The following is a 57,671-nucleotide window of genomic DNA, read 5'->3' on the forward strand; positions in this document are numbered from 1 at the left end:
TCACACTCGATCCATCGGGCACGACCTAGCTAGCCGCGGAGTCCGAGGTCAGTAGGGTTCGCGCGTCAGGCCGCAAGCGACGTCTGAATGATGTACCACTGACGGCCCGGTAGCGCACTGATTACGGCATGTCTGGGTTGTTTGGTAGGCAGTGTTTTTGTTGGTGTTCCAGGCTGCGATGATGTCGGCGTCGAGTCCGCTGGTTGCCGCAGCACGAGGAACAAGATTATCCGAGCGGGGCGGACTATCGTTCCTTACTGGAATCCGCCGAAGTCGTTGCCACGATTGTCGCGTTGCTCAAGGTCGCCCCCATCCAGCATCGCAAGGCCAAAGACATTCTCCGGGCCGCGAGGCTGGTGCTGCTGCCCGAGGACAACGTCCACGATGCCTCCGATTTGAAGAAGACCAAGGAAGGCAAGAAGCTCTCGCCCATCTGATGGTCAGGGGCGATCTGGCCCGAGGGATACCGTCTATGTGTGGTCGATGGCTACCATCGGGTATGCGCAAGCTACTACAGGGACGAAAACGCCGACGTTCCACTCAAACTGGCTGCGCGCTCCGGTAATTACCGAAAGCCAGCCGCATGCCGGTGGAAGGAGGAAGGTGTCGTTCTTTCAGCTTTCGCTGATCGCCGCGGTCGCGCTACTAGGCCCGCTGCTGGCGCTTCCCCGGAAATGGCAGCTTCCCGTGGTGCTAGGGCAGTTACTGGCTGGTATCGCCATCGGGCGCACGGGTTTGGGTCTGGTGGACTCCTCGGACGCCACGTTCACCTTTGTGGCCGACGTCGGGTTTGCCCTCGTCATGTTCGTCGCCGGAACGCATGTCCCAGTGCGGGACAAAGCCATCCGCCCGGCACTGGGCGCGGGTGCGCTGCGTGCCGGCATCGCCACAGTGTTGGCGGCGGTCGTGGGAATCGGCATTGCCTTTGCCTTCGGCACCGGACATGCTCCCCTTTACATCGTTCTGCTCGCGTCCTCGTCGGCAGCCTTGGTCCTGCCGATCGTCGATTCGCTGCGGCTGAGGGGACCAAAGGTCTTGACGACGACGGCGCAAGTGGCGGTGGCGGACATCGCCTGCATTGTGGCGCTTCCGCTTGCTGTCGACCCATCCAATGCGCCGAGGGCAGCTGCAGGGGCAGCCGTCATCGCGGCGTGCGCTGCGGTTTTGTTCTTCGTGCTTCGCTGGCTGGAGCGCAACGGCACGCGCGGACGGGTGCATGGCGTGTCCGAGGACCGGAAGTTCGCCCTGGAACTGAGGATCCAACTTGCCGTGCTGTTCGCGCTCTCCGGTCTTGCTGTGGCAGGTCACGTGTCCATCATGCTGGCCGGGTTCTCCTTCGGCCTGGTGGTCGCAGCGGTGGGCGAACCCCGGCGATTGGCTCATCAGCTCTTCGCCGTCAGCGATGGCTTTCTGGGGCCAGTGTTCTTCGTCTGGCTGGGCGCATCGCTGGATCTGCGCGCCCTAGCCGGAAGCCCGAAAATGCTTCTCCTCGGGATCTGCCTTGGTCTGGGTGCCTTGCTGGTCCATGGAAGCCTGCGGCTACTGGGCCAGCCTCTGCCGCTCGCGGTGCTTGCAGCGTCCCAGTTGGGAGTGCCGGTTGCCGCCGCTACGATCGGCTCCCAATTGCATTTGTTGGCGGCGGGAGAAGCCGCGGCCATGATCCTCGGAGCCCTCATCACCATCGGGGCGAGCACCGCCGCAGGCTCACGGGCCGCCCGCACGTTGACGCAGCCCGGCCCGGCGCCGGCGAGCAACGCATCCGGGGGCGGCCCGACCTTGGCTGCGTAGTTCGCCTGGGCTGGGCAACTTCCGCCAGTCCCTGAGTTCCGCGCTGTTGCCGAAGCGTGAGGCCAGCGTCCGCTGACCGTTGCAGAACTACCAAGCCCTGTCATCACCTGCGTTGAGTCCATTTAGGGACCCAGCACAACTGCGTCCAAAAGTGGAGCAAAGGTTACCGGCCCCGCCCCCGTGGTGGGATCTGCCGCCCGTGAAGCTCCGACTCCGAACATTTTGGTTGGTAAGTCGTGTGAAGGTAGTCGGGTTCGAAGTGTCTGGTTTGGATTGAGTGCCAGACATTATCAAGTGGGGCGCCCTATTTCGTCGTCAAATCATGCCACAGCTGTTTCGTACTGTTCCTTCGGGGCGTGACAGAAGTGCGTATCGATCGATCAGGCCTGCGGCGTGTAGCTGGCGCACTAATTTACCGCTGCCCATGGTCATGAGGTCGCGGGGGTAGTGCTTCTTGAGCGCGGTTACGGTCGATACTGCATCTCCGACGAGGAGTTCGCTGTTGGGGTACGTCCGCTTGACGTCAGGTTTGTGTGAGACGACGAACTTTTCTGAGCCCACGTGTACCTCGACGAATGGGTTGGGCCCCGTGGAGGTCCAGTATCCGCGTCTCGGGGGTCTTCATCGGTGCGGCCGGGTCCCTGCATGACGCCGTCAAGGGGCTCGGCTTCGACCCGTTGCCGGCACCGTTCTTCCTGGCCCTCCTCGGCATGGTGATCAGTCCTTGTTGGCGGACCTCTTCGGAGAGCTCCTGCCCCAAATACCTTTTGATGGCTAAGGATCCGGACTATTGGTCCAAGGACCTTGAGCGGGAGTCCGAGATGATCAAGCTCGTCCAAGCTTGAGAATGAGACACGAATGGACACACTGACGGGACGGAACGGAAAGTGCTCCTGTTCATCTGAGCCGAGGCGATGTATCACCCGCGTTGACACCAAGGTGTGAGCCACCGCGGTCCTCACCCGTGCCCGGTTTGGTCGTTCCGGGATGCAGCAGGAGCAGGGCTTTTCCCGTCGTTTGCTGGGACAATGGGTAAAGGACAAATGTCACGGTGCCGGACGCGGCACCGGCACGTCCTGTTCACCCTAGGAGGGGATCCTGATGGACCCCACCACTGCTGTCATTATCTTCATTGTTCTGGTGCTGCTGCTCATCGCCGCGAAATTGTCGATCCGTGTTGTGCGTCAATATGAGAAGGGCGTGCTTTTCCGGCTCGGTAGAGTTCTTGGAGTCAGGGAACCGGGCCTGCAGTTGATAATCCCGGTCATTGACCGGCTGCCGTTGGTAAGTCTGCGGATAGTGACCATGCCCATCCAGTCCCAAGGCATCATCACCCAGGACAATGTCAGCGTCGACGTTTCCGCTGTGGCTTATTACCGGGTGGTGGACGCCGTGAAGTCGGTTGTCGCCATCGAAAACGTGGCCTCTGCCATTGACCAGATCGCTCAGACAACGTTGCGGAAGGTCGTAGGCCGGCACACCCTGGACCAGACTCTGTCAGAGACCGAGCGGATAAATGTTGACATCCGCGAAATCCTCGACGTGCTGACCATCGATTGGGGGGTTGAAGTGACCTTGGTGGAACTCAAAGATATCCAGTTGCCGGAAAGCATGAAGCGGGCCATGGCCCGCCAGGCTGAAGCCGAACGGGAAAAGAGGGCCAAGATCATCGCAGCTGAGGGCGAGGCTATTGCCGCGACAGCCCTGGGCGATGCTTCGGATACGATGATGGCCCATCCGCTGGCCCTCCAGCTAAGGAACCTGCAGTCCCTGGTTGAAATCGGAGTCGATAAGAACACCACTGTTGTATTCCCGGCCCCGCTGATGAGCACGATAGGTGAACTGTCGGCGTTCCTCGCTCGCGAGAATCAGGCCGCAACGGCCTCGAATGGCAAGGCCCCCATCAAAGCAGCGTAAAGCCGCCCCGCTCCAAATCTCTCGTGTCCGTCAACCCGAAGGATTTGGATGAGGAGAGTTGGACGACGGAACTTAATTCTTCCCGGCCCGGTCCAGGCACGCATGCGTGGCCTGGACTTTGGCGCCCGGTTGTTCCTGGAGGTCCCTCTGAAACGGGCCACGGTGTGTGCCTGGCGCCGCGGGTCGCCTGTTTGAGTGCCCATAGCGACATGACGCGGGCTCGCAGGCGCACCCTGCGCGAATCACTCCGACACGGGAGTTGAGTCGCTGGGGCCGACCGAGCGCTTGCGAGTCGGTCTCGTTCATGTCGTCGGCGCGACAATACGAATGAATAAGGGAGCGGGGTCCCGCGCGGATTACTTCTGACGTCAGGTTGGGGTGTATCCAAACAGCCATTCACCACATTCGAGTGGTCGCGGCAACAGCCCAGAAGACGGCTGCCGAAGAGGCGCCTGGGCGCTGTCCGTTTGAAATCTCCGGATCCGTCTGTGTTGGAGCGGTTTTTCTTTCTCGATGACTTTCCCCGGCGCGTCCATGGCGTAGGACGCTCACGCGTCCTCACGCACCCGGTTGCTGGCGTGGACCGTGATCGGAGTGCGCCTGGCAGGCGGCACCGCGGATGGAAGTTGCTCTGACGTCTTGTTCGGCAGCAGGGGTGCAAAGAAGGCGCCCAGTTCCGCCGTCGCCGTGAGCGGCAAGATGTTTGCCACGTATTGGTCAGGGCGGACAATCACTACGACGCCTCCGCGGTTGAGGCCACGCAGCTCGAAGATGTCCGCTGTCGGGTCTGTGGCGTAAACCTTTTCGTAGTCCGTGAGCCGGAACGGACCGACTTGAGGTTTGAATACTGCGGGAACGGCGTTGATGTCGACGCCTGTGTGATCCTGCTGGTAGATCACCTTGACGTCGAACCACGCGTCGGCGTCGCCCCCCGGAGGAGTGGCGGCAAGGGGGGAATCCGGCGAGTTGGTGATCCAGTTGGCGAACCGCTCGGTGGGCGAGTCTGCGCTGTGCGGCGCCGAGTCTGCAAAGACGTAGATTCGCCAGCGGCCGTCGGCCTTGGCGTGGTGGCCGAGGTGTACTCGATTGGCATCAGCGACTCGCATGACGGGTGCTGACTTGAAGCGCTTGCCGATGGGGAAGCCTGTTGCAAGGTGTGGGTGTTCAGGGGCGGCTACCAACACTGAGGGAGCGTATTCGGTCATGAATCCGGCCGGGAACTCGGCGGTGCGGACGTAGAAGTCCTCGAGCTCCGAGGGGTCTTCGAACTCCTCGGGTTTTCTGGCCATGAGGGTTGACCATTCCTTGTCGAAGTCGATGAGGTTCTTTGCCACCACCTGCCGCTCTTCGGAGTAGGTGGACAGCAGGGACTCGGGGCTGCGGCCCTCGAGAACGTGGCCGAGCTTCCAGGCGAGGTTGAAGCCGTCCTGCATAGAGACGTTCATGCCTTGGCCGGCCTTGGCGCTGTGCGTGTGGCAGGCGTCGCCAGTGATGAACACCCGCGGCGTGCGCGTACCGTGGTCCTCCGGCAGGACGTCGTCGAACCTGTCTGTGAGCCGGTGGCCCACCTCGTACACGCTATGCCAGGCGACATTGCGGACATCGAGGGTGTAGGGGTTCAGGATCGCGTTCGCCTTGTCAATGATTTCCTCCACGGACGTGCTGCGCACTGCGCCCTTATTTTGCGGCTCTACCTCGCCGAGATCAACGTACATCCTGAAGAGGTGGCCGCCTTCGCGCGGGATCAGCAAGATGCTGCCGCCCGTTCCGGACTGTATCGCGCATTTGAGTCGGATATCTGGGAAGTCGGTCACGGCCAGGACATCCATGACGCCCCAGGCATGGTTGGCCTGGTCTCCAGCGAGGGCGCAGCCAATAGACTCACGCACCTTGCTGCGTGCACCGTCCGCACCCACGACATATTTAGCCCGGACTACGCGCTCTTGCCCCGCATGCGGTCCGGAGGTGCGGACGAGGGTCACGGTGACGGGGTACTCACCCTCGTCCGAGACGCTCAGGGAACGGAACTCAAAGCCATAGTCAGGGGACATCCGTGTGGGCGAATTGGCCATGAACTCGGCGAAGTAGTCCAGCACGCGGGCCTGGTTAACGACGAGGTGGGGAAATTCGCTGATGTCGGCGGGGTCATCCGGGGTACGGGCAATGCGAATGATGCGCGAGGGGTCCGCGGGGTCGGGCTTCCAGAATGCCGTCTCGGTGATCCGATATGCCTCGGCGATGATCCGCTCGGCGAATCCGAAGGCCTGGAACGTCTCTACTGTGCGGGTCTGAATGCCGTCTGCCTGGCCAATGGCGAGCCTCCCGGGACGGCGCTCCACGATCCGCGTGGCGACACCTGGGAATTGGGACAGTTGCGCGGCCGCGAGCATGCCGGCCGGACCGGTGCCGACGATCAGCACGTCGACCTCGCTGGGAAGCTCAACTGGCCGGTTGATTCCCACTCCTGCTGCCGGCTCGATCAGGGGGTCCCCGGATACATAACCGTGATGGTGAAACTGCACAGGAAATTCCTCACTTCGTTGTAAGTCGGTCAGCGTCGAAGCTCTTCAGAACCAGACGCGCTTGATGTACTCGTTCAGCTGGGTCTTAGATTGTCCGTGGGGGCTGTTGCTCCATCGACGCAACGAGGCGATGGCTGAATTCTTTGGCCACTTGGAGATGCTCGGGTTTCATCGTGCAGGATCTCAGGACAGTGGTGTAGTCGCTATCAACTGCGATCCAAGGATGGTTCCTCGCGAGCCACTTGCTGTCGACCCGATACAGCGCCAAGTGCCAGCCGTCTTCGGCCAGGGCCGCGAACGCATCTTCTGTTGCCGCAGATATCTGGCTGCTCGTGGGACGCCGTGGGAAGGTACAAACGATGTCAAGTTCGGGTTCGACGACGAGCTCGGCACCGTCGGCGGCGCTGATGATTTCAGCTATTTGCAGCGCGGCCCTGCGGCCGTCGGCGATAATCGATCCCATTCCCTCGCGTGACAATCCCAGAGCTTCAACCGTGGTCCAAAATGCTGCCGCAGACGCTCCCGCTCTGGAGCACTCCAGACTGATCTCCCCAAGATGTAGGTCAGAAGAAGTGAAGTAAGTGTAGGGGGAATCGTGCGAGTAGAGCCTGCCGACAGATGGGTCAGCGAAGAGCACAGATCCGCATCCGTACGGTTGAAGTCCGTGCTTATGTGGATCTACGACGATTGAATCTGCCCGGCGTATGGCCAGGAAGGGGGCAGGATCAACCAGCGGGTCGGGACCAGTTGCCAGGAGGGTGTGGAATCCTCCGTAGGCTGCGTCGATATGCAGCCGGGCTCCGAATTCGGCTGCCAGGTCCGCGGCCTCATGGACCTGGTCCAGTGCACCAAGACCGGTCGTGCCTAAAGTGACGACAACGGTCCCGACCCCGCCTTGCGCGAGCCTGGTCCTGAGATCTGCCATTGAAAGACGGCCGAAGTTGTCTTCCGGAATGGTTTCGTGTGGGGTTCCGAGCAACCGGCACATGCGCTCGTGGGTGTAATGGGCGTTCGTTCCGGACAGTATGACCTTACCTGGATGCAATTCCCGGGCAACCCAGAGTGCCTCAAGGTTAGCGATCGTGCCGGACGATGTCAGATGGCCCAGATGTTCCTCATAACCGAACATTGCCGCAAGTTTCGCCACGACTTCCTTTTCCAGGGCCGCGGTAGCCGGGCCTCCGTCCATGGCATGGTTGTTCGGATTGATCAGGCCTGTGATGGCCTGCGCAACCCAAGCAACAGGGTGCGGGGGCTTGAGGAGTTGGCCGATGTACTTCGCATCGCCGTATGGATACATGTTGACCAGTCGTTCAACCAGGGAAGAAAGGGCAGCTGAGCCTGATGAGTCAATTGTTGGTCCTCCTGCCCACAAGGTGGCGTACGCCTCCAAGTCTTTGGCGCGCTGCCTTAGTTCCGCGATTACGGCGTCGTCCAGCCGGACGTCTTGAGCCCTCATAAGTTTCTCCTGGCGGTTTAGTTGGTTCGGGGAGTCGGGTGGTGCAGCAACAGCTTGCGCAGCAGTTCGGCCAGGATCGAGGCTTCCGTTTCGGTGAGTCCCGCGGCCCAGGCCTGCTCGCGCTGGTTGGTGACCTGGCAGAGATCGGCCACCATTTGCTCGCCTTCATCTGAAAGCTGCACTAGCGTCTTGCGCTTGTCTTTCGGATCCGGCGCTCGGGTCACGAGCCCGGACTTCTCCAATGTGTTGAGCAAGCTCGACATTGAAGCCGTTGAAACGCTGGACAGCCGGGCCAACTCGTTTGGGTTGACTTGGCCTACGGACCTAATGGTGAACAGCAGGCGGTAGCCGGCGAAACTGATGCCCATGGGACGGTGCACCGAGACTTCCATGTCTGTGGTCATACGGTTTGCGGCGCGGATGAGGTTGAAGCACAGCGCCATGGCGGGAGAATCGACGTCCGGGTACAGCTCAACGGCAGCGGCATGGGCGAGCGATTCATATTCGGAGGACCCGATGCGCTGCATCTTTGGGGCGTTAGCGCTCATAACGGAAGCTCTCCTCGACGGTGGCGCATTCCACCACGGCTGCAGCAATCACATTTTCTCCAAGAAAACCAGGGGACGGTAAGCAATTAGCTAGAAGTCTAGCTTAATAGTGCGAGCCGGGCTAGCTCTGACTGTGGGAAGTTCCATGCATAGACGTCTTCTGGAACCGCGCTCCCCGGGTACTAAGAGACGGGAATGAACGTCCTGCGCCGACTTCCATCCAACCAAGTTCATCGTCAACATAATTTGCTAGATATCTAGTGTTCATACAGACTGCGGAAACTCTCGGAACTCACGGAAGCGGGGTCAGAGGCAGCACACCAGTTGCTCAACGTCTCCATAGGCTGAGGGAGCATGCGACGATGCTCTCTTCGGTGAACTGGGGGAGACTTGGAGGACCACTAGTGGTGGACCGTATACACATGGAAAATATTCACCACACGGAAGATGCCCACCGTTGGTGGATGCCAGGCAGGAACTGAACAATGAGAGTGGGACTGCGACTACAGGGAACCAGCTGCCGGAGCGTTGTGCTGGACGGGCGGACTGTAGTTTCCGCCGCTCGGGAGGTACGCGCGGGCAGCTTGCAGGAAGCATTGGAATTGTCCCTGTCAGGGCTCCGTCGGGAGTTCAAGTCAGGCATCTCGGAGATCACTGCCAACGTCGGGCGGGTCTTGGCGGAGCGGAAACTGGACGACGTCGTCGCCATCCGCATCTCGCCCCGTCCCCCTGCGGACGCCTTCCACATGACAGTGCTGCCACCCATTGTTGAGCCTGCAGTGACCCGGACGGTTCATGTCCGTGGTGGTCACGACCTGCGGGGAAGGCCTCTGGCCCGGTTGGGCATGGAGGGGTTCCTGGCCGATCTCCCCGGCATCCTCTCCGGTGGCGTACGGAACGTGGCGATAACTTCCGTCGGTTCGACGTCGTCAAGGGACCATGAAACGCGCATAGCCGATGCCATCCTCAGCAACGACAGAGATATGCGGATCAGTATTTCCAGCGACTTCTATTCCAGCGTTTTCCGAGACCGGGACTACACCGCCATCCTCAATAGCGCCCTGATGCAGACGGGGGAAGAGCTGGCTGTCATGCTTGAGGAGGCAGGGCGGCGTCAGTTCCCGACCACCCTCCTGTCGTTTGCAAAGAACGACGGCGGCCGCGCACCTCTGTCACGGCTGGCCCTGACGCCTGTGCACGGGTTGCGCGCCGAGTCCGCGATGGGAATCCTTGGAGCGGCCACGTTGGCCGGGATCCCCGAAGGGGAAGTCATTCTCTGCATGGAAGCTGGGGCCACCGTGGGTCACATCCACGGAGGCCTGCCCTTCGCCAGAAGCCTCATTCGCCAAGGATTTGACGCAAGCCTCGCCAGCAACGCCGCCATTCTTGAGCCGTACACCGCCCACCATCCGGTTCGCGCAGACATTCCCTCCGTGATTGCCGACCTCCGCGAGCGCCAGGACACCGCTCTGCCATTCGGGCTGGTGCCCACTCTGCCGGCGGCCCAGGACGCCGCGCTGGTAGGATCTGCCGCGGCGCCGCTGACAGCTTGGATCGACAGGCTCGAGACCGTCAGCGGCCGGGTTGACCTGAAACGCGTACAGAACCTCGCCGAAGACGACGCCCACTCAGCGGCGGTCCAGTTAGGCGCCAGCCCCGGCCAAACCCACATCATCGAATCGAACGTCTATGCCATGCCCTACGGCAACCCCGGAATCGTTCGAATCCGGGTCCAAGCGGCGGGAGAAACGTCCGCCAACGAAGAACACGTGCTGCCTACAGCCGCGCGGGGAGTCACCCAATGAGTACCGTACTCACTACCGAGGACGTCCGGAACCTGCGCACCGGGGCCCACTTCCTGACCTGCACCATCGATCCGACGGCGATCTACATCTACGCAGAAATGATCCAACGGGCGATGGAGGACCGGTCATTGGAACTCATCACGGTCGACGAACTTGCCCCCGACGATCTGGTGGTGGCGGTCGGAATGGTAACGCAGGGCCTTTTCATCGCCGACATGCCTCCCGTGGGCGATGAGTTCCTCGGCTGCATCCGTGCCATCGAGGCCAGTCTCGGCCGGTCGGTGCGGGCGATCTATTCGCTCGCTGCCGCAAACATCAACGGAATCGTCCCACTCATGGTTGGGCTGCAGTCTTCGCTGCCCGTCATCGATTCCGACCCCATGGGCCGGGTTTTCCCCTTGATCAGCCAAACGACGCTGAACATTGGAAACGTGGCGATCGGCCCTGTCGCGCTCATGGGGGTTACCGGGGAACGGGCGCTGGTTGAGGTCGAAAGCGCCCAGCGGGCCGAAACGCTGGTGCGTGCACTGGTGACCGAACTCGGCGGCTGGGCAGCCACCGCCATGTATCCGTGTTCCGCGCACCAGTTGATGGAGCATGGCGTCCATGGCTCCATCAGCCGAATGATCCGGATCGGGCAAATCCTCGACGCGAGCACTCCCGTTGAGAGAAAGCTGTTGTTGCTCGCCGACCTCCTAGGGAGCACCCGCATCGCCCGTGCCCGCGTGAGCCATATCGAAAGCCTCTCCCGGCCCACAGATCTCGGCCTGCCGGCGCAGCCGTCCAGCCTAACGCTGGAAGACGAAGGGACCGGACGCATCGTCCGTCTTGAAATCCAGAATGAGATCCTGCTGGTCCTCGTAGACGGTGCGGTAACAGCAGCCGTCCCCGACATGGTGACGCTGCTCAATTCCGAGCAGGGCACGGTGGTCAACATCGACGACGTCCAGGTGGGCGACGTCATGGACATCCTGAAGATCACGGCAGCGCCGCAGTGGTACACGGAGGCGGGGCTTGATCTCACCGAGCCAAAGGCCTTCGGCATTCCGATGGTGCACCCAAGGCGGCGACATGCGTAGATCGAAAAATGAAACGCGGCTCGATGTCGCCGGCCTGTTGGCGCATGGCTCCCTACGTGGCACCGCGCCGCTATATCTCACGCCATCGAGCGGGTTGATAGAAAGTGTTGTTCTCGTCTCCCAGCTTGAGGCAATCCGGCAGGTGCGGCCCAATACCCTGGTCGTCCTCTCCTCGGAGATGGGATCAGGGGGTTGGCTGGTCTCCGCAGCGCTCCGACAGGCCTGGGAGCGGAAGGCCAGTGCCGTCGTCGTGGCCGGCAGCGCCTATGCAAGCGCGGCTGTCGGACTGGCGGAGCGGTTGGGCATCACCCTGTTGGCCATCGACGGGGACCCTGCAGCGCTGGCCCTGGCATTGGCGGCCGAGATAGGAGCGGCCCTGTCAGTGGTCGATGCGGAACTGGCCAGGGTGGCCCGGGCAGTCGCAAAGGACACCACGCTCGGTGATGTCCTCAAGACCATTTCCAGGGAGCTGGACGGGGTTGGAGTTTCACTGGAGTACGACGGCGTGGTTCTGGCCTCCGCCGGAATGCCTCCACGGGAGACTGACGAAGTCATCACCGTGGAAGTCGATGAGGCCAAAAGCGCCGTCCGTTTCACCATCATGGCCCGCGTGCCGGCTTCCGGCGTCCATAACTTGCGGCTGGTGCGCTCTATCCTTGAGGTGGCCACCCCCGCGGTGAAGTCTGCCTGGCTGATGGAGGACCTTTTCAGCACTGCCCGGGCGGTTCCCACAGCGGCGATCGCCGGGTTGGATCAGGACCCCCAAGCGTCAGGCGCGGAGTTCGAGGAAAAACACCGACAGCTGCTGAACCAGTTGGGCTGGCGCGAAGGGGAGCCGTATGTTGCAGTGTGGTTCCGCAGCGGGCAGCTCCAAGACCATCGGCCCGAGCTGACGGCCGTGTTGCGCCTGCTCTGGCGCAAGATCGCAGTACGCAGCCCCTTGGCCGAGGTTCAAGGCGGTTGGCTGACTCTCGTACCGGCCGGGGATCAAGACCCCTCGACCCAGCTCGAAACCCGAATCAGGACACGTCTGGGGCCAGCTCTTGCCGAGCTTGGCATGGTGGCGGGACTGTCCCGATGGCAGGAGGAAGCCCCGGCACTGGCGTCGATCGTGCGTGAGGCGCGGCTGGCTGCTGAATCCGCCCGGTCAACGGGGCCTGGCACGGTTCTGGGCTTCGCCAGCCTCGGGGTGGTTGCGGCCACGACGTTCGTCGACATGGACGCCGTCGCGCTCGTGGCCGAAATAACACTGCCGCGACTGATGACCTCCCCTGACCGCGACGTGATCATTACCGCGCTGGCGTCCTTCCTCGATCACCGCGGCTCCGTCAGCCTCGCTGCGAAGTCCCTCAACCTGCACCGGAACACCCTCCAGGCCCGGCTTAACCGGGCAAGGGAACTCGGTGTCCCGCTCGATATCCCCTCTGAGCTGCTGTCCGTCCACCTCATCGCCAAAGTGCTGCGGCGATCCATGCCAGACAAAACGACTTCGGAAGACTCCCTCGAAAACCAGGAAGGCCTCGGCTGAGTTTCCAGTTTTGATTCCGGAGCTAATCAACTCAGGGATGAAGTCGACACCTCGCCGCCGAGGATTCCCTCGCCTGCCTCGATCACGGGATGTCAAGGCAAGCGAGGGTACCCGGCTACCCCCGGTCAAAGATGCCCTATTGGTGGAGGGGCTCGACGACGCGACGGCAGTCGGCGTGACGGGCCGGCAATGTATTTACGCGGACACCGTCGTCATTGACACTATGTGCTTTGGTTCGAGAGCCGGGAAGAACCGCTGGCGTTCTTGGGCTGTGGGCCCGTCGTAGCCCAGGCGCTTGCTGTGCGTCCAACCGAATCGACGGACCGAGTCGACGAGCTGCTCGGCGTGTTTGAGCGGGGCCACAGTCGCGTCGATCACGGGTACGCCAATTTCCTCTTGAACCGTTCGGAAGAATCCGAATTCGGCCGTGCAGCCGAGGATGACGACGTCTGCGCCGTCCTGCTCCACAGCCTTCCGGGCTTCGGTCATGATCCGCTTCTCCGTGAGTACCGGGTCCGCTTGGAAGTCATCGACGCCCATCTCGAGCACGCCCCATGAGGCAAGACGCTCCGATGCGCCGCAACGATGGACGTTCTCGGCCATTTCGGGAATCCACTTTTTCCGGCCTACGAGGATGGAAAATCGCTCTCCCAGACTGCCGGCGATGCTCAGGGCCGAGTGCGCCGGGCCCACCACCACCATGCGATCGGTGATTTCACGGGCCGCCCGCAGCGCCGGGTCGTAAAAACAACCGATGACGGCGGCGTCATAGCCTTCTTCTTCCGCCCACCGCACCGTGCGCAACAGCTCTGGAAGCATGAGTGCTTCGAAAGCGTTGTATTCCACATGGGAGGGGCCCTCTCCCTCAAGGGAGACGACGTCAACCTCGGTGCCGGGACGGACTATCTGGCGGAAGGATTCTGCCATCGCCCGGTTGTACACGTCGGTGTAGAGCGGGTTGATCCATAGGATTCGGACGTTCTGCGAGAGAGCGTCGAGATTGTCGGTGGGGGTGATCATTCCAATTCACTTCCTTCGGTTTCGGGCAAGAACAGGCCAAGGATGACTGTGGCAAACAAGAACATGTTGATAAACAGAATTGTCGAGGTAGCTCCGGTGGCGGATGCCAGGAGGAAACCGACAAGACTTGGTGCGACCGTATTTGCGACGCGCTGACCGAAAATCCCGAACCCGTAACCGGAGCCACGAAGCGCGCTGGGATAAAGCTCGCCCATCCACGTGTCCCAGACACCCCAGGCACCCAGGGCGAAGAACGCCAGAGAGAACATGCCGATATACATCTCGGTCTCGGTCGAGGCTGTTCCGAAGAAGAATCCGCCGGCAGCCGCCGCCAGGACGTAGATCGTGAATATCCATTTGCGGCCAAAGCGTCCGGTCAGGTAGGAGGCCGTCATGTATCCGGGGATCATGAGGACCGCGCTAAGTGCAATGAAGGAAAAACTTGATGAGGCACTCAGTCCTCGCCCTTCAAGCAATGTCGGCATCCACGACTGAAGTCCCCAGTAGCCCCAGGAGAAGGTGAAGTTGATGAGGACCTGAATGATCGTTATCCGGCCCATTCGCTTTTTGAAGAGGCCCCAAATGGACTGCTTCTCGTCCTCCGCCACGGTGAAAATGGTGCCGCGGGGGATGCTGGCTGCTCCCAGACGGTCAAGGACATTATGCGCTTCTTCGTTCAGCCCACGCCTCGCGAGCCAGTACGGGGATTCTGGAACGACCTTGTACAGAACGATCCCCCACAGGCTGGCAAGTGCGCTAACGGCAATGACCCAACGCCAGCCGTGCCCTCCGATGAGAGCAGCGGTGCCGAGGGCGGCCAGGATACCAATCGGCCACCCTGCGGCAAGATAGACAGTCGCCCTTCCGCGGACCTTAACAGGGAGCAGTTCTTCAAAGTAGGGGAAAGTCACAGTGAAGACGCCGGAGAACAACAGCCCGGAGAGGAAGCGGGCCACCGAGAGGATCTCAAAGTTTGGTGCGAAGCAACTCAGGAGCGTGAAGACACCATAACCGGCGAAGCTCCAGGCGCAGGTGGCTTTCCTCCCGATCCGGTCAGAGATGGGCCCCCAAATCAGCGACCCTGGGATCATACCCAGGAAGAGTGCCGAGATGGCGATTCCTACCTCCGTCATGCCGACCTGCAGGCTGGTAGCCAGATCACCAGCAACATAGGTGAGCATGAGCATTTCCCAGGCTTCGATTGCGAAGGCGAAGAAGAGGACCGCGCAGATTTTTAAGTGGATGGACCCGAAAGGCATGTCGCGGAACGCGTGCCCTACGGCCATGGAGCGAGGTGGGCTCGCCGTCCCGGGCGCTTGCCCTGAAATGAGTGGGTCGATACTGGACATGTCTTGACCTCCGATATTTTGGACGGGATAAGAAGTACACGCAGTGGTTCTGTGCACGGAGAACAGTCCGGATATCAAGGAATTCACCTCGGAGCAGCTCATCCAAGCCTCCACTCGGAGCAGGCCGTCCTAGCCTCCCGCCGAGTGATTGCAATCACAGTACAAACGAGGGGCGCTCAGGCAGTGTTCACTTTGCACTTTTTTGATTCGCCCGTTTGGGCGTAAAGCACTGCCCTTCTCAACGGGCACCGCTCAGTCGAGGTGGAAGAGGCTTGTTGCGGATCTGGGCAGGGCGTACCTGCCAAGCGCCTTTATGCACTCTGCCCGTTCAGCCATAGCCAAATCATGCAGTATGCCCACCCGACTGGTTGGCTGCATATGTAGCGTGATCTCTCACACACCGTTCCATTCCAGAACCATGAGGAGAAACACATGCCGAACTACAGGGTGTCGATGGATATCGGCGGAACCTTTACGGACATTGTGGCGTACGACCAGGACGCCGGAACCTACGCGGCTACGAAAGCGTCCACCACGCCGGGGAACTTGAGTGCCGGAGTAATCTCAGGCCTCGAATCCATAGTTGATGATCTATCGGACATCGATTTCCTGGTGCACGGCACTACCCAGGGCCTGAATGCCTTCCTGGAACGTCGGGGGGTTCCCGTGCTACTGCTGGCCACGGCCGGCATCGAAGATACCTATCACATTGCCCGTGGCCCCCGTCTTGAGCTCTATAATGCCCAGTACCGCAAGCCTGCCCCGCTGGTCGAGCGCAAGGACGTCATCGGCGTCGGTGGCAGGCTGGACAGTCAAGGCCAGGAACTCGTGCCCTTGGACGAACTGGCAGTCCGCCAGGCCGCACGCCGGGCAGTGGAGGAGGGCTACGGCGCCGTCGCCGTTGCATTCCTGTTCAGCTACAAGAACCCCTCACACGAACTCAGGGCCCGCGAAATCCTGATCGAGGAACTCGGCGAAGACTTCACAGTCTCCCTTTCGCACGAAGCAGCCAAGGAATGGCGCGAATACGAACGCACGTCTTCCGCCGTCGTCGAGGCCTACACGGGACCGGTGGTACGCAACTACCTCCTGGACTTGGAAGAAAAACTCGCTGACCGGGGAGTGGAAGCCCCGCTGCACATCATGCAGTCCTCGGGCGGTGTGCTCACGGCCGAGTCCGCCCGTAAGCGTCCTCTGCAGACACTGCTTTCGGGCCCGGTCGGTGGTGCCATGGGCGATGTCGAACTGGCGGGTGTCTCGGGAAACCGCAATCTCATCGGCGTGGACATGGGCGGCACATCCTTTGACGTTTCCTTGGTGGTTGACGGCAAACCGGATGTCTCCACGGAGGCCCACCTTGAAGGTCTGCCCATGCTCATGAGCGTTGTCAACATCCACACCGTCGGCGCTGGTGGCGGTTCCGTCGCTTGGCTCGAAGCCGGCGGCCTGCGTGTCGGACCGCGTTCTGCAGGAGCAAACCCCGGACCGGCCTGCTACGGCCGCGGCGGGACGGAACCCACCGTTACCGATGCCAACCTGGTGCTCGGCCGTGTCGACCCCGACTGGTTCGCCGGCGGACAAGTCGCCTTGGACCGTGAAGCCGCGATAACAGCCCTGAAAACAGTAGGTGACCAGCTCGGCCTGGACCCCATCGCCATGGCCGAAGGCATCTGCGACGTCGCCAACTCCCAGATGGCGCAGGCCATCCGGACCATTACCATCTCCCGGGGTATCGAACCCCGCGACTTCTCCCTCGTGGCCTTCGGTGGAGCCGGACCCATGCACGCCGTCTTCCTCGCTAAGGAACTTGGCATCCCGGAAACGATCGTTCCCCGCTTCCCGGGCGCTTTCTCGGCCTGGGGCATGCTGCAAACCAACATCCGTAAGGACTTTTCCGAGCCCTACTTCTACCTCGACGAAGACATCGATGTGGCAGACATGGCCGGCATCCTGCGCTCGATGGAGGTCGAGGGCCTGTCGTCACTGGTCTCGGAAGGGGTCCCGGAGGAAAGCCGCGCCACGACGGCGTCCGTGGACGTCCGTTATCAATCGCAGGAGTTCTCCCTCAACGTTCCGCTGACATCCGCTGACGAACCCGAGTCTCCCGACTTCGTGGCCAACCTCGCTGTCCGCTTTTCCGCGATGTACCACGAGCGCTACGGCCACTCCAACCTCGGCGCCCCGATCGAAATCGTCACGCTGCGGACGCAGGCGGTCGGCGACCTGGGACGACTGGAAGCTCCCAGTCACGTCACTGCACAGGGGCCGGAGTTCAAGCACGAAATCCGCCGCGTGGTCTTTGACCACGTCGAGCACGACACCATCGTGGTCCGCCGGGACGACCTCGGCGCCGGCCACACATTCGAAGGGCCCGCCATCATCGTGGAGCAGACCGCCACCACCGTGGTTCCCCCCGGGTTCAACGTCAAGGTCGACGAGTTCGGCTCACTAATCATCCGCTCTGAAGATGTCGAAGGAAACTGAGGTACCAAAAAATGACACTTGAAGCAGTCAAAACCCTGGATCCCGTCACCGTGGAAATCATCCGCAACGCTCTCACCAGCGCAGCCGATGACATGAACGCCACCCTGATCCGTTCCGCCTACTCACCCATCCTCTATGAGGGCGGGGACTGCGTCGTGGCCCTCCTGGACACCGAACACCGCGTGCTCGGACAGTCCGCCGGCCTGCCGCTGTTCCTCGGCAACCTCGAAACCTGTTCGATGGCTGTGGAGGAGATGTATGGCCGCGGGGTCTGGCAGGAGGGAGACATCTGGATCCTCAACGACTCATACCTGGGCGGCACCCACCTGAACGATGTGACCCTTTTTGCTCCTATTTTCGACGAAGGCGCAGTGGTCGGATTCGCGGCCACGCGTGCTCACTGGATGGACATGGGATCCAAGGATGTCGGCGGCTCGATGGACTCGACGGATATCTTCCAGGAAGGCTTCAGGATGGGGCCTGTGAAGCTGGTCGAAGCCGGAATCGAGACTTCGGTTGTGGACCTGATCCGGACCAACGTGCGTTTCCCCTACCAGACCATTGGTGACATGCACGCGATGATCGCAGCCCTTCGAATGGGGACCACCCGGATGAAGGAGCTCGTGGGCAGGTACGGAATGGAGCAGCTGGATGCCGCCCGGGACGAGATCTTCCGCCAAACGGAGGAAATTGAGCGTGCGACCGTCCGCAATATCCCGGACGGAGTCTACGAAGCCGAGGGTTTCCTGGACAACGACGGCATCAATTTGGACACTCCCATTCCCATCAAGCTGCGGATTACTGTAGCCGGCGACACCGTTGACTTCGACGTTACCGAATCGGCGGACCAGACCACGGGTCCGGTTAACTGTGGTGCCGCCCAGGCCGTCTCGGCACTGCGGGTGGGCTACAAACTCCTCGTCAGCCCGGAGTCCAACTCCAACGGCGGTTCCTTCCGGCCCATGACCACCCAGGTTAGGTCCGGCTCAGTGCTCGGCGCCGTGACGCCAGCTCCCTGCCAGTGGTACTTCTCCCACCTTGGGCTGCTGATCGACCTCGTCTCAAAGGCAATGGCCCCTGCCATGCCGGACCGCGTCGCCAGCGCCAGCCACGGTGACTCAATGATCATCACCGCTGCCGGTTTCGACGCCCGCTTCGGCCGGAACTTCGTCACAATGGAGGCAACTCTGGGCGGCTGGGGTGCCTGGCAGGGCACGGATGGGGAATCAGCCATGATCAACAACGTCAACGGCTCCCTCAAGGACCTTCCCATCGAGATGCTGGAAACGCGCTACCCGTTCCGGATCAACGAGTACTCCATCCGCCCCAACTCCGGGGGCCCCGGACAGTACCGCGGCGGCAACGGCGTGGTACGCGAATACGAATTCCTGGCCGACTGCGTGGTCGGACTCTGGTTCGAACGGTCAAAGACCCCCGCCTGGGGGCTCTTCGGCGGATCAGACGCCCAGGGCCCGGAAGTTGTGATCAACCCCGGCCGCGCTGATGAGATCAGCACGCTGAAGGCGAACGCCCACAAGATCAAGGCCGGCGACGTCGTCCGCCTCGCCGTGGGAGGGGGCGGCGGCTTCGGAGACGTCTCCAAGCGCTCCCGCGAAGACATCACCCATGACATCGTCAACGGCTTCATCACCGAGGACTTCGCCAAGACGCACTACGGCTACTAAGCAACGCCAGTGGATGGGTTCCCATCAAGAGAAAGAAGGGACTTTATGAGTTCTCAGTTTGAATCCTTTGACGACGTGTACGCCCACGCCCGGGAAGCAGTCGGCGTAACGCTCTTTACCGCCTCCGTCATTGCCGATAATGGCGCCAGTATGGCCCGCGTCTACACCACACATCCGGATGTCTATCCGGTGGGCGGGAGGAAGACCCTTGCGGGGGACACGAACCGGCTGTGGCTGGAGCAGGTGATCAATGGACAGCAGCCGTTCTTGGGGAGGGATAAGGAAGCGGTGCGCGCATTCTTCTTTGATTCGGCAACCATCGAGTCATTGGGTTGCGGCGCCATCGTCAACGTTCCGGTCATGAGCAACGGCCGGACTATCGGATCGATGAATTTCCTCGGCCCTGACGGCAGCTACGACCAGAGTTCGGTGGACGCAGCCTTGGACGTCGCAAGGCGGTCTGTCCATCTGCTCGAAGAAGCCCTTACCACCGCCAACTAGTTCCTTCGCGGGCGGGCACCATTGGGGGCCCGCCCGCGAAGGCAATACGAAGGGAACAACACGTGACCACTTCCGGAATTCTGACAGTACGGAACGCCCTGATCTTCGACGGCGAATCACCTGACCTGACAGAGGGCTCTATCAGCATCCGGGACGGCCGGATTACAGCCATAGGGCGGGAGGTGGATGAGACCGGTGTCGTCCTTGACGCTGGCGGCCGAACCGTGATTCCAGGACTTATCGATGCGCATTTTCATGCCTACGCCCTCAGCCTGACGTCCGCCAGGAACGAGACGGGGCCACTGAGCTATTCCGCACTTGCCGGCGCAAGGCGCCTCGCGGCTGCACTGCTCCGCGGCTTCACTGCGGTTCGTGACGTTGCCGGTGGGGATATTGGCCTTGCCAGCGCCATTGAGGAGGGTCTGTACCCCGGTCCACGCTACTTCTTCACGGGCCCGGCGCTAAGCCAAACAGGCGGCCACGGCGATATCCGGGCCGCGAACAACGGAGGATGTTTCCATGGCGGGCACATGTGCGAAGTGGTAGACGGCGTCGATGACCTGCTGCAGGCCGTGCGTCATCGATTCCGCACAGGTGCGTCCGCCATAAAGCTCATGACCTCAGGAGGGGTCGTTTCCCCGGTCGATCCGATTCGGGTTCCGCAGTACAGTGCGGAGGAAGTCCGCGTCGTAACAGAGGAGGCTTCCCGCCGGGGCAGCTACGCCACGGCTCACGCCTACTCGCCCGAGGCCATTCGCCATTCAGTACTTAACGGGGTTCGCTGCATCGAACACGGCAACCTGCTGGATGCGGAAACCGCCCGGTTGATGGCCGACAACGACGTCTATCTGGTCCCCACCTTGGTGACCTACGAGGCCATGGACCGGCGTGGAGAAGAAGTCGGCCTCACCAAAGTGGGAGCGGCCAAGAATCGGGAAGTGCTGGAGGCCGGGAGGAACGCCGTGGCACTGGCCCGAGATGCCGGGGTCCGGATTGGGTTTGGAACAGACCTCATGGGTGAGCTGGAGGATGAGCAATTGGCTGGACTCCGCCTGCAGTGTGAAGTTCTTGGCGTCCACGGCGCACTCCGGTCGGCAACATCAACCAACGCGGCCTTGCTTCGGCGTGGTGACCTTGGACGCATTGCCCAGGGGTCCTGCGCGGACTTGGTGGTGCTGGACGGTAATCCCTTCCACGAACCCTCGGTCCTCTGGGACGAAAGCAGGACGCGTACCGTCATTAAGGACGGGCAGATCATCTCCGCCGGTGCCCTTTGGGGCGCGGCGGACATGCCGTGAGCAACCGATCCATATTCATGGCCTCCGGAGCGTTGCGGCTCAAGACATCATCGGCTGAGCATGTCGAGATCGACGAGTTTGTCAATAAGGTTCCTTCCGTCACGCTAGCGAGTCAACCCGCCTTACCTTGACGTGTGCTGGCGGGAGTCTCATGCTTGGTACCTGATTGCATAGAGCCGAAATGGGGCCGACTGTGAACATCACCTGCACCACGCCCATGCTAATCCGGTTTCGTTATCCGCTGGCCGCCTTTGCAGCCATGCTGTTGATGCTCCTCGGCCTCCCTGCGGAGGCCGCAACAGCCCCCGGCCCAGGCAATGACGTCTCGTGGCCGCAGTGCGGCAAGGCGCTGCCCAAGGGCCAGACCTTTGGAATTGTTGGCGTCAACAATGGCACCGCCAACACGACCAATCCCTGCCTCGCGACCGAGCTGTCCTGGGCCGGTTCATCGACTGGCGTTACCGCCCAACCCAAGGTCGCGCTCTACGTAAATACTGCTAATCCGGGATCGGCCGGCTCCTGGTGGCCCACGAGCAACAGTTACGGCGGAACTACTGTGAGCAACCCCTACGGGCAGTGCACGAGTGGATCTTTTGGGGCGGCCTGCTCGTATATGTATGGGTATGCCAAAGCATATGACGATGCAAACATCCGGGGCGTGAGCACTCCGGGCTCATACATGTGGTGGCTCGACGTCGAAACGGGCAACAGCTGGTCCGCCGACAAGGCTTCCAACCGTGCGGATCTGGAAGGAATGGTGGCCTATTTCGCAGACATCGGTGCAACGACCGGAATCTACTCCACCACCAGCCAGTGGTCGCAAATAGTGGGCACAGTTCCGCCGTCAAGCTCGCTTTACACGGCCAGAAGCTGGCTAGCCGGCGCGAGTTCGCTGACGTCAGCCAAACGTATGTGCGCCGCTGCGCCACTGACCGGAGGAGGCAAAGTCACCCTTACCCAGTATGTCTCTCGTGGCTTCGACTATGACTACTCCTGCGTCTGAATCCGGAAAACCTCGCCGGTTCCGCCTCCGGCGGCCGGTGTGAACTGCCTCGAACAGGGAATGCCGGCAAGGCCGCGGCAGGGGGATCTCCCGCTTAAGGCGACGTGACCTTATACCCAGCAACTAACCGATGGTGCGATGGCGGCCGTTTTCAAAGGAGAACCCGGAGACTCCATGGCGGAGGAACAGCATGAGGATCTGCTGACTCAGGCGCAGCTGCTGGATGAGATCGGCCAGTCCGTGATCGGGATGGACAGCCACTGGCGGATCACTTACTGGAACCGCGCCTCTGAGTGCACGTCCAGCAAGTGACGCTCCACACGATATAGCTCTTGAGTTGTAGAACGCCTGAGTTGTACCATGGATTCGATGTGGAATGTTGACGTGGGACTCGTTGAGACGTGGCTGTTAGATCTTGACCAAGACTCGTATGAGCAGATAGTTGCCGCATTGGAGCTTCTCGCTGAGCGCGGACCTCAACTTGGTCGACCGTTGGTCGACACAGTGGTTCGTTCACGGCACAAGAACATGAAGGAGCTGCGGCCGGGATCCAGCGGGCGTTCGGAACTGCGAATCCTGTTTGCCTTTGATCCAGAGCGGCGGGCGATCCTGCTTGTCGCTGGGGACAAAGCGGGCAGCTGGAGCAAGTGGTACAAGACGAACATTCCGGTTGCTGATGACCTGTTCGATTATCATATGAGGATTCTGAAAGGAGGCGCATAATGGCGAAGTCCATGGAGGAACTACTGGCAAAGCGTCCTGTTGACCGGGTAGCTGTGAATGCCCACAAGAAGCGCATGCTCGATGAGGTACGGGCCTACCGGCTTCGGGAGCTCCGCGAGGCCTCTGACCTGACACAGGTCGAGCTGGCCGACCGCCTGCACGTCAGCCAGAACAGGGTGTCCCGCATCGAGCACGGTGACATTGATCGCGCCCAGGTCGACACTTTGCGAAAGTACGTCGAGGCCTTGGGCGGCCGGCTGCGTGTCGAGGTTGAGCTAGGCGATGAACGAATCCAGATAGCATAACGAAAGCGACTCGAAGACGGCTCCGCCTTGACGGGTCCTGCCCGTGCCGGCCCGCGAGGTGGGAAATGCGGGAGCAGGAGGTGCCTAATTTCTGTACCTTGGGCTCCGGGTTCTCTCATGCTGCTGTCGGACGGGCCCCGGCTCCATATGTTTCCTGTGGAGGCCAGTGTTTCGGGGTCCGAAATCCCGTTCGAGTTCCACCTAAGCAATTGCCTCGGCAGGTCAGAACAGTTTCTTGCAGCTGGCGGAGTCGGTTGGTCGCATGACAAATAGGGAGGACTTGTCGCACTGTCGACCTCCAGCGCCTAAAAAGCATGAGCAAATAGACTCTGTCGAGAGGTTCGGCATCTCTGTCAAGTTTCCTGGCGTCTGCGGAATTTGCGGAGTGACGTTCGTTCAAGGTAGCAGGATCTTCAAGTTGGCAGAATCGCGCCGTTCTCATGTGAACCCATGGGTCTGCGGCGGCTGTCGCTACCCTGAGAACCGCTCTGAGCCAACGCTCGAAGAGGTGTTCGTTAAACTGAACCACCGAAACCACACCGGGCGCACACCCGGTCTCAACCGACACGACGTTGGACATTTACTCACCCTGCATAGCACCCTCACTGACGGGGCTGCGTCCGCCTTTGAAGGCATGCCAGCATTGTCTAAACTCCGACGAGCCCATGCAGAACGAGTTTCGGCGAACCTCAATCGGGCTGAACTCCTGGACCTCCTCGAAGGGTTCGTTCGACACGGCCTGATTAAGCGGTCGGACGCAGCCGCTACTATGTCATCCCCTCGAAAATCGGGTCGGCGGGTTCCTAGATGCCACGATCCCGGAGCCGCCACCGGTGACCACAATGGTGGGGGAGGGGAGCCGAGCGAGCAGCCCAGCTCATGCGGCCTCTTTCTCGGTATTGGACCGATGCCAGCCCAGCACGCAATCTTCGGCCACAGCGATCAAACAGCACCACGAACCCACATAAATGCCATCGACCTGGACTTGGTCATGGACCTCGCCCGTGACCGGAATCTTCGGGGCGATGTTCCAGCACCATGTTGTGTGGCGCCGGAAGGAACGGGCAGCGCCGAACGAGGCTGCCAAAAACTGATTCGACGTGTCCAGCAGCCAGCCCAGAAACGCATCCAATTCAGCCCGGCGGCTCACATCAGGACTCACCAGGGCGGCCCACCCCGCACTCCAGGCATCGGTAACGGTGCTTACCGGCACCCGTTTTTCCCGTTCCGAACCATCCCGCAGCCACAAATCAAACATTCCAGAGACATGCAAGCACCCCAGCTACCCTAAGCATCAAAAGCTTAGCTACTCCGGATTTTCCGCGCGATCACTGGAAAGCAAGCTCGTCCCATACACACGTTTTGTCCTATAACCCCCTGCCCGTCAGCTGGACACAGCGGCGTCGCCGGGGTCATTGGCATCAGCGTGGTGCCAATGGTCTGAAGCGTGTGGCCCTGGCGCCGGCGGGATCCTCGCAGAAACAGCTGTTCGAGTCCGGTTCCTTGATTTGTACAGGGCTGTGCAGCATGTCGCCGACGAACACCGCCCGGTCAGAACCGGAGTTGAGGGTGAGGACTGAAGACCCGGGAGTGTGTCCCGGCGCAAAATCCAAGCGCAGGTTCTCGTCGATCGTGTAGCAGTCCTCCCACAGCAACGTCAGGCCTGCTTCGTGTACGGGCGCGACGCTGTCCTCGAAAACATTCTGATTTCCCCGACCGAGCAGCGGTTTGTAGCCGTTGGCGGGGTTCCAGAAGTCGAAATCGGTTTTGGGCATCAGATAGGTGGCGTTGGGGAAACGTCCGGCCGTCCAAGTACGTGTTCCACCCGACGTGGTCTATGTGGAGGTGTGTGTTCACCACAATGTCCACGTCTTCGGCCCGAACGCCCGCACGAGCGAGGTTACTCAGGAAATCTGTGTTGAGGTGGCTCCAGACCGGCGCGTAATGCCGCTCCTTGTGGTTGCCGGCTCCCGTGTCGATGAGAATGTTCTTTCCCCCGCTGCGCAGCAGCCAGGTCTGGATCGCTGAATTGACGATCTGCGTCTCGGAGTCCAGGAAGTGCGGCGCCAACCATGAGGAGTTGTCTTCCCATGCCTGCTGTGAGCTCTCCGGGAAGAATGCCTGTGGTGTCATGTCGACGGGTCCGTAGTATTCCCAGATCCGGGTTATGGTCACATCGCCCAGCGTAATCTGGTCCATGATTAGTCCTTAGTTCTTGAAACGGTACCGCTTGTCGCCCGGGAGGCACCCGGCGCAACCGAGCCAACGGTGTCCTTAAATCTTGACCCGTTGACGTGTGCGCGCGGTAGACGTCAGGTGACTGCATCCAGCACCAAGATCAACCGTCGACGAGGACTTGCGGCAGACCAGGAACCGCGTGCAGCTTTAGCCCTTGCTGAAGATCAGGCTGACATTCTGACCGCCAAATCCGAACGAGTTGGAGAGCGCTGCCGGAGACGTTCCGCGGCGTTGTTCGGTGACAACGTCCAGCCCGATCCCGGAGTCCACGTTTCCCTGGTGAAGATTGCGGGTGGGAGGGATGACCTCCTGTGCGACGCTCCGGACTGCGATGATGGCTTCGACTGCGCCGGCGGCCCCGAAGAGATGTCCCAGGGAGGCCTTGGGTGCAGTCACCGGAATGGTGTCGCCGAAGATGGCCTTGATGGCTTTTGCTTCCGCCAGGTCCCCCACGGTGGTGGCCGTCGCGTGGGCGTTGACGTGGCCGACCTCCGCTGGACTCATGCCGGCGTCGTTGAGTGCTTTGGTGATGGCGGTGATCTGGCCTTCGCCGTCGTCCGCCGGTGCCGTCATGTGGAAAGCATCGGAGGCAATGCCGACGCCACGAAGGACCGCATGGACAGTGGCACCGCGGGCCGTGGCGTGCTCGGCACTTTCCAGCACCAAAATGCCAGCGCCTTCGCCCAGGACGAAGCCGTCCCGGTCTGAGGCAAAGGGACGCGACGCAGAGGCGGGATCCGCTGCAAGTGTTGAGAGCGCTCTCGTTTGCAGGAAGGCAGCGACTGTGAACGGCGTTATCGCGGCTTCAGCACCGCCGGCAATGACCACATCAGCTTCGCCGGAACGGATCAATCTAGCGGCCATGACAATTGCTTCGGCGCCCGAGGAGCACGCCGAGACCGGAGTGTATGAACCTGCCTTGGCGCCGTAGCGGATGCTGAGAGCCGCTGCGGGTCCGTTGGCCATGAGCATTGGTACTGCCCTGGGGGAGACGCGTCGCTGGCCGCGGCTTTCCAAGGTGTCGTCCTCCCGGAGGAGCGTGCCGATTCCGCCCACGCCTGTTCCTACTGCCACAGCCAGTCGGGTGCCGTCAACCTGGGGCGAACCGGCATCTGCCCAAGCTTCTGCCGCGGCAATCAGGGCGGCTTGCTGGACCCGGTCCAGTCTTTTGGCTTCGACGGCGTCAAGTCTGGTGGCGGGGTCGATAGCCATGGGTGCGGCGATGGTTACGGGAAGCCCGCTGCCCTGCAACTTATCCGGCCCGACATCCCGCACGCCTGAACAGCCCTCAAGGAGGGCGGCCCAGGTCGTGTCCACGGTGCCTCCTAAAGGCGTTGTGGCGCCTATTCCTGTCACAGCGATATCTCGTGCCTTCATGGCAACTCCTTTTCTTGTATGACATACAAGATATCCACATGGTTGTATGAAGTACAATTTCTTGCATGGTCACAGAACGCAAGGGGAAACGTCTTCCGGGGGGTCCATCCCAAGCTCGTGGTCACTCGACCAGGGGCCGGATCCTGGATAGCGCGGTAAAGCTTTACCTGGCCAACACCTCGGGTGAGGTGAGCGTGGCAGCGATCGCTGCCGATGCCGACGTATTTCCCAACCAGGTGACCTACTACTTCGGTTCCAAAGACTCGCTCTTCATCCACGCAGCTTTCCTGGCATTGCTCCACGATGCGGAACGCGTTGAGGCGATCGGCCACAGTGCAGGGAGCCCCGAGTTATTTCGAAGGAACATGGCCCGCACGGTACTGATGCTCCCGTCCATGCCGTTGGTGGTGCGCGCCTTGGCAGTGGGAACATCCCGGCCTGCTCTGGCCGCTGTGGTGGATCAGCATCTGAATCTGCTGTTCCGCCAGTCTGAGCGCTATCTTGCCCGTCTCATGAAGCAACGGCACTGGGAAGTGCAACGACCCATGCCGGTGGAAACCAGGACGTTTTGGAGTGCAGCCTTCGGAGCGACCCTCCTGTCACAGGCCGGCGCCACGGGATCGGGGAGCGACGTGGACCTGTCGGGCACGCTGACTGTTCGTGGCGGGAGTCCGGGGGAGAATCTCTAGCCAGCGGGCACGACTCCGGGACTTCATGCCGAGGTTTCATTTGCGCTGCCAAGCGCGCAGTCGACACAATCCATGGCAAGGGCTTCGGTGGCAATGGGCAGGTTCCTGCTTGGTGGAAATGGCATAAGCACTGAGTACGAAATGAGCAAACTGCTGGGGGATGCGGAAATCCTGTACACCTACGAGGGGACATACGAGATCAATTCCCTGATTGTCGGACGTGCGGTCACCGGCAAATCCGCCTTCGCCTGAAGTCGACGTGTCACAGATCGGGCCCGGGCGGTGTCTTCATGTCGTAAGACCCAGAACCGACCCGTAGGAGGAGTCATGACCAGCAGGATCCCGGCCGCAGAGATCACCGGTTTCTACGGCGCACTCATTAAGAAGTTCAGCGCGAAGATGTTCGGCAAAGTCCCGGAATCGCTGGGCGTCATGTGGCACAACCAGCCCGTTCTCAAGGCGTCCATGGGCTTCGGGCAGAAGCTGCAGAGGTGGAACAGCTGCGATGAGTCGCTGAAGTCCTACGCTCACATGGCCGTGGCCTCGTTCATCGGCTGCACCTGGTGCCTGGACTACAACTACTTCATGGCGCACAACCACGGCCTGGACCTGGAGAAGGCTCGGCAGATCCCGTGCTGGCGCGAGTCCGACGTCTTCACGCCGCTGGAGCGGGACGTCCTGGAGTATGCCGAGGCCATGAGTGCCACGCCCGTCTCGGTGACCGACGAACTGTCGGCCCGGTTGCTCGGACAATTGGGCGCGCCAGCGCTGATCGAACTGACCAGCGTCATCGGCTTCGCCAACCTCACGACCCGCAGCAACGTGGCCCTCGGCATCGAATCCGAGGGTTTCGCGGAGTCCTGTGAACTGAAGCCGCTCGCAGCGCGCAGCGGCCACGGAGTAGCCTGAGCGGCATGAGCAACCTCCGCGCCACTGACAGGCAGGATCCGTTCGTCGCCCACCGCAGCCTGTTCTTCACTGTCGCCTACGAGATACTCGGCTCCGCCGCGGATGCGGAGGACGTAGTGCAGGAGGCCTGGCTCCGGTGGGCCGAACTGGGCCGCGACGTCCGCGAGGGCGTCCGCGACCCGCGGGCCTACCTCGTTCGCACCGTCACCCGGCAGGCGCTCAACCGCCTCCGCACGCTGTCACGACGGCGGGAGGATTACATCGGGGAATGGCTGCCCGAGCCCCTGCTCACCGTGCCGGATGTAGCCGAGGACGTGGAACTGGCCGAAAGCGTCTCGATCGCCATGCTCACGGTTCTCGAATCGCTCACCCCTGTGGAGCGGGCCGCCTTCGTCTTGCGCGAGGTTTTCGACGTGCCCTACGAGGAGATTGCCGAGGCCGTGGGCAAGTCAGCGGCAGCCGTGCGCCAGCTCGTCAGCCGAGCGCGCTCTCATGTCGCCGCCCGCCGCCCCCGCATGCGCGTGGACCGCACCGAGCAGCAGGAAGTCGTCGAACGGTTCCTTGCGGCGGTCACCACCGGGGACGTGCAGGGCTTGATGGACGTGCTTGCCCCCGACGTCGTACTCATCGCCGACGGCGGCGGCCTCGCCCAAGCGGTTCGGGTGCCGGTATATGGCGCGAAGAAGGTGACAAATCTGCTGCGGTCCTTCCCGCAGGCAGCGCTCAACCCGAGAATCGCTCTCCTCTGGCTCAACGGCAGCCTCGGCATCCGGATCGACGACGAAGCAGGTGGTCCGTCACTCATCAGCCTGGTGGTGGAGGACGGCAGGATCGCAAGGATCTTCGCCATGCGAAACCCTGACAAGCTCGGCTACTTGGAGGAGGAGACCCTGCTGGCGCGTTAGCTGCTCAGACCCAAATTGTTCATCAGGAAGGTTTAGGAAGCATCCCGGGTTATTCCGGAAGGAAATGCGTGAATACGCGGTATCCATCGGATCTAAGAAAAATCCGTCGTGAAGAAGCTCCTTCCGATGAAACCCATAATAGGGAGTCGTCAGGCATGACGGCTTCGACAGTTCCTTTACGGACAAATTTTCCGTCCTTCCAGATTTCTACGCGCTGCCCGACGGCACGTTGCCAATCTGGTTGCAAATGCAGGTCCACTGTTGCTCCTCAAGTTGATGGGAAATTCCTACAGAGTTCAATGGCGCGGCCCAAGTTCGAACAAAACAGAGGGTCCGGAGCTGTCACCGCTGGAGACCGCGGAGGTGCAGGCAGATCTCCTCGATGGCCCGCCTCGCCTGGGCGAAAGCGCCGGTCTCCGTGAGGAAGCCGTGGAAAACCCCGCGATACCTGATCAGCGAGGCGGGGACGCCCTCGCGCCGCAGACGTGCCGCATACGCCTCGGCGTCACCTCGGATCGGGTCGACCTCCGCAGTCAGGATCATGGCCGGGGGAAGGCCGCGCAGCGATGCGGCACGCATGGGTGCCGCAAGATGGTCGTCCGCCCGGTGTCCTGGGCCGACGTACTGACTCCAAAGCCAGCGCGCGTCCGCGGTGCTTAGCAGCGGTGCATCGGCAAATTCCGTCCAGGATGGAGTGTCGAACGTCCCGTCGACGGCGGGGTAGGCGAGCACTTGCGCCACTGGCAGCGGGCTGCCCTCGTCGCGTCGATGGAGGCAGAGGGCGGCTGCCAGATTGCCACCAGCAGAGTCTCCGCCGACTGCGATTCGTGTGGGGTCGATCCCGAGCACCGTTGCTGTCAGGGTCAGCCATGCGTAGGCGTCGAGGCAGTCTTGCAGTGCCGCGGGGTACGGACTTTCCGGAGCGAGCCGATAGTCGAGGGACACGACCGTCCACCCGGATCCGACGGCGATCGCGCGGCACAGCTCGTCTGCTCCCTCGATGGTTCCAAGAACGAAACCTCCGCCATGCAGATAGACCAAGGCGGGCCTTGGACTATCTGTAGCGCCCTCGGGCCGGTATAGGCGTGCCCGGATCGCGCCTGCCCGGGTCGGGACATTCAGTTGTCCAACATGGTCAAGCGGCGTCATCGGCGCAGTGCAGGGGCTCGTGTTCAGGAGCGCGCGGGCCTGCTTCGCCCCCAATTCACGGATGGGTTTCGGCAGAACATGGTTCATCATCCGGGCCGCGGACTTCGCTTCGTCGTCGAGCAGGTTCCACCATGCGGGAGGGGTGTCGTTCATCTCGGTTACCTCGCAGTCATTGACAAAGAAGTGATCTGTACCTCATCATCATAGTCACATGATCAAGTCATTTGACTACATAATTCATGTTCCACTGGGATCGGCCGTTGACGCTGTGCCGTGCGTCGATCTCGTTGAATCGAAAGGACAGAAGGATGACCGAAACGACAATCGGCCACGCTAGACGCGAGGCCGACGTGGTCGGCGGGGTCTGCGTTCGGATCGAGGAGGACGCGAGTCCGATCGTCCGGCTGATCGGCCGCACGATCACCGATTCCATCCGCGCCAGCCGGGAAGCTTCCCTCGTGGAGGGGGTGGAAGGCACCATTGCGGTCCGCTCCCATGACACCCCCCAGGCCGCGACAATCAGCATCTCCAACGGGGTCATAGCAGTATCGAGCGGTGTATTCGTCGAGCCCGATGTAACGCTGGTCGTAGACCTGAATGGGCGGTTCGCCCGGGTTGGCGGGCCAGTAGTTGAAGGTCAACATCACTTAACCGCCACCGCATTTGAACTGTTGTCACCGCCGCTGCCTGACTGGCGGGTTGCCGCCGAGGAGTTCTGGGCCGCCACACGATTGATACCGGGGATCCCGGACGTACTCGTCGCGGTCTCGGATGGGCTCGATGGGCTGTCCGAGCTGGTGGTCGGCGAGGGCGACACGCAGTATGTCATCGCCGGCTCCCCGGATGGGCTGGCCGGCATCTTCTCGGGCGCCGATGATCTGATCGCCGCCCTGTCCACGGGTCTGATCGGCGTGCGCGGCACGCTCTCCCAGCTGTCAGTTATGGTCGGAGCATCCTGGAAGGTCCGTTACGATGTCTGAAATTATTACCAATCCAAATACCCGTGACGACGTCCATACAGTCCGGCTTGAGGCCACCAATCACGAGGGCTCATTCCTCGGAAAGAACCTTTCGCCCAAGAAGTTCACGACGAACGCAGGTACGGGGTTCGCGTTCGCTGATCTCCTTTTCGGCCTCGACCTGGGCAATGCCCCGACATTCGGTTTCGCCTATCCGGGGTGGCGTGGGCACCTGGCCGATGTGCAGTTTCGCCCCGATATGGCGACGCTGGTGCAGTGGGAGCCCGGTCTGCAGTCCGTTATCGGTGATTTCTGGCAAGTGGACGGCACACCGGTGGGGATATGTCCTCGTAACCTGGCCCGCAAGCTGATCGATCGGCTCGATAGTCGAGGCTTCAAGGCCACTGTGGCGGTAGAGATAGAGGCGACACTTTTCCAAGAGTCCATCCACGAGGCCCGCATCAAGGGATACCGCGACCTCACTCCGCTGGGCGGTTCGGCCGGAACCGCGTACCACCTGGCGAAATCGAAGGACTGGGTTGACTACATGTCGGCAGTAGCCCGTCGCCTCGACGAGATCGGTATCGAGTGGGAGGCGTGGAGTGACGAGGACGCGGCTGGCCAAGTCGAGCTCAACCTGGCTCCCGGTGAACCCCTCTCGGTCTGCGACGATTGGGCCCGTACCCGGCAGGTGATGCGCGAGGTGGCCTTCGAACTAGGTCACACAGTAACCTTCATGGCCAAGCCGACGGCGGGGTACGGCCAGGCCTCGCACGTCAACCTGTCGTTGCAGCGCGGCGGCGTCAACGCCTTTTACGCCGAAGAGGGGCCCTCGCCTACGATGCGGCATGCTATCGGTGGACTCCTCGCGACGATGCGGGGCGCGACGTCGATCATGCTCCCGCAGATCACCTCGTACCGCCGACTGGTGGACCTGAGCGGTCCGCCGACGACGGTGACCTGGGGCATCAGCAACAAGACCACCGCTGTTCGTGCCGTATGCGGGCATCCGGCGTACTCGCGGCTGGAATACCGTGTGCCCGGAGCCGATGCGAACCTGTATCTGGCGGTTGCGGCCATTCTCGCTGGCGTGATTGCCGGCCTCGACGCCGCGATCGAGCCGCCCGAGCCGGTCACGGATATGGCGTGGTGCGTACCGGACCTCGAGCGTTTGCCGGATACCGTCACCAAGGCGGCCACTGCTCTTGAAGCGGACCCGATTCTGCGCGAACAACTCGGGGACGAGTTCGTCGACTACTGGGTAGGTACGCGGCGGTGGGAGTGGATGCAGTTCCATACGGCAGGTGGCGATCCATTCGCAGAGCTTTCCGAATGGGAGTCGGCGCGCTACTTCGAACTCCCTTGAGCGCAGGGAAATCCATGCCAGACGCCATCCGCCCGATGATCGGCATCACCGGCCGTCGGTTCCGTTTGGGGCTGGTCGACGGAATGGATAAGCGCTACGGCCATCTGTTCGCTGATGCCTTCATGACCGACTTCTCGGACCGGATCGCCAAAGCTGGTGGGATTCCGGTGAACCTGCCCTACGACGCCGATCCTGAGGCACTCTGCCACTGGCTGGCGGCCGTGGTCATCACCGGAGGACAGGATGTTCATCCGGCCTGCTGGGGTGGCGACCTGTCCGTGGTCCGCGATGTGGATCCGCGAGATGATCCAACCGTCCACGATCCCGACAGGGATCAGTACGAAATCGCCTTGGTGCGTGCTGCGCTGGCCAGGGGTATCCCGATCCTGGGGGTATGCCGGGGCCTGCAGATCCTGAACGTTGCTTTGGGCGGCACTCTCATCGCCCACCTGCCGTCCAGTTCCGTTCAGCATCTGTCGGGTTCGCGGGCGCCTGCCGACGGTGCTGACGACCACAAGGTGACATTCGAGCCCGGCTCCATCGCAGAGCGGCTGTTCGGAGCAGGCGCTGTGACCAATTCGTGGCACCACCAAGCGGTCGATAGCTGCGGCACCGGCCTGGTAGTCACAGGCCGAGCGGCCGACGGCGTGGTTGAAGCGGTCGAGCTCCCCGGAGCTGCAGTCCTGGGTGTTCAGTGGCATCCCGAGTGGATGGAGCGTGACGATCCGGCTTTGAGCTGGATCGTCGCAGAGGGCAGGCGGCGCATCTGACCCGCGCGAGGATTTGTTCGGTCGGCGCCGAAATTCCCGGGGCCGGCCGAACAACCCTTTTGCCTAGACTTTCGAAGGCCTGGAAGCGCCAAGACTGGTGGCCATCCACGCGTCCAGTACGCCGAGCGCGAGCTCGATTTGCCGCTCAGCTGCCGCTCTGTCAGCAAACACCAGCCAGTTGAGCGCGAATCCGTCGGACAACGTGGACACGATGTATGTCAGTTCGTCAATGATCGTTTCGTTGATCGACTGTCCTGAAGTTTCCGCGGCAGCCTCGAGGATGGACCGCATGGTGCCGAACGCGTCGTTGTACACCATTTCAGCTTGCTTGCCCTCCTGACGCTGAGCCCAGCTGATCAACTCAACGATTGCCGGACCGAAGTCGGGATTCGCCAGGTACCACTCCAACAGGGCGCGCAAAAGAGTTCGCGCGGTGCTCTCCACGTCGCCGTCGACCTCGTTGCTCGTCAGCACGTCCCGGTACTGCCCTGAGACGTACTCGAAAACCGCCGCAAACAGAACTTCCTTGCCTGCGAAGCAGTAATGCAGTGTGGCTAGCGGAGCATTCGCCTCCTGCGCGATGCGGCGCGTCGTGGCGCCCTCAACCCCGTGGGCGGCGATCATTCGAACGGCCGCAGCTACAAGTTCGGCGCGACGTTCAGCGGCAGGCATGTGGGCCATTTATTCTTCCTGTCGAATTCTAGACGGACGACTGATCAAGTGTGTTCCACGCTATCAGATCAGACTCTGAGGGGTAGTGATGCTTCTTGATCATACGTCTTGATCAAATGAGCAACTAGCGATATCGTCATGACTGGCATCACATTTCACATGGCGTTTCAGGGGACCATGCTCCTGCTGCGAGACGGGTCTGCGCCGCTTGCACGTCTATTGACGAAAGCCGCCCCACCACCGCCTAAGAGACCTTGAAGAGGACGAGATGACCGAAGTTGAATCAGTTAACCGGGAACGCGGAGTCACCCTCGATCGCATGGAGAGGAACCCACCCATCGACACGATCCCCGGCCTGCTGGAATACCAGGCCGCCGGTTCCCCCAACCGCGAGTTTCTCCGCTTCCCGGAAGGATCGTGGACCTTCTCGGAAGTGGACGACTGGACCTCGCGCCTGGCCCAGCGCCTTGCCTCAGAGGACGGGATCCGCCCCGGCGACCGGGTAGCGATCATGCTGCCCAATGTTGTGCAGTGGCCGATCGCTTGGCTGGCGATACTCAAAGCTGGAGGTGTCGCCGTCCCGGTGAACTCTTCATATCGCCGGGCAGACCTGGAATTCGTGCTTCGTGACTCCGGCGCTCGGGTGATCGTCACCGATCCCGGTCACGCCCCTCTTGTTAAGGAGGTTCTCGATGCCAATGGCGATCTGTGTGAGGTCCGGATGGTTGAAGCCGCGTCGCGCAGCGAGCTCGCGAAGTATCCGGCGGACAGTCCGGGGACCGCCATCTCGGCGGAGACACTCGCCAACCTCCAGTACACCTCGGGAACCACCGGATTCCCGAAGGCGTGCATGCTCACCCACGACTATTGGGTTCGGCTGGGGTGGATATGCGCGGGTGCGGCGGATCTCGGAAGGGATGACGTGGTCCTTACCTCGCAGCCGTTTTCGTACATGGACCCGCAGTGGAACACCTCCTTGTGCCTCACGATCGGCGCGCCGCTGGTGGTGCTGCCCCGATTCTCTGCCTCTGGTTTCATGGCCGATGTCCGCCGACACAGGGCCACATTCTGCTACGTGCTCGGCTCGATGCCCACCCTTCTGTTCAAGCAGATGCCGAGCCCGCAGGACCTGGACAACGACCTCCGCCTCGTGCTGTGCTCGTCGATCCCCGCTGCGCTGCACGAGCAACTCGAAGAGCGCTGGGGAGCGCCTTGGCGGGAGATCTTCGGGATGACCGAAAGCGGGACTGACCTGATCAGCCTCCCCGAAAGCACGGGCGACGTTGGCAGTGGGCGGCTGGGACAGCCTGTACCCACGAAGCAGGTCAGGGTGGTCGATCCAACCGGCCGGGAAGTTGCGGCGGGAGAGCCCGGCGAGCTGATCACGTCGGGTAAGCCGATGATGCTCGGCTATTGGAACCGCCACGAAGACACTGCGAAGGTCCTTCGCGATGGTTGGCTGCACACAGGCGATGTCGCGGTCCGTGAGGAGGACGGCTACCGCTTGGTAGGCCGGATTAAGGACATGGTCCGTCGTGGCGGGGAGAACGTCGCAAGCGCTGAGGTCGAACGCGTCCTGGAGCGCGATGCCAACGTCGTGACCGCAGCCGTAGTGGGCGTCCCAGACGAGCTGTTTGGCGAGGAGGTCAAGGCCTTCGTGCAGCTGGCACCCGGCGTTGAGGAAAGCCGCGCGACCGCAGAACGAATCATGGAGGGCGCGCGAACCGAGCTGGCACGCTTCAAAGTTCCGCGCTACGTCGAGTTCGTCCGCGACTTCCCGCGCACCCCGTCCGAGCGCGTGGCGAAGCCGGCCCTCAAAGCACGCTCCGACGAATATCCGGGCATCACCTACGACCTGCAACGACCGCGTGCTGCGGGCAGCGGTCACTGAGGAGCCAGACATGACCGACAACTATCTGAACGTGCATATCGAGGGGGACGTCGCGGTACTCACCTTGAACCGGCCAGACAAATTGAATGCGATGGACGCGTCAACGCGCGTGCGGCTCGCACAGACGATCCGCCGGTTCGGAACGGGTGACGTCGTCCGCGGGATCGTACTTACGGGCACGGGCCGGGCATTCTCCGCCGGCGAAGACCTGCAGACGGTACCTACCACCTATCCGGAGATCCGCGACGCCTTCGCAACCTTCCACGACATCACCCGCGCCATTCTCGAGACCAGGGTTCCCGTCATCGCGGCGGTGAACGGAATCGCCGTCGGCGGAGCCTCAGAGATCACGCTGTGCTGCGACTTGCGGATCGCCACCCCCGCAGCTGAGTATTACCAGCCGGAAAATCACCGGGGAATCATCATCTCAAACGCCTCGAGCTTCCTCCTGGGCCGCCTGGTACGCAACAACGCCATGCGAATCATTTTGGGTTCTGAACGGATCGACGCCGATGAGGCCCTGAAGATCGGGCTTGTCGATGAGATCGTGCCCGCGGAAAGACTGTTGGGGCGTGCGGCTGAGGTGATCGGGCAGTGGACTTCGGACCCCCGCATCACCACGTTGCATCTGGATCTGCTGCGGCCACGGATCGAAGACATCGAGGACGCATTCGCCCGCGAGGACAAAGCTGCCCACGAGGCGTGGGCTTCCGGCGCGTTCACCGAGGGCATCGAGAGCTTTTGGATATCAAAAAACGCGGCGACTTCGCCCACGACGAGCAATTGAGATCGGAGACCATGGTGATCACCACCGAAGCAGCACTTCTCACAGCGGTGAACGAGCCGCTGGCACTTACCAGGATCCGCGTCGACGCCCCGGAGCCCAATGAGGTCCGCGTCGCCGTCTCGCACGTGGGCCTGTGCCACAGTGACCTGCACTATATGACCGGTACTGTGCATACAGGCCTTCCTGTGGTGGTTGGGCACGAGGTAGCGGGCATCGTCGAGTCAGTTGGCTCGGCTGTAACCTCCATACGACCGGGCGATCGGGTCGTCGGCGCCCTCACACCCTCCTGCGGACTGTGCCGCAATTGCGAGGCAGGCCATCCAACACAATGCCAACGCGCAGCACATGTCAGAAGGCGGCCCCGCCCGGCTTTCCAGCTGCCGGGAGGCCAAACCGTCGAGCGGCTGGGTGATATCGGCGCTTTCTCGCGCCACATCCTGATGCGGGAGAACTCGCTGGTGAAGATGCCGGACGAGGTGGGTCTGCACGTCGGGTGCCTGCTCTCGTGCTGCATCATCACCGGCGTCGGGGCCGTATTCCGCGGTGCCGAGGTGCGCCCTGGCTCCACCGTGGCCGTCATCGGGTGCGGCGGCGTCGGGTCAGCTATCATCCAGGGGGCACGGCTCGCCGGCGCCTCGGCGATTGTCGCAGTGGATCTCGACGACGCTCGGCTCGCCGCGGCGCGCAAATACGGTGCCACACATGTTGTGAACGGCTCGACCGATGTCGCCGCCGAGATTCGCAAGGTACTCGGCGATGGGGTGGACTACTCCTTCGAGGCCGTCGGATCCGCGCGTACGGCGGGTACCGCGCTGTCCGTGCTCCGGGGGAGGGGCACCGCATGCCTGGTGGGCATCGCACCGGATGGCACCGAGCTCACCCTCCCGGCGTCGGATTTCTTCTTCGGCGAGAAGCGCCTCATCGGCTCCTACATGGGCTCGGGCCAATCGCACGAGGACATTGCCCAATTCGCCCGTCTGTACCTTCAGGGGCGCCTGCTGCTGGACGAGATGGTCACCGACATCATCCCGTTCCGCGAGATCAATGAGGGCTTCGAGGCAATGAAATCGGGCGAGGTCACCCGCATCGTCGCCGACCTCACCGTCTGATCACACCAATCCATCTACACACCTACGCATCGAGGGAGGCCGCAGATGACGAACACGCAACTGCCGTTGCCAATCAATTACATCGCGGACGAATGGTCTGAGTGCCTGCTTGTCCCGGACGCCTGGAATCTCGACCCCAACACAGGGCAACCCATCCACCGCGCCGTAACCACCGGCCCGGACGACGTGGAGCGCGCCCTGCGGCATGCCGAGCGGTCGTACAGTGTCGACCACTGGGATGACGCAGCGAAAGAGGAACGCGCGGCTGTCATCGAGCGTGCTGCCGCCATAATCCAAACCCGAATTGAAGACATCGCGCGAACCGATGCCCTCACCAGCGGGGTCCCGATCGCCATGACGCGGAGGATTGCGGAGTTCCTCCCATACAGGATGCGCTCGGCTGCCGCAGAACTTCGGGTCCTCCCGCGCCGTAAGGCCCTGTCGGCAGGCGGCCGCGACGTGCGGCTGTACAAAGTCCCGTGGGGCCCGGCGGCGATCCTCACTCCATGGAACGGCCCTAGCTTCATCCCCGCGGCGAAGACGGTGAGCGCCTTGGCTGCCGGTTGCCCAGTCATTCTCAAACCATCGGAACATGCACCAAGCAGCGCTCAAATTATCGTCGAGTGCTTCATCCAGGCCGGGTTGCCCAACGGAGCGCTGCAGCTCGTCCACGGCGCCGGGGACGTGGGCGCGGTTATCACCGGTGATCACCGCGTGAAGATCGTCGCGTTTACCGGCGGCACGAACGCTGGTCGCGCCATTGCCCGTGCGGCCGCGGAGGACTTCAAGGTGCTTCAGCTGGAGCTCGGCGGCAACAACCCTGCACTGGTGCTGGACGACGCCGACATCGACGTGGCAGCCGACGGGATCCTGGAAGGGATGACCAAGCTTAACGGTCAGTGGTGCGAGGGTCCCGGAAAGGTGTTGGCCCACAAGAAGCTGGTAGAACCGCTCGTGGACGCCTTGATCGATCGCATCTCCCGCATCAAGATCGGACACTCGCTCGACGAAAATACGCAACTGGGACCCATCTCGAACGCTCCGCATTTCGCCACGCTGCGGAGCCGGATCGAAGACCTGCGCGCCCACGGCGCGACCATCCATCAGCCAGCACGACTCCCAGCCCTGGAAGGGTTCTTCCTTTCGCCCACAGTCGCTTCGGGAGCAGACGCATCTCTGGCCACAGCGGAGCTGTTCGGGCCGCTCGTCAGCGTCCACTCCGTTGAGTCCAATGAGGAAGCACTGCGCGCAGCCAACGCCAATCCGTCGGGCCTCGACGCCTATGTATTCGGTAGTGATCTGGAGCGCGCCATCGACATCGGATCCCGCGTGCTGTCGGGCGAGGTGCGCGTGAACGGTGCCAAGATCGCCGACCTGGGGGAAGATTCGGCCCAGAGCTTTTGGGGCGCTTCCGGAATCGGCGGCCACGCCCCCGGCGAGTCCATCCGAGTGTTCTGCGGGGACCGCGTGGTCGGCGTTGATTCGCCGGACCTCCCTATCTAGCGGCTAAAACTACCCGCCCAACACCCCTTGACTGTGATACAGGCCACTGGTCTACTTGTACTAGATCATTTGATTCAGTCAAATGATCAAGAGATGAAAGCGGCAATGCCAATGAATATCCCCTCCACTTCCGACACCGAGATTTTCGATGTCATCGGCGTCGGGGCCGGCTTCTCCGGCCTCTATCTGGCCCACCGACTTACCACGGGCGGATGGACCTTTGCAGGTTTCGAGGCCGGACCCAGCGTCGGCGGTACCTGGTTCTGGAACACCTATCCAGGTGCCCGATGCGACGTCGAGAGCATTTACTACTCGTACTCGTTCGATAAGGCGCTCCAGCAGGAATGGACCTGGAGCCAGCGATTCGCGCCCCAGGCCGAGATCCTCAGTTACATCAATCACGTCGCCGACCGGTTCGACCTGCGCAAGCACTTTACGTTCAACACCCGCGTGGTTGGCGCGACGTGGATCGCCGCTGACCGGCTATGGAAGGTGCAGCTGGACAACGGCGAGACCCGCTGCAGCCGCTACCTGGTCTCGGGCGCCGGGGGGCTTTCTACTCCCAAAGACTTCGATGTGCCAGGCCTCCAAAATTTTGAGGGGTTACATGTATCCACCAGCCGGTGGAACATCGAACTGGACGAGCTCGCCGGCAAACGCGTCGCCGTGATCGGAACCGGATCTTCGGGGGTGCAAGCCATCCCACTGATCGCCGAGGTTGCAGAGCATGTGACAGTGTTCCAGCGAACCCCCAACTACGTGATGCCAGCACGCAACACTGAGCTCACTCCAGAGCAGGTGGACTCCATCAAGGGTGACTACCATGCGATTCGAGAGGAGTGCAGGCACTCCCTCGGTGGCATCCCCGATCGTCCCACGCCCGACAAAGCATTCGACGTATCGGCTGAAGAGCGCCAGCGTCGCTACGAGCTGGCCTACGAGCGCAGTGGTTTCAACGGGGTGGGGGCGGAGTTCGCCGACTTGCTCACCGACGTCGAAGCGAACAAGACCGCGTCGGAATTTATCCACAACAAAATCCGGGAGATCGTCAAAGACCCGGCAACCGCCGAACTGCTGGTGCCCAAGTACCACCCTCTGGGCGCCAAACGAAGCTGCTTCGGAACTGACTACTACGAGACCTTCAACCGTCCCAACGTCTCTTTGGTGTCGCTGCGCGACGAACCGATCGAGACGATGACCGCCAACGCGATCGTCACCTCGAAGGGGACGTATGAGGTGGATATCGTGGTGCTCGCCATCGGATTCGACGCATTCACCGGCCCACTGTACGGGCTCAACCTCACCGGTGCGTCCGGCCGGAAGCTGCAGGACGCCTGGCGCGATGGCGTCCGTACCTACCTGGGAATCATGGCTGCGGACCTTCCCAACTTCTTCATGGTGGCGGGCCCACAGAGCCCGGCGCTCGCGAGCAACGTGGTCATGACCATCGAGCAGGCGGTGGACTGGATCGCGGATCTCATGGAATACGCCCGTGATTCCGGCGCTTCGGTCATACAAGCCACTGTTGAGGGGCAGAACGACTGGGTGGACATTTCGGAGGAGACCGTCGCCGGAACTCTCTACGCCACTACCGATTCCTGGTACCGCGGCTCCAACATCGCGGGCAAACCCAACACCTTCTTGGGCTACTTGGGTGGGGTTGGCAAGTACCGGCGGATGTGCGCCGAGATCGCCAGGCGCGGCTACCCCGGCGTCGAGATTGACGGCGAGGCAAGGGTGCGTCACCTCGGCCGCATTCACCAGGAGATCTCATGAGCAAGGCAGTCCACCGGCGCTACGTTGCTTTCTCCGACGCGCACTATGCGGGCAATTTGGTCGACGGCGCGTTCGCACTGAAGCTCTTCGGTGACGTCGGCACGAATCTCTCCATCGAGCAGGACGGCCACGAGGGCCTGTTCGCTGGCTACTCGTCCGTCGAGTTCCTCGCCGCCGTCCGCGGTGGCGACGTTGTAGAGGCGGAGGCGAAGTTGGTGAAGAAGGGCAACCGCAGCCGGACGGTTGACTTCGAACTGCGCGTGATCTGCCGCGCGTCCGACGACACCGGCCGATCCCAAGTCCTGACACCGCCCTTGATAGCCGTGCGGGCACGTGGCACTGCCGTAATCCCTTCAGCCCGAAAGTAGAAAAAATGAAACTAATTCACGAAACCGGCTGGGCGGATCCGCCCAGCACTGCCGAGCAGCACCTGAGCGGTGACATCGATTGCGACATCGTTGTGATCGGCGGCGGCGGGGGCGGCATGTCAGCCGCACTCCGCCTGGCCGAGAAGGGCGTCGACGTCGTGCTCCTCGAGGGACAGACCCTGGGCTGGGGTGCCAGTTCCCGCAACGCTGGCTACATTACGAACTCGATCGCCGCCGATCCCGAGATGCTGGGCCTCATGCTCAAGCCTGAGCGGCTGCGCAATCTGTACCAGTTCGCCGAGAACGCGGTGCACTTCGCCACGGACGCCATCAGCCATCACGGGATCGACTGCGGCTACCAGCAGGAAGGCATCGTGATGGCCGCAGTGACCAAGGGGCAGCTGCGGCACGCGCGCCGTAACGCGAAGGTGATGGCCGACGCCGGCTCGTCTGCCAAATTTGTCGAGGGTCGCGAGGCGGGCCTTCCGGAAGGCTTCTTGGGCGGAGTGCGCGAAGGCGTTGGCGGCACACTCAACCCTGGCGAGTTCACCCTGGGCCTGCGGGCCGCGACGATCGCGTCCGGTGTGCGCGTCTACGAGCACACCCCCGCCCTCGATCTCACCGACACTTGCGGCGAGGTCAGGGTAAAAACAGCGAGCGGAAGGGTTCGGGCCCGCAAAGCGCTGTTGACCACCAATGCCTATAGCGCTGACCTCTCCAGCGCGCCGAGGAACCTCGCGACCCCCGTGTGGACCTCACTGGTCGAGACTGAACCTGTCGCCCCCGAGCGCCTCGATGACATCGGCTGGACCAGCCGGGCCCCGATGGTCACTCTGCACATGATCCTGGAGAGCTACCGCGTCACTCCACGGGGCACCATCGTGTTCGGTACCCGTCGTTTACAAACGGGACGGAACCCGTTGCCTCACCGCACTCCCGCACCAAACGTGGCCGACGACCTCGTCCGCGGATTCCGCGAGCGGTTTCCAAGCCTACGAGACATCAAACCGCAGAAAGCCTGGGGTGGCTGGATCGGGATGAGCTCGACGTGGCTCCCCGTTGTTGGCGAAGCGTCCGACAACGTCCTGTACTCGCTCGCCTGCAACGGCCACGGGTTCGCCCAGGCACAATACGTCGGCCATCTGCTGGCGGACCGGATCAGCAGTGCGCCACTGCATGAGGACCTGGCCGCCATCTGGCACGGACGAAAAGGCTTCTCGCCCAGCTTGGTTGGCGGCGCTATGCTGCACGCGGCTTGGCTTGCGGACCGCGCCTCCGACCGCCTGGCTACCCTCACAAAATGACCATTCATCTCCGACCGACTGCTCGGCTTCTTTGCCGGCCAGCCGACCGGCTGAAGTCACCTTTCAAGGAGAAATCATGTCTATCACAGAACTATTTTTCGCGGTCGCGGACATCTGGATGGTCGCCGTGGGATTCACCTACGGGATCAAGTTCATCCGGAACTATAAGAATTATCTGCTGGGCATCGAGTGGATCGTTGTCGCCACATCAGGCACAAACTTCCTGATCTATGGCCTCATCAAAGCTGGCCATGACAGCCCGATGTACGCCTTCGCGTACTTCCTCGACGCCTTCTCCCGGTCCACCGGCATCACTCTTATCCTGGTCCTCGGACTGCTGAAGGTCACCCACCGGTACAAGCCGTCAGTGGTGGTGGACGTCGGTGCCTTTGCCCTCGCCGCGGTGGCGGGTTTCCTCCTCAGCCAGTTCGCCGAGGAGATCGGCACTCCGGGCAAGATCTTCTACATCGTCGTCAACGTGCTCACTACCATCTTCCTGATTTTCTTCGTCAAACGCCTATGGGATATCAATGAGCGCGGGCATGCCGTGTTGGCCGCCGTTGCCACCGCGTGCGGATTCGCAATTGCCTCGATTTACGACTTCGTTCCCATTCCGGGTGACGACGCGGAGCATACGATCTTCTACATTTTCGCGCTTTCCTCATGGGGCTTGCAGATGTTCGCGTACTACCGCGCCTACCGGGCCTACGACGCGTACAACAAGCGCACTGAGGACCCGGCGATCAGCGGCAGTGCTGCTGTTACGGCTTGATACGCGCATCCTCTTAAGCAAACTTAGTCAGGAGTTGTGATGACATCGCTGGAATTGCAGGAAACGACCACTGAGGTGGTCGTCATCGGAGCCGGGATGGCAGGGCTGATTGCCGCGACCACGTTATCGCCGGAAACCAACGTCGTAGTGCTCGAGTCCAGTGATCGCGCGGGCGGACGAGTCGAGACAGTCAGGCAAGGTGACTACTGGATCAATGTCGGCACCCAGTTCACTGAGGGCACGGGTACGCTCATCGACGCACTCCACAGGCATGGCATCAAGATGGGCTCACTCGCAGGCAAGAGCATAGCGCTGTACCTCAACGGCACGCTGGTCGACACGTCGAATCCCGTCGCACTCATGTTCGGTACACGGATGACAATGGTGGACCGTCTCGGCATGGCCATCGTGGGTGCACGTATCCTCTCCGTCATGCCGTTCCTCGAGTCGAAGAGCCGTATTGCACAACGCGTGCGTGCGAAACTCGACACCAGGCTCGGGTCTTATCTGCTTAAAGGAGTCCGGTCGGAACTGGTACACGCCCTCGTTCGGTCCTGGTCTGCGCAGTGGATGGGATGCGAGGTTGAGGAGACGGCAGCCACCCAGTTTGTCACGTCGGTGGGGCTCACCTTGGCGGACCCGGAGAAGATCCCAAACTTCTCGCTACCGGTAGGTGGCAACCAGACGTTAACGGATGTTCTGGTCGAGGATCTCGGTGACCGTATCCGGCTGAACTCGGCAGTGCAATCGGTGAGGCAGGACGGAGACGGCGTGGTGGTTGACTACCAGGACGATGGCCGCCCGGCACGACTGCGCGCGAAGCGAGCGATCCTGACGGCGCCCGGCGATATCGCCGCCCAGATCATCCCGAACCTCCCTCAGCAGCACCGGATTGCCTTCAACGACATCACGTACGGCCGGTATGTGGTGGTCGGATTCTTCACCGACGAAGTCGGACCCCAACGCTGGGACGACTACTTCGCGGTTTCGACGCCGCAGCTTGCATTCCAAGCGATGTTCAACCACGCAGCGGCGATGCGGAGCGATGGCACCCGAAAGTCGGGAGGAGCACTGGCCTGCTTCGCCGGAGGCGCCAAGGCCGACGCGCTGTTCGATCTGCCCGACGAAGAGATCGTGTCGCTATTTACGAAGGACCTGTTAGCCATCTTCCCCGAGCTGGAGGGAAAACTGGGCGAGGGGATCGTGCGGCGGCACCGCCGGGTGGTGCCCTTCTGGGCTCCCGGGCGGAGAAACTCTCTTGCCACATTGCGTGATCCGCTCGGAACCATCCATTTCGCAGGCGACTATCAGCTCGACCTGCCGTCCCTTGCTGACGCTGCCACGTCGGGCGAGCGAGCGGCAAGGGCGGTGTTGGCGAGCCTGAACGGTCAGCGCTAGAGGAGGCCCACCCTGCTCTTGCTACTACTCAGGCCCGGGATTCAATGCGGATCCCGGGCCTGCCGGCATTTAAGGACTCATCAACCCAGGCATAACCCGGATTTGGTCACATAACCAAGTCAAAGGTCTTGATCATATGACCAAGATCACTTAGTCTATGAGGTGAATCACAACCAGTCGGTGAACTGAGCAGGATCGTGTACCTGCGCCCCCCGATGATTCCCCCCAAAAAATGACTAAACCCCGCGCCCGGTTTTCCTGGCGCTGGTCTGACAGCAAGGAATCAGGCATGACAGAAATAAATGACATGACCCGACTCGGTCGGGAGCTAAATGCTCGTCCCGGCCCACGCAAGGCACCGCTCATCGGAGTTGGGGCTTTGCTGGTCACGCTGACCAACGCGGTCATCTTCGTCCTGCCGCCGCTACTGCCAATCATCCAAGCGCAGTACGGCCTCGCCACAGTTTCGGAGACGACCTGGCTGTACACCGCCCTCACACTGGCCGGGGGAGCGGGCTTCATTCTGCTGCCACGCGTCGCTGACGTGTACGGCGACCGCAAAGCGTCCGTGATTGCATCGGCTGTCCTCATGCTCGGCGCTCTGGTCTCTGCCCTGGGTGACTCATACGGGGCACTGCTGATCGGCTGCGCCCTCATGGGATTCGGAGGAGCAGCCCAACTTCTGCCCCTTGGGTTCCTTCGCCGCAACCTGGCCGAGAACGGCATCACCGTGGGTGTCGCCGTTCTGGTCATCGCTACCGGAATCGGCATCGTCGTCGGCATGATCGGTGGCGGCTTGGTCGTTGAGTTTCTGTCGTTGCGCAGCCTCTTCTGGATCCTTTCGGCTGCATTCGCCGCGTCCACGCTGGTCTCATACGTCGTCATCCCGCGGACGCCGCCAGCCGAGCCTTCAGGCCGTATCGGTGCACTCGGGACGATCTGGATGGTGGCCTGGGTCGCAGCGATCCTGTTGGCACTGACCCAAGGTCTGGTGTGGGGCAACGCAGCGCTTATCCCACTGGTCGCCGGTCTCGTTGGTGGCGTCGCATGGGTGCGCGTGGAACGACGGTCGAAATCAGCCGTCTTCGACGTCGCCCTGCTGAAGTCTCCGTTCGTCACCGCCGCGTGCGTTTGCATCGCCCTGTTCGCATCTGTCAACGCAGCGTTTCTGTTGCTGCTAAGCACCTACAGCCAGGTCCTCCCGGAGGCTCTCGCCCCAGCGGATGCCTACGGACTGGGTCTCAATGCCCTGCAGACGGGCCTGCTCATGCTGCCCTTCGCAGGGATGTTTTTGGTGGGCAGTGTCGTTGCTGACCGTCCGGTCTCCCGGGGCAAGGGCGGGACCGCTCTGATGGTGGGTGCGGCGATCTGTGCAGCGGGGCTCGCTTGGATGGCTGTGGCCCATGATCAGCAGTGGCACTACCTCGTGGGCGCTGCCTTGATGGGACTTGGCTGCAGTATCGGCTATGCCGCCGGCTTCACCATGGTCCAGCTCGCAGCGCCGGAAGAGAAGGCCGGGATGGCAGCAGGGGTGGCGGGGACAGCGATGGCTGTGGGATTCGCCATTGGTACTGCGTTGGTCTCGGGTGTCCTCAGCGCCACGGTCGTTCAGGTTCCAGGGACGGAGATTGTGGTTGCAACGGAGGACTTGTACGGCACTGGTTATTGGATCGCCGGCGTCCTCGCTGCGATGGTGCTGCCCACCGTTTTGGTCTCCCGAGCTCGTACGTCCCGCCGAAACCGGAAATCCAAACCGGTCCAGCCGGTCGTATCACCGAAGTAAAGGATCCGGCACCCAAGTTCTGTTGCCAACAGCATGGGAAAGCGGTCCCGGGCTACTACTAGCCCGGGACCGCTTTCTCTTTGCGCTTGGGAAGGACGTAGGTCCGTGGCCTTTCGGCTTCCGTCGACCTAACCGTGGAAGTTTCTGCCATTGACCCTTGTTGAGGCGCCTGTCCTATCGAGGTAAGGGGTGATGCCGCCTAGGTGCAAGGGCCAGCCAGCGCCCAGAATCATGCAGAGGTCAATGTCCTCCGGACCGGCCACAACGCCTTCTTCCAGCATCAGGCGGATCTCCTGGGCAAGGGCGTCCTGCACGCGCACCAGCAGTTCGTTGGACGTGCTGGACGAGCTTCCGAAACGAAGCAGTTCGAGGGTGGAGGAGGACATGGTTCTTGTTCCATCCGCGGTGTAGGTCCAGATGGTAGGGACGTCGTTTCGGATCAGGTGCTGCAGGTTGGCCGAGATGCGGAAGCGCGTTCCGAAGGTGGCGTGCAAGGACTCTGTGACGTGTTGCGCCACGGGAATCCCGACCAGAGCCAGCAGGTCAAAGGGGGTCATGGGCAACCCCATGGGCCGCAGTGCGTCGTCAGCCACCTCGGCGGGCGTGCCGTCGTCGAACGCGGTGATGACCTCACCCATCAGGCGCAAGAGGATGCGGTTGACCACGAAGGCGGTCGAGTCCTGTACCAGAACCGGGGTCTTTCTCAGCCGTTGGGCCAGATCAAACGCTGTGGCCAGAACCTCGTCGTCTGTCTTGGGAGTTCTTACGATCTCGAGCAGCGGCATGGCGGCGACAGGATTGAAGAAGTGGAAGCCTATAACCCGTTCAGGGTGGCGCAGTTCAGCCGCCATGTCGGCCACGGACAGCGAGGAGGTGTTGGTGGCCAGGATGCATGCGGGCGATACAACGGCTTCCACCTCGGCGAGGACTTCTTTCTTGACGGACAGTTGCTCGAAGACCGCCTCGATAACGAAGTCTGCGTCTGCGAAAGCCGCCGTTGATGCTGTGCCGGACACCAAGGCTTTTGTGCGGCTGGCCGCTTCTTCGGTGATGCGCCGCTTGGCCAGTTGTGTATCCACTGCTGCGTGTACGTGTGCCATGCCCTTGTCAGCCCGAACCTGGTCGACGTCCTTCATGACGACTGGTACCTGCAGCCGGTGGGCGAAGAGCAGGGCGAGCTGGCTCGCCATCAGACCGGCCCCCACAATGCCGACTTTCGTCACCGAACGGGGGGATGAACCATCCGGCGCGCCTGCGGGATGTTTGGAACGCCGCTGGACCAGATCGAGGAAGGCGTAGACGGAGTCCTTGAACTCCGGGGTCTGCATGAGCTCCGCCAAGGTTGCTGCCTCAATCTTCGCGGATTCGTGCTGGGTGAGATGCCGTCCTCTCTCCATCAGGTCCAGCACCTTGCCTGGAGCCGGAGCGGCATTGGCCGTCTTGACATCCACGAAGCTTCGCCCGCGGGCAACAGCGGCGTCCCAGTCGGTGTTGGTGAAGGCGGCGTTACCGGCGCGTCGGCTCTTTACTGTGTTGATTGCGTCGGGATGATTGGTGATGATCTTGGCCGCCCAGACCAGGGAATCCTCGAGGAAGGCTGCTTGGCTGAAAAGGGTGTCGGCGATGCCAAGGTTGAAGGCTTCGCGGCCCTCGAGTGCCTTGTTGTTGTTCAGCGGGTTTTCGATCATGATCTTTACTGCGTTTGTAGGCCCTATGAGGCGTGGCAGTCGATAGACCCCGCCCCAGCCGGGCACCAGGCCGATGAATGCTTCCGGCAGGGAGATGCCCGACGCTGCTTCGGAGACGGTGCGGTAATCCGTCGCGAGGGCGAGTTCGAGCCCGCCGCCCATGGCGGTTCCATTGATGAAGGCGAAGGTAGGCAGGGGGAAGGATGCCAACGCCGCGTAGACTTCGTGGCCAAGTTCCGCCATCTTGTGTCCCATGGCTGGGTCCTTCAGGTTTCTCAACACCGAAAGGTCAGCCCCTGCCGCGAAGCAGCCGGGCTTGCCGGTAATACCGATGGCTGTAATCTCGCCGGAATCGGCCCGTTCCCGGAGCTTCTCAAGCAGGGTCCCCAGCGCGACCAAGGATTTTGGCCCCAGCGTTGTTGGTTTGCGGTCGATCCCGTTGTCTAGGGTGATCAGGGCGAAGGTTCCTGCTTCAGGTAGCGGGATCTCGCTCAGGTGGGGGTGGGTGGTCGTCTCGTAAGGGATGGCTTCGACCAGTTCCTGGTATTCGGTGTAGCTCATGTTGTTGTTGCCCTTTCCGGAATCACACCAGCGACGGGGGAGTTTTCTGCATACTGGGCGGCTAGTTCCCGTTTGAGGATCTTGCCGCTGGGGCCAAGAGGCAGTTCGGTCATGAGTTCGATGACGCGGGGGTACTTGTAGGCGGCCAGCCGCGCCTTGGCAAAGGTGATCAATTCTTCGGCCGTGATGGTGCTGTCAGGCGTTGGAACGATTGCGGCGGCTATTTCCTGGCCTTGGATCTCATGGGGAACACCGAAGACGGCAGCACTGATGACGTTTGGGTGTTGGCTAAGGATCTCTTCAACTTCGCGTGGGTACACGTTGTAGCCGTTGCGGATGATCATGTCCTTCGTGCGATCCATGATCCGCAGGTAGCCGTCGTCGTCCTTGATGCCGAGGTCTCCGGTCCGGAACCAGCCTTCCACCACCGCTTCTGCGGTAGCGTCGGGTCGGTTCAGGTAACCCTTGAAAAGATTGTGCCCCCGGACTACGAGTTCCCCGAGCTCGCCCCGGGGCAAGATCTCGATGCGCTCGGTGATCTCTGGACGGGCGATCTCAATTTCCACACCCCAGATGGGGGTGCCGATGGTTCCTGGTCTCGGACTGACGCCGACGTGGTTGAAGCTGGCCACAGGGGACGTTTCGGTCAGGCCGTAGCCTTCGTAAATGTCAGCACCGAAGGATTCACGGAATCTTTCGAGTACCGCGACCGGGAGGGAGGAGCCGCCGGAGATCCCGTAGCGCAGCCCGTCAGGGCGGGCTGGATTAGCCTTGGCGGCCTCCAGCAGAGCAACATACATGGTCGGTACGCCGAAGAAGACCGTGATCTTGTGTTTGTGCACCAGTTCCAAGGCAGCGGCCCCGGTGAATCTGGGACACATGACGATGGTGGCGCCGGCGCGCAGGCCGGCGTTGAGCACGCAGGTCTGGCCGAAGGTGTGGAACAGCGGCAGGCCGCCGAACACCCTATCGCCGGGTCTGAGATCGAAGGTATCGGTCAGCAGTACATTTACCTGTTCCATCAGGGAGAAATGCGTGCCGAGGGCACCTTTGGGTTTCCCTGTGGTCCCGGACGTATAGAGGATGGTCGCGGTGTCTTGTGGCTTGCGCGGGACATAGCCATGAATCGGGGAGGCGGCCGCGGCTTCGGATTCCAGCCGGGCCGGACCATCAGTAGTTTCAGGGGCCATCACGGTCAGCACGTCGACCTCTGCCGCTGCGGCGCCCAGGGCGCCCTCTCCCATCAGCGGCGCAGCACAAATCAGCAGTCTGGCCCCGCTGTCTCGCAGTGCGTACTCAATTTCGCGGGCCTTCAGCAGTGCATGGACAGGGACCACGACTCCTCCGAGGGCCAGGACCGCGTAGTAGGCGCGGGCGAAGTCGGCCACGTTGGGGATGAGCAGTGCAACGGGGTCTCCAGGTCCTACGCCGCGGGCGCGCAGGGCCCCCGCGTAGGACCGGGTTTGTTCCCAGAGCTGCCCGTAGCTGGTTTCTTCGTCCCCGACGATGAGGGCGATCGCCTCAGGGCGGCGGGCGGCGGACTCGGCCAGTATGGCCGCGACGGAGATCGTGCCGAAGCCGTCATTGGCTGGCGTGTTTGTCATATTGCTTGTCCTTGGTTGATGAGGGGGAGCGCCGTTGGTTATGCCTTGAGAATCAGGGCGTCGCCTTGTCCGCCGCCGCCGCACAGGCCGACGACGCCTGTGCCGCCGCCGAGACGCTTCAGCGCCAGCGCCTGGTGGAGGACCAGCCGGGCACCGGAGGCGCCGACCGGATGTCCGAGCGCGATGGCCCCGCCCTCGGTGTTGATGCGGTCTGTGCTGATCCCCAGGTCCCTGGCGGATTGGATGATCACGGCCGCGAAGGCTTCATTGATTTCAATAAGGTCCAGGTCCTCTGCGGCAAGTCCTTCACGCTTGAGGGCGTGTTCGATGGCCCGCGAGGGCTGGGAGTGCAGGGAGGCATCGGGGCCGGCCGTCTGTCCGTGGGCTCCGATCTCCGCTATCCACTCCAGGCCGGCAGCTTGGGCGGCGGCCTTGCTGGCAATGATCACCGCTGCGGCCCCATCGGAGAGAGGAGACGAGGAACCGGCCGTAATGGTTGCTTCCTCGCGTGTCGAGAAGGCCGGTTTGAGCTGGGACAGTAGTTCCGCCGTCGTTCCTGGCCGGACGCTCTCATCGGAATCCAGTACCAGAGCTGGGCCTTTCCGTTGCGGGATCTCAAGTGGGGCGATTTCCTCAGAAAGAATGCCGGCCTGGCGGGCTGCTTCGGCACGCTGGTGAGAGCGTGCGGCGACCTCGTCCTGTTCCTGACGGCTGATGCCGCGGGTGGTGTTTCCGCTGTCCGTGGCAGTGCCCATCAGTTCTCGGCTGAAAGGATCCTGCAGGCCGTCATGGTTCAGGGAGTCCACCATAGGCGTGTCTCCGATGGTGACGCCCGCCCGGAGGCCCTTAACCAGGTGTGGGGCGTTGGTCATGGATTCCTGACCCGCCGCCACGACAAAATCGGCTTCACCGGCCCGAATCATCCGGGCCGCGTCGATCACGGCGGTCAGACCGGAGAGGCAGAGCTTGTTGACCGTCACGGTGGGCACATCCCAACCGATACCAGCGGCCAGGCTCGCCTGCCTTGCCGGGCCTTGACCTGCGCCGGCCTGGATGACCTGCCCTACGATGACTGCTTCGATATGCTGGGCGGCGACGCCGGAGCGTTCCAGCGCGGCGCGGATGGCGTGCGCGCCCAGCTCGCTGGCGGAGAGGGAGGCGAGGCCGCCTCGGAAACGGCCGAACGGGGTGCGGGCGCCGCCGAGGATTACGGGAACATGAGCGTCTGTGGTCATTACGTTACCTTTGAGTGGGGTTTGACAGTGGGGTGGAATGGAATCTGCGCGCCGTGCAGCGTGAGTCGCTCAGGCGAACGCTGAGATCCCGGTGATGGAGCGCCCGATGATCAGGGCCTGCATTGTTTCGGTACCTTCGTAGGTGTGAATTGCCTCGATGTCGGCCATGTGTCGGGCAATACGGTTGGCCAGCAGTATGCCGTTGCCGCCGAGGAGATCCCGGGCATTGGCGGCAATGGTGCGGGCGGTCCGTGTGCAGGTGAACTTGGCCAGCGAGGCCTGGGCGGGAGTTAGCTGGCCGGCTTCGTCCAGGCGTGTCATTTGCATCACCATTAGTTGGATGGTGACCAGTTCGCTCTGCATTCTTGCCAGGCGTTCCTGGATGATCTGGGATGCTGCAAGGGGGCGCCCGAATTGTTTGCGCTGGGCCGCGTATTGCACGGCGGTTTCATAACACGCGGTCGCGTGTCCGACAGCAGACCAACCCACCCCGACGCGCGTTGCCAGCAGTACCTTGGCCGTGTCTTTGAAACTCCGTGCCAAGGGCAGAACGTTCGCGGTTGGGACGAAGACGTTCTCCAATCGGATGTGAGCCTGCCAGATCGCACGCAGTGCCAGCTTGCCCTGGATGGTGGTGGCAGTGTAGCCAGGGGAGTCCTGCGGGACCAGGAAGCCGTGTACCTGGCCATCGTCTGCCCGCGCCCACACCACGGTTACTCCGCCGATTGAGCCGTTGCCGATCCACTTCTTCTCGCCGTTGAGGACGAAGCCGCCCGGGGCACGCGTCGCGGTGGTTTCCAGTCCCACCGAATCTGAACCGTGCGTCGGTTCGGTCAGCGCGAACGCGCCGTACTCCTCGCCTCGGGCCAGTGCCGGCAGCCAGCGCTGCTTCTGTTCGGGGGAGCCGCAATAGGCTATCGAGCGCAGAGCCAACCCTCCCTGCACGCCTACAACGGTGCCGATGGATCCGTCGCCGCGGCTGAGTTCCATGGTTACCAATCCTGCGGCCATCCTGCTCATGGGTTCGAAGCCATCAGCGTCGATGCCGTCCCGCAGCAGATCCAGGTCCCCAAGACGCTTGATCAGATGCAGCGGGTAGTCGGCCCGGTCCCAGTAATCGCTGATGATCGGCAGGATCTCTTCCTTGGCGAACGTCCTGGCGCGGTCCCGAAAGGCCTGGTCCCCGGCGCTTACGTTACTGAAGATCCGGGCCGGATCTGTCTCAACCTCGCCCGTCAGCACGTAGTCGGGTTCGTGGGTTCCTGCCGAAAGACTTTCCGCTAAGCGGGGATCCGTTGCGGCCGGTATTGACTGCGTCGTCATTGTGGGAATCCTCAGATCAACTTGGGCGTGCCCCGGGCCTCCAGAGGTGCGGGGTCTATTTCACGTCCATCATGAGTTGAAACTCAGTGTCATGTCAAGATACCCAGTGCCACACTAGGGGATGGCACGGTTTATCGCTTCGAGAATGTCCTGCTTGTTTGCGCCCGATTCAAAGACCGTGACCATGACGGCAGGCGGCCGATCCCCATCTGAGCCGGATCCGTAAAGCTCGCGGCGAAACGTCTCGGCCAATGCTGCAAGTTCGCCCTTGAGCCTGCTTCTCAATTCGACGGCGGGTACGGCATCCGGGGCCCGTAGCCACTGGCGCAGGAACGCGTTGTGGACCGCCACCATCGCAGCAGCAACGGCAATCGCACCATAGTCCCGCCGCGCATTTTCCGGAAGCGCGGCTTGGAGATGCAGGCGGAAGGCCCGCTCGTAACTGTGGGAAGTAACGAGCTCGCGGTCCCGCAATGCGGGCACCTGCTGGAGCAACTGATATCGGGCCAACGCCGTTTGCCGGTGATGCAGGTGATGGTCGAAAACCATGGCCGCGGCATCGGCTACCGCCTGCAGCGGATCGCCGGTGCTGTACGTCAAATGATCGTTGAGCTGCCGGAGAATGCGGTCATGGTCGGCGAAAACCATACCCTCCTTGGACCCGTACTTCCGGAAGAACGTACTACGGCTGATGCCTGCCGCATCGGCCAGTTCCTCCACGGAGGTGGCCTCATAGCCCTGCTGGATCAGTAGATCAAGTACTGCGGCAACAGCCATGGACGGGTCAGTGGGGGAAACGTTCGGCATGCCCGTGAATCTAACACGTCCACAGTTGATTGGCGGTTCGCGACGGTGTGGTTGCCATGGTTGGGAACCTGCTGCCGGCCCTGCCCGGGGCAGCTTAACTGCCTGGGGCTGAAGTGTGCCGGGCGGCGTCCGGCGAGCAGGCGAAGAACTGCGGCTGCTCAACCGCTGCGATTGGAACAACAAGCCACCGGCCGCCATAGAACTCGACGTAAGAGTCGGAGGGGCACCGCGCGTAGGCTTCTTCCCGAGTCATGTCTTCCCTCTCAATCGGAGAATGAACTGGATCACATGACCAAGTCTAATGCGACTTGATCGTACGATCAAGTCAAATGTCCCGATTGGTGAGTTTTTTAGGTTCGGCCGTTTCGCGTCGAGGCCCTGACGTGGACAAGCCGTTTGTGCTTTAGTAAAGCCATGGCTGCTCCCATTGAGGACTATGCTCTGCTCTCGGATCTCCAAACCGGACCCCTGATCTCCAGGAATGGGAGCGTTGACTGGCTGTGCTTCCCACGGTTCGACTCCCCGTCGTTGTTTAGTTCCCTCCTCGGCCTCGAGAGTCATGGCCGCTGGCTCCTTTCTCCTCACCAGTCCGGAGCAGTGGTAGTGAAGCGGCACTACGTCGATTCAACATTTGTGTTGGAGACAGTATGGAAAACGCCCACCGGTTCGGCACAGGTGACGGACTTCATGCCGCTGGGGCATACGGGGTCGTCGATTCTGCGCCGGGTTACGGGGCTGGATGGGCGGGTCGAGATGCGCCAGGAACTGATTATCCGTCCGCGCTACGGCACCGTGGTGCCGTGGTCCAGCCGAATCCAGGACGGCGCGGTTCCTGGTCGAATGGTGTTGTTGGCCATGGCAGGCCCGGACGCCGTTGCGCTGCGGGCACCGTATCTGCCTGAGGCCCATGCCAGTGGGCACTCGGGCGAATTCCATATAGCAAGTGGAGAAGTTGCCGACTTTGAGCTGACGTGGTTTCCTTCACACCGGCCCGTCCCTCCAGCGGTCGACGTCGACGCTGCCCTTGAACAAGCCATCGGTTATTGGACGCGATGGGGCAGCCACTGCCGTTCAGATGGTCCTTACGGAAGTGCAGTGAAGCGTTCCCTGCTGGTACTGAGGGCGTTGACGAATTACGAGACGGGTGGCATCGTTGCCGCTCCCACGACCTCCCTGCCGGAGGAGTTCGGCGGACCACGGAATTGGGACTACCGGTACTGCTGGCTGCGGGACGCAGCTTTGACGCTGGAAGCCATGCTGACCCACGGCTACGAAACCGAGGCCCTCCAGTGGCGCAACTGGTTGCTTCGGGCGCTGGCCGGCGAGCCCGAAGACCTGCAGATCATGTATGGCATCGGCGGCGAACGGGACTTGCCGGAGCGGGTCCTGGATCATCTGCCGGGCTACCAGAACTCACGGCCCGTGCGCGTTGGAAATGCTGCGGTCGCCCAGTTCCAGGCAGACGTTGTAGGAGAAGTGATGGTCGCGCTTGAAAGGCTCCGCATGGCCGGAGGCAAGGAAGACCCCTTCTCTTGGGCGCTTCAGCAGATCCTGCTGGGCTTTGTGGAGAAGCACATCGAGAATAAGGACTTTGGCCTGTGGGAGATGCGCGGAGAACCTCAGTTCTTTACACACTCCCGGGTCATGATGTGGGCCGCTTTCGACTGCGGCATCCGAGCAGTGCGCAACCACGGCCTGACAGGACCGGCTGACCATTGGGAGCATCTGCGTCAGCGTCTACGCACGGAAATTATGAGCAAGGGATTCGACCCGGATCTCAATTCCTTCACTCAAATTTACGGCCAAGGGCAGACCGACGCCTCCTTACTGGTCATGCCCCAGGTTGGCTTTCTTCCCTATAACGATGAGCGCATGGCCGGGACAGTCGCGCGTCTGGAGGAGGAGCTCCTCACTGACAACGGTCTATTGTTGCGATACCGCACCGAAAGCGGCGTAGACGGACTGGACCCGGGCGAACACCCATTCCTCGCATGCTCCTTTTGGCTTGTTGAACAGTACGCAAGGACAGGCCGAATGTACGAGGCGAAAAACCTGATGGACAAACTCGTGGGGTTCAGTAACGAGCTCGGTCTACTGAGTGAAGAATACGCAGCCAAGGAAATGCATATGGCCGGCAATTTTCCCCAGGCCTTCTCGCATCTGGCGCTAGTCCGTGCCGCCGATGCCATCCATGGTGTGGACCTGCTCAGCTTGGCCGCCGAAACCGGTGCATGACCCTAGGTGGGGGAGCATGCCCCTCGTCCTCTCGGATGCCATCCCGGGGCTGAAGGGAGAGCTGGCGAGATAGTTAGGACAAGCTGCCGAGTGACAGTTCGAGCTGTTCGAGCAGTATGTCAGCGTGCTCCTTACCGAATACAAGTGGCGGACGCATTTTCAGGACGTTGTCGTGGGGTCCCACACGACTGATGAGCACGCCGCGTTCACGCATGTCCTCGATGAGGATTTTCGTCAGGCCTGGGGCTGGGGTGCGGCTGCCGTCACTTTCTATGATGTCTATTCCGAAGAACAGGCCGCGCCCCCTTACGGAGCCAACGTTGACGCTACCTTGAGCGATGTTTTCGAGGCGGGCACGAATGTACTCGCCCACGTGGCCGGCTTTGGCCATGAGGTCTTCCTGTTCCATGAAGCGCAGCACGGCCAGTCCGGCGGCGGAAGAGACAGGGCTTCCTGCAAAGGTGTTGAAGAACATGTTGTTCTGGCCGAATTCGTCGAGCAGTTCAGCCGTAGTGACTACGGCGCCGATAGGGTGTCCGTTGCCCATGGGTTTGCCCATCGTTACGAGTTCGGGTTCCAGGCCGAACATTTGGTAGCCCCACATGCCGGATCCTGTGCGGCCGAAGCCCGATTGCACCTCGTCGGAGATGATGAGCCCTCCTGCGGCACGGACGCGGGCGGCGACGCCCTCAATGTAGCCGGCGGGCGGCTGCAGAAGCCCCTCGGTGGAGAAGAGGGGGTCAAAAAGGAATGCAGAGACGCCGTGACCCGTGGCTTGAAGTGATGCGATGGCGATGTCAACGTCAGACAAGGACTGCTTAAGCAATGCGGGCACGTCGGCCTCTGCAACGCCGTGAGTGTCGGGAATCGGGAGGGGCCGGACATGGGAACCGAGCGGTTCGCGCACCGTCAATCCCGTTGTCAGTTCGGCCAGACTGGTGGTGTTTCCGTGGTAGCTGAAATCTGAAACCAGCACGCCGGTGTTCCCGGTGTGTTGTCGCGCGATCCGCAAGGCGAGCTCGTTGGCTTCCGAACCGCTGTTGGTCAGGAACAGCCGTTCCAGGGCGCCGTCGAAGGTGCCGAGCAGGGCTTCTGCGTATTCCACTACACGGTTGTTCAGGTAGCGGGTGTGCAGGTTGATGGTGAGCAGCTGTTGGTAGATCGCGTCAGCCACGGCGGGGTTCGCATGGCCCACGTGTGGAACGTTGTTGTAACCATCAAGGTAGATCTTGCCTTGCGCGTCGGTCAGCCAAACGCCAGAGCCGGAGACCAGTTCCAGCGGATTCTCGTAAAAAAGCGGGGAGTACGGGCCAAGTGTGGCGTATCGGCGGGCCAACAGGTCCTTGCCTGGCTGCTGCACCTGGGACTCAGTCTTGGTTTCCGTAGTCATGGCTGTCTTTCTGGCGCTTGCCGGCCTAAGCCGGCCGCGTTCTATTCGCGTTGAAGGTGGAGTGGGGATGACTGGTTCTAAGCCGGTTT

51 protein-coding genes and 1 pseudogene (1 of these 52 cut by a window edge) are annotated in these 57,671 nt (G+C 61.8%); 33 read left to right on the forward strand and 19 right to left on the reverse strand.

The window, feature by feature from the left end:
* Positions 1-203: 203 nt before the first annotated feature.
* Positions 204-437: a hypothetical protein gene (locus VUN82_11555; protein XAS74412.1), complete on the forward strand. Its 234-nt coding sequence runs from the start codon at positions 204-206 to the stop codon at positions 435-437.
* Between the two features lie 166 nt (positions 438-603).
* Positions 604-1,788 (forward strand): cation:proton antiporter, encoded by a 1,185-nt coding sequence (locus VUN82_11560; protein XAS74413.1) that lies wholly within the window; start codon positions 604-606, stop codon positions 1,786-1,788.
* Positions 1,789-2,103: 315 nt separating this feature from the next.
* On the opposite strand, the gene VUN82_11565 is transcribed toward VUN82_11560, so the two are convergent.
* Complete coding sequence (locus tag VUN82_11565) at positions 2,104-2,349, reverse strand: dihydrofolate reductase family protein (protein XAS74414.1); 246 nt, start codon at positions 2,347-2,349, stop codon at positions 2,104-2,106.
* A gap of 14 nt (positions 2,350-2,363) precedes the next feature.
* Here VUN82_11565 and VUN82_11570 point away from each other — a divergent pair, with 14 nt between their 5' ends.
* Positions 2,364-2,633: a hypothetical protein gene (locus VUN82_11570; protein ID XAS74415.1), complete on the forward strand. Its 270-nt coding sequence runs from the start codon at positions 2,364-2,366 to the stop codon at positions 2,631-2,633.
* A gap of 256 nt (positions 2,634-2,889) precedes the next feature.
* Positions 2,890-3,705, forward strand: a complete 816-nt coding sequence (locus tag VUN82_11575; GenBank protein XAS74416.1) for a slipin family protein — start codon at positions 2,890-2,892, stop codon at positions 3,703-3,705.
* Positions 3,706-4,253: 548 nt separating this feature from the next.
* Here VUN82_11575 and VUN82_11580 read toward each other — a convergent pair.
* The 3 genes from VUN82_11580 to VUN82_11590 all read right to left on the reverse strand — a co-directional run bounded on the left by VUN82_11580 (position 4,254) and on the right by VUN82_11590 (position 8,234).
* Positions 4,254-6,227, reverse strand: coding sequence for an FAD-binding monooxygenase (locus VUN82_11580; GenBank protein XAS74417.1), 1,974 nt, complete (start codon positions 6,225-6,227; stop codon positions 4,254-4,256).
* A gap of 85 nt (positions 6,228-6,312) precedes the next feature.
* On the reverse strand, positions 6,313-7,686 hold the full coding sequence (locus tag VUN82_11585; protein XAS74418.1) for an aminotransferase class I/II-fold pyridoxal phosphate-dependent enzyme: 1,374 nt from the start codon (positions 7,684-7,686) through the stop codon (positions 6,313-6,315).
* A 17-nt stretch (positions 7,687-7,703) separates the two neighbouring features.
* Positions 7,704-8,234: a MarR family transcriptional regulator gene (locus VUN82_11590; GenBank protein ID XAS74419.1), complete on the reverse strand. Its 531-nt coding sequence runs from the start codon at positions 8,232-8,234 to the stop codon at positions 7,704-7,706.
* Positions 8,235-8,719: 485 nt separating this feature from the next.
* Between VUN82_11590 and VUN82_11595 the strand changes: the two genes are divergently transcribed.
* The 3 genes from VUN82_11595 to VUN82_11605 are packed head-to-tail and all read left to right on the forward strand — an operon-like array spanning position 8,720 to position 12,646.
* The gene (locus VUN82_11595) at positions 8,720-10,039 is read left to right on the forward strand and encodes a methylhydantoinase (protein XAS74420.1); all 1,320 of its coding nucleotides are present in this window, start codon (positions 8,720-8,722) and stop codon (positions 10,037-10,039) included.
* Positions 10,036-11,118: a DUF917 domain-containing protein gene (locus VUN82_11600; protein XAS74421.1), complete on the forward strand. Its 1,083-nt coding sequence runs from the start codon at positions 10,036-10,038 to the stop codon at positions 11,116-11,118. Before VUN82_11595 ends, VUN82_11600 begins: the two co-directional genes overlap by 4 nt.
* Positions 11,111-12,646, forward strand: a complete 1,536-nt coding sequence (locus tag VUN82_11605) for a helix-turn-helix domain-containing protein (GenBank protein XAS74422.1) — start codon at positions 11,111-11,113, stop codon at positions 12,644-12,646. Before VUN82_11600 ends, VUN82_11605 begins: the two co-directional genes overlap by 8 nt.
* A 195-nt stretch (positions 12,647-12,841) precedes the next feature.
* Here VUN82_11605 and VUN82_11610 read toward each other — a convergent pair whose 3' ends face one another.
* Together VUN82_11610 and VUN82_11615 are read right to left on the reverse strand one after the other, a co-directional pair.
* Positions 12,842-13,666 carry an aspartate/glutamate racemase family protein gene (locus VUN82_11610; GenBank protein ID XAS74423.1) on the reverse strand — a complete coding sequence of 275 codons (825 nt, stop codon included), beginning with the start codon at positions 13,664-13,666 and terminating at the stop codon, positions 12,842-12,844.
* Positions 13,663-15,015 carry an MFS transporter gene (locus VUN82_11615; GenBank protein ID XAS74424.1) on the reverse strand — a complete coding sequence of 451 codons (1,353 nt, stop codon included), beginning with the start codon at positions 15,013-15,015 and terminating at the stop codon, positions 13,663-13,665. The genes VUN82_11610 and VUN82_11615 overlap by 4 nt, the downstream gene beginning before the upstream one ends.
* Positions 15,016-15,447: 432 nt before the next feature.
* On the opposite strand from VUN82_11615, the gene VUN82_11620 reads away from it, so the two are divergent.
* The 8 genes from VUN82_11620 to VUN82_11655 all read left to right on the forward strand — a co-directional run bounded on the left by VUN82_11620 (position 15,448) and on the right by VUN82_11655 (position 23,014).
* Complete coding sequence (locus VUN82_11620) at positions 15,448-17,499, forward strand: hydantoinase/oxoprolinase family protein (GenBank protein ID XAS74425.1); 2,052 nt, start codon at positions 15,448-15,450, stop codon at positions 17,497-17,499.
* An 11-nt stretch (positions 17,500-17,510) separates the two neighbouring features.
* Positions 17,511-19,184, forward strand: a complete 1,674-nt coding sequence (locus VUN82_11625) for a hydantoinase B/oxoprolinase family protein (GenBank protein XAS74426.1) — start codon at positions 17,511-17,513, stop codon at positions 19,182-19,184.
* A gap of 45 nt (positions 19,185-19,229) precedes the next feature.
* The gene (locus tag VUN82_11630; GenBank protein XAS74427.1) at positions 19,230-19,685 is read left to right on the forward strand and encodes a GAF domain-containing protein; all 456 of its coding nucleotides are present in this window, start codon (positions 19,230-19,232) and stop codon (positions 19,683-19,685) included.
* Between the two features lie 62 nt (positions 19,686-19,747).
* The gene (locus VUN82_11635) at positions 19,748-20,983 is read left to right on the forward strand and encodes an amidohydrolase family protein (GenBank protein XAS74428.1); all 1,236 of its coding nucleotides are present in this window, start codon (positions 19,748-19,750) and stop codon (positions 20,981-20,983) included.
* 259 nt (positions 20,984-21,242) lie between these two features.
* A complete protein-coding gene (locus VUN82_11640) occupies positions 21,243-21,986 on the forward strand; it encodes a hypothetical protein (GenBank protein XAS74671.1) in 744 nt (247 codons plus the stop codon).
* 174 nt (positions 21,987-22,160) lie between these two features.
* Positions 22,161-22,298, forward strand: coding sequence for a hypothetical protein (locus VUN82_11645; GenBank protein XAS74429.1), 138 nt, complete (start codon positions 22,161-22,163; stop codon positions 22,296-22,298).
* 72 nt (positions 22,299-22,370) lie between these two features.
* Positions 22,371-22,709 carry a type II toxin-antitoxin system RelE/ParE family toxin gene (locus tag VUN82_11650; GenBank protein XAS74430.1) on the forward strand — a complete coding sequence of 113 codons (339 nt, stop codon included), beginning with the start codon at positions 22,371-22,373 and terminating at the stop codon, positions 22,707-22,709.
* Positions 22,709-23,014: a helix-turn-helix transcriptional regulator gene (locus VUN82_11655; protein ID XAS74431.1), complete on the forward strand. Its 306-nt coding sequence runs from the start codon at positions 22,709-22,711 to the stop codon at positions 23,012-23,014. The genes VUN82_11650 and VUN82_11655 overlap by 1 nt, the downstream gene beginning before the upstream one ends.
* A gap of 877 nt (positions 23,015-23,891) precedes the next feature.
* Here VUN82_11655 and VUN82_11660 read toward each other — a convergent pair.
* The 3 genes from VUN82_11660 to VUN82_11670 form a co-directional block, all read right to left on the reverse strand.
* Positions 23,892-24,287: a hypothetical protein gene (locus VUN82_11660; protein XAS74432.1), complete on the reverse strand. Its 396-nt coding sequence runs from the start codon at positions 24,285-24,287 to the stop codon at positions 23,892-23,894.
* Positions 24,288-24,435: 148 nt separating this feature from the next.
* Entirely contained in the window at positions 24,436-24,789 is a 354-nt protein-coding gene (locus VUN82_11665; GenBank protein XAS74433.1) for an MBL fold metallo-hydrolase, read from the reverse strand.
* A gap of 610 nt (positions 24,790-25,399) precedes the next feature.
* Entirely contained in the window at positions 25,400-26,629 is a 1,230-nt protein-coding gene (locus VUN82_11670; protein ID XAS74434.1) for a beta-ketoacyl-[acyl-carrier-protein] synthase family protein, read from the reverse strand.
* Positions 26,630-26,694: 65 nt separating this feature from the next.
* Between VUN82_11670 and VUN82_11675 the strand changes: the two genes are divergently transcribed.
* The 4 genes and pseudogenes from VUN82_11675 (at position 26,695) to VUN82_11690 (ending at position 29,132) form a co-directional block, all read left to right on the forward strand.
* Positions 26,695-27,318: a TetR/AcrR family transcriptional regulator C-terminal domain-containing protein gene (locus VUN82_11675; protein XAS74435.1), complete on the forward strand. Its 624-nt coding sequence runs from the start codon at positions 26,695-26,697 to the stop codon at positions 27,316-27,318.
* Positions 27,319-27,390: 72 nt separating this feature from the next.
* Positions 27,391-27,570: pseudogene (locus VUN82_11680) on the forward strand (acyl-CoA dehydrogenase family protein).
* 75 nt (positions 27,571-27,645) lie between these two features.
* Positions 27,646-28,227, forward strand: coding sequence for a carboxymuconolactone decarboxylase family protein (locus VUN82_11685; protein ID XAS74436.1), 582 nt, complete (start codon positions 27,646-27,648; stop codon positions 28,225-28,227).
* A 5-nt stretch (positions 28,228-28,232) separates the two neighbouring features.
* Positions 28,233-29,132, forward strand: a complete 900-nt coding sequence (locus VUN82_11690) for an RNA polymerase sigma-70 factor (GenBank protein ID XAS74437.1) — start codon at positions 28,233-28,235, stop codon at positions 29,130-29,132.
* 342 nt (positions 29,133-29,474) lie between these two features.
* On the opposite strand, the gene VUN82_11695 is transcribed toward VUN82_11690, so the two are convergent.
* Entirely contained in the window at positions 29,475-30,434 is a 960-nt protein-coding gene (locus tag VUN82_11695; protein XAS74438.1) for an alpha/beta hydrolase, read from the reverse strand.
* A 155-nt stretch (positions 30,435-30,589) separates the two neighbouring features.
* On the opposite strand from VUN82_11695, the gene VUN82_11700 reads away from it, so the two are divergent.
* Genes VUN82_11700 through VUN82_11710 form a run of 3 tightly spaced genes read left to right on the forward strand, consistent with a single transcriptional unit; the run spans position 30,590 to position 33,376 of the window.
* Positions 30,590-31,261, forward strand: a complete 672-nt coding sequence (locus VUN82_11700; protein XAS74439.1) for a hypothetical protein — start codon at positions 30,590-30,592, stop codon at positions 31,259-31,261.
* Entirely contained in the window at positions 31,254-32,606 is a 1,353-nt protein-coding gene (locus VUN82_11705; GenBank protein XAS74440.1) for a hypothetical protein, read from the forward strand. Before VUN82_11700 ends, VUN82_11705 begins: the two co-directional genes overlap by 8 nt.
* A gap of 14 nt (positions 32,607-32,620) precedes the next feature.
* Positions 32,621-33,376, forward strand: a complete 756-nt coding sequence (locus tag VUN82_11710; GenBank protein XAS74441.1) for a gamma-glutamyl-gamma-aminobutyrate hydrolase family protein — start codon at positions 32,621-32,623, stop codon at positions 33,374-33,376.
* A 63-nt stretch (positions 33,377-33,439) separates the two neighbouring features.
* On the opposite strand, the gene VUN82_11715 is transcribed toward VUN82_11710, so the two are convergent.
* Positions 33,440-34,057 carry a TetR family transcriptional regulator gene (locus VUN82_11715; protein ID XAS74442.1) on the reverse strand — a complete coding sequence of 206 codons (618 nt, stop codon included), beginning with the start codon at positions 34,055-34,057 and terminating at the stop codon, positions 33,440-33,442.
* Positions 34,058-34,316: 259 nt separating this feature from the next.
* Between VUN82_11715 and VUN82_11720 the strand changes: the two genes are divergently transcribed.
* The 10 genes from VUN82_11720 (at position 34,317) to VUN82_11765 (ending at position 46,739) form a co-directional block, all read left to right on the forward strand.
* Positions 34,317-35,939 (forward strand): AMP-binding protein, encoded by a 1,623-nt coding sequence (locus VUN82_11720; protein ID XAS74443.1) that lies wholly within the window; start codon positions 34,317-34,319, stop codon positions 35,937-35,939.
* Between the two features lie 10 nt (positions 35,940-35,949).
* The gene (locus VUN82_11725; protein XAS74444.1) at positions 35,950-36,726 is read left to right on the forward strand and encodes an enoyl-CoA hydratase/isomerase family protein; all 777 of its coding nucleotides are present in this window, start codon (positions 35,950-35,952) and stop codon (positions 36,724-36,726) included.
* Positions 36,681-37,835, forward strand: coding sequence for a Zn-dependent alcohol dehydrogenase (locus tag VUN82_11730; GenBank protein ID XAS74445.1), 1,155 nt, complete (start codon positions 36,681-36,683; stop codon positions 37,833-37,835). Before VUN82_11725 ends, VUN82_11730 begins: the two co-directional genes overlap by 46 nt.
* 45 nt (positions 37,836-37,880) lie before the next feature.
* Positions 37,881-39,338 carry an aldehyde dehydrogenase family protein gene (locus tag VUN82_11735; GenBank protein XAS74446.1) on the forward strand — a complete coding sequence of 486 codons (1,458 nt, stop codon included), beginning with the start codon at positions 37,881-37,883 and terminating at the stop codon, positions 39,336-39,338.
* A 93-nt stretch (positions 39,339-39,431) separates the two neighbouring features.
* Positions 39,432-41,114 (forward strand): NAD(P)/FAD-dependent oxidoreductase, encoded by a 1,683-nt coding sequence (locus VUN82_11740; protein XAS74447.1) that lies wholly within the window; start codon positions 39,432-39,434, stop codon positions 41,112-41,114.
* Complete coding sequence (locus VUN82_11745) at positions 41,111-41,482, forward strand: hotdog domain-containing protein (GenBank protein ID XAS74448.1); 372 nt, start codon at positions 41,111-41,113, stop codon at positions 41,480-41,482. The genes VUN82_11740 and VUN82_11745 overlap by 4 nt, the downstream gene beginning before the upstream one ends.
* Before the next feature lie 5 nt (positions 41,483-41,487).
* A complete protein-coding gene (locus VUN82_11750) occupies positions 41,488-42,786 on the forward strand; it encodes an FAD-binding oxidoreductase (GenBank protein ID XAS74449.1) in 1,299 nt (432 codons plus the stop codon).
* Positions 42,787-42,862: 76 nt separating this feature from the next.
* Entirely contained in the window at positions 42,863-43,558 is a 696-nt protein-coding gene (locus VUN82_11755; protein XAS74450.1) for a hypothetical protein, read from the forward strand.
* Positions 43,559-43,597: 39 nt separating this feature from the next.
* Positions 43,598-44,956, forward strand: a complete 1,359-nt coding sequence (locus tag VUN82_11760; GenBank protein ID XAS74451.1) for an NAD(P)/FAD-dependent oxidoreductase — start codon at positions 43,598-43,600, stop codon at positions 44,954-44,956.
* A gap of 289 nt (positions 44,957-45,245) precedes the next feature.
* The gene (locus tag VUN82_11765; protein XAS74452.1) at positions 45,246-46,739 is read left to right on the forward strand and encodes an MFS transporter; all 1,494 of its coding nucleotides are present in this window, start codon (positions 45,246-45,248) and stop codon (positions 46,737-46,739) included.
* Positions 46,740-46,867: 128 nt separating this feature from the next.
* Here the strand turns inward: VUN82_11765 and VUN82_11770 are convergent, their stop codons facing one another.
* The 6 genes from VUN82_11770 to VUN82_11795 all read right to left on the reverse strand — a co-directional run bounded on the left by VUN82_11770 (position 46,868) and on the right by VUN82_11795 (position 54,210).
* A complete protein-coding gene (locus tag VUN82_11770) occupies positions 46,868-48,988 on the reverse strand; it encodes a 3-hydroxyacyl-CoA dehydrogenase NAD-binding domain-containing protein (protein XAS74453.1) in 2,121 nt (706 codons plus the stop codon).
* Positions 48,985-50,592: a long-chain fatty acid--CoA ligase gene (locus tag VUN82_11775; GenBank protein XAS74454.1), complete on the reverse strand. Its 1,608-nt coding sequence runs from the start codon at positions 50,590-50,592 to the stop codon at positions 48,985-48,987. Before VUN82_11775 ends, VUN82_11770 begins: the two co-directional genes overlap by 4 nt.
* Positions 50,593-50,630: 38 nt before the next feature.
* A complete protein-coding gene (locus tag VUN82_11780) occupies positions 50,631-51,827 on the reverse strand; it encodes an acetyl-CoA C-acyltransferase (protein ID XAS74455.1) in 1,197 nt (398 codons plus the stop codon).
* 69 nt (positions 51,828-51,896) lie between these two features.
* Positions 51,897-53,150: an acyl-CoA dehydrogenase family protein gene (locus VUN82_11785; GenBank protein XAS74456.1), complete on the reverse strand. Its 1,254-nt coding sequence runs from the start codon at positions 53,148-53,150 to the stop codon at positions 51,897-51,899.
* A 114-nt stretch (positions 53,151-53,264) separates the two neighbouring features.
* A complete protein-coding gene (locus VUN82_11790) occupies positions 53,265-53,957 on the reverse strand; it encodes a helix-turn-helix domain-containing protein (GenBank protein ID XAS74457.1) in 693 nt (230 codons plus the stop codon).
* Between the two features lie 94 nt (positions 53,958-54,051).
* Positions 54,052-54,210: a hypothetical protein gene (locus VUN82_11795; protein ID XAS74458.1), complete on the reverse strand. Its 159-nt coding sequence runs from the start codon at positions 54,208-54,210 to the stop codon at positions 54,052-54,054.
* A gap of 161 nt (positions 54,211-54,371) precedes the next feature.
* Between VUN82_11795 and VUN82_11800 the strand changes: the two genes are divergently transcribed.
* Positions 54,372-56,192 carry a glycoside hydrolase family 15 protein gene (locus VUN82_11800; GenBank protein ID XAS74459.1) on the forward strand — a complete coding sequence of 607 codons (1,821 nt, stop codon included), beginning with the start codon at positions 54,372-54,374 and terminating at the stop codon, positions 56,190-56,192.
* A gap of 73 nt (positions 56,193-56,265) precedes the next feature.
* On the opposite strand, the gene VUN82_11805 is transcribed toward VUN82_11800, so the two are convergent.
* Positions 56,266-57,582 (reverse strand): aminotransferase class III-fold pyridoxal phosphate-dependent enzyme, encoded by a 1,317-nt coding sequence (locus VUN82_11805; protein XAS74460.1) that lies wholly within the window; start codon positions 57,580-57,582, stop codon positions 56,266-56,268.
* 77 nt (positions 57,583-57,659) lie between these two features.
* Positions 57,660-57,671: the final stretch of a TetR/AcrR family transcriptional regulator gene (locus VUN82_11810; GenBank protein ID XAS74461.1), read on the reverse strand. Its footprint extends 600 nt past the window's final position; only the last 12 of its 612 coding nucleotides appear in the window; the start codon falls outside the window, past its right edge — the gene reads right to left on this strand; it ends in the stop codon at positions 57,660-57,662.

The sequence above is a fragment of the Micrococcaceae bacterium Sec5.1 genome, from assembly GCA_039636795.1.
In the GTDB taxonomy this organism is placed as follows: Bacteria; Actinomycetota; Actinomycetes; order Actinomycetales; family Micrococcaceae; genus Arthrobacter.

Excerpts from the sequence above, each read along its gene's own strand:
- VUN82_11570 (XAS74415.1), top strand. The coding sequence starts at position 2,364 with ATGGGTTGGGCCCCGTGGAGGTCCAGTATCCGCGTCTCGGGGGTCTTC.
- VUN82_11575 (XAS74416.1), top strand. The coding sequence starts at position 2,890 with ATGGACCCCACCACTGCTGTCATTATCTTCATTGTTCTGGTGCTGCTG.
- VUN82_11585 (XAS74418.1), bottom strand. The coding sequence starts at position 7,686 with ATGAGGGCTCAAGACGTCCGGCTGGACGACGCCGTAATCGCGGAACTA.
- VUN82_11590 (XAS74419.1), bottom strand. The coding sequence starts at position 8,234 with ATGAGCGCTAACGCCCCAAAGATGCAGCGCATCGGGTCCTCCGAATAT.
- VUN82_11595 (XAS74420.1), top strand. The coding sequence starts at position 8,720 with ATGAGAGTGGGACTGCGACTACAGGGAACCAGCTGCCGGAGCGTTGTG.
- VUN82_11600 (XAS74421.1), top strand. The coding sequence starts at position 10,036 with ATGAGTACCGTACTCACTACCGAGGACGTCCGGAACCTGCGCACCGGG.
- VUN82_11605 (XAS74422.1), top strand. The coding sequence starts at position 11,111 with ATGCGTAGATCGAAAAATGAAACGCGGCTCGATGTCGCCGGCCTGTTG.
- VUN82_11610 (XAS74423.1), bottom strand. The coding sequence starts at position 13,666 with ATGATCACCCCCACCGACAATCTCGACGCTCTCTCGCAGAACGTCCGA.
- VUN82_11615 (XAS74424.1), bottom strand. The coding sequence starts at position 15,015 with ATGTCCAGTATCGACCCACTCATTTCAGGGCAAGCGCCCGGGACGGCG.
- VUN82_11620 (XAS74425.1), top strand. The coding sequence starts at position 15,448 with ATGCCGAACTACAGGGTGTCGATGGATATCGGCGGAACCTTTACGGAC.
- VUN82_11625 (XAS74426.1), top strand. The coding sequence starts at position 17,511 with ATGACACTTGAAGCAGTCAAAACCCTGGATCCCGTCACCGTGGAAATC.
- VUN82_11630 (XAS74427.1), top strand. The coding sequence starts at position 19,230 with ATGAGTTCTCAGTTTGAATCCTTTGACGACGTGTACGCCCACGCCCGG.
- VUN82_11640 (XAS74671.1), top strand. The coding sequence starts at position 21,243 with ATGCTGTTGATGCTCCTCGGCCTCCCTGCGGAGGCCGCAACAGCCCCC.
- VUN82_11645 (XAS74429.1), top strand. The coding sequence starts at position 22,161 with ATGGCGGAGGAACAGCATGAGGATCTGCTGACTCAGGCGCAGCTGCTG.
- VUN82_11655 (XAS74431.1), top strand. The coding sequence starts at position 22,709 with ATGGCGAAGTCCATGGAGGAACTACTGGCAAAGCGTCCTGTTGACCGG.
- VUN82_11665 (XAS74433.1), bottom strand. The coding sequence starts at position 24,789 with ATGCCCAAAACCGATTTCGACTTCTGGAACCCCGCCAACGGCTACAAA.
- VUN82_11670 (XAS74434.1), bottom strand. The coding sequence starts at position 26,629 with ATGAAGGCACGAGATATCGCTGTGACAGGAATAGGCGCCACAACGCCT.
- VUN82_11675 (XAS74435.1), top strand. The coding sequence starts at position 26,695 with ATGGTCACAGAACGCAAGGGGAAACGTCTTCCGGGGGGTCCATCCCAA.
- VUN82_11685 (XAS74436.1), top strand. The coding sequence starts at position 27,646 with ATGACCAGCAGGATCCCGGCCGCAGAGATCACCGGTTTCTACGGCGCA.
- VUN82_11690 (XAS74437.1), top strand. The coding sequence starts at position 28,233 with ATGAGCAACCTCCGCGCCACTGACAGGCAGGATCCGTTCGTCGCCCAC.
- VUN82_11695 (XAS74438.1), bottom strand. The coding sequence starts at position 30,434 with ATGAACGACACCCCTCCCGCATGGTGGAACCTGCTCGACGACGAAGCG.
- VUN82_11700 (XAS74439.1), top strand. The coding sequence starts at position 30,590 with ATGACCGAAACGACAATCGGCCACGCTAGACGCGAGGCCGACGTGGTC.
- VUN82_11705 (XAS74440.1), top strand. The coding sequence starts at position 31,254 with ATGTCTGAAATTATTACCAATCCAAATACCCGTGACGACGTCCATACA.
- VUN82_11710 (XAS74441.1), top strand. The coding sequence starts at position 32,621 with ATGCCAGACGCCATCCGCCCGATGATCGGCATCACCGGCCGTCGGTTC.
- VUN82_11715 (XAS74442.1), bottom strand. The coding sequence starts at position 34,057 with ATGGCCCACATGCCTGCCGCTGAACGTCGCGCCGAACTTGTAGCTGCG.
- VUN82_11720 (XAS74443.1), top strand. The coding sequence starts at position 34,317 with ATGACCGAAGTTGAATCAGTTAACCGGGAACGCGGAGTCACCCTCGAT.
- VUN82_11725 (XAS74444.1), top strand. The coding sequence starts at position 35,950 with ATGACCGACAACTATCTGAACGTGCATATCGAGGGGGACGTCGCGGTA.
- VUN82_11735 (XAS74446.1), top strand. The coding sequence starts at position 37,881 with ATGACGAACACGCAACTGCCGTTGCCAATCAATTACATCGCGGACGAA.
- VUN82_11740 (XAS74447.1), top strand. The coding sequence starts at position 39,432 with ATGAAAGCGGCAATGCCAATGAATATCCCCTCCACTTCCGACACCGAG.
- VUN82_11745 (XAS74448.1), top strand. The coding sequence starts at position 41,111 with ATGAGCAAGGCAGTCCACCGGCGCTACGTTGCTTTCTCCGACGCGCAC.
- VUN82_11750 (XAS74449.1), top strand. The coding sequence starts at position 41,488 with ATGAAACTAATTCACGAAACCGGCTGGGCGGATCCGCCCAGCACTGCC.
- VUN82_11755 (XAS74450.1), top strand. The coding sequence starts at position 42,863 with ATGTCTATCACAGAACTATTTTTCGCGGTCGCGGACATCTGGATGGTC.
- VUN82_11760 (XAS74451.1), top strand. The coding sequence starts at position 43,598 with ATGACATCGCTGGAATTGCAGGAAACGACCACTGAGGTGGTCGTCATC.
- VUN82_11765 (XAS74452.1), top strand. The coding sequence starts at position 45,246 with ATGACAGAAATAAATGACATGACCCGACTCGGTCGGGAGCTAAATGCT.
- VUN82_11770 (XAS74453.1), bottom strand. The coding sequence starts at position 48,988 with ATGAGCTACACCGAATACCAGGAACTGGTCGAAGCCATCCCTTACGAG.
- VUN82_11775 (XAS74454.1), bottom strand. The coding sequence starts at position 50,592 with ATGACAAACACGCCAGCCAATGACGGCTTCGGCACGATCTCCGTCGCG.
- VUN82_11780 (XAS74455.1), bottom strand. The coding sequence starts at position 51,827 with ATGACCACAGACGCTCATGTTCCCGTAATCCTCGGCGGCGCCCGCACC.
- VUN82_11785 (XAS74456.1), bottom strand. The coding sequence starts at position 53,150 with ATGACGACGCAGTCAATACCGGCCGCAACGGATCCCCGCTTAGCGGAA.
- VUN82_11790 (XAS74457.1), bottom strand. The coding sequence starts at position 53,957 with ATGCCGAACGTTTCCCCCACTGACCCGTCCATGGCTGTTGCCGCAGTA.
- VUN82_11795 (XAS74458.1), bottom strand. The coding sequence starts at position 54,210 with ATGACTCGGGAAGAAGCCTACGCGCGGTGCCCCTCCGACTCTTACGTC.
- VUN82_11800 (XAS74459.1), top strand. The coding sequence starts at position 54,372 with ATGGCTGCTCCCATTGAGGACTATGCTCTGCTCTCGGATCTCCAAACC.
- VUN82_11805 (XAS74460.1), bottom strand. The coding sequence starts at position 57,582 with ATGACTACGGAAACCAAGACTGAGTCCCAGGTGCAGCAGCCAGGCAAG.